The organism is Paenibacillus sp. Y859, from assembly GCF_056786405.1.
Genome location: NZ_JBXCIZ010000010.1, coordinates 1 through 57,671, shown reverse-complemented (window position 1 = coordinate 57,671; position 57,671 = coordinate 1). Strand labels below are relative to the sequence as shown.

Below are 57,671 nucleotides of genomic sequence, written 5' to 3'. Positions count from 1 at the left end.
ATCACCTCTGTGGAGGATATCAAAGGTTTTGATGGGTTAAATTTAAACTTTGCTGACGAGCTGTCGGATGAGAGTACGTATGTGTTTATACAAAAACAAAATGAATAGAGTAAGTAGAACATGTGATAGATTAGTTTTACTATTTTTAAAATAAGAAAAGCACTAAAAAAGCTCAGGCTGCAAATAGGCCTGAGCTCTTTTGGTGCTTGTTCAATTAAGCTTCCATCTTCTGCGCAGTGTAGAGCCGGTGATAAAGGCCCCGTTGTGCGATAAGCTCATCGTGCGAGCCGCACTCTGCGATGCCTTTATCGGAAACATACATAATGCGGTCGCAGTTTTTTACGGTGGATAGACGGTGTGCAATGATGAATGAGGTCCGTCCCTTCAGCAGTTCGTTCAAACCCTGCTGAAGTAACCGCTCGGTCTTGGCGTCAATCGACGAGGTGGCTTCATCCAGGATGAGAATGCGCGGGTCGGCCAAGAGTGTCCGTGCGAACGAGATAAGCTGACGTTGTCCCTGTGATAGCTTCGAGCCGCGCTCATTGACCTCCGTCTGGTAGCCCTGTTCAAACTCACGGATGAACTCGTCGGCACATACTGTCTTCGCGGCAGCGATGATTTCTTCTTCTGTGGCATCGAGCCGGCCGTAACGAATATTTTCAAGAATCGTGCCTGAGAAAATAAAGCTATCCTGTAGCATAATACCCATTTGGCTTCGTAGCGATTTCAGCGTCACCTGCGAGATGTCATGTCCATCAATTGAGATTGTACCATCCGTAATGTTGTAAAAGCGCGAGATCAGGTTCACTATCGTTGTTTTACCTGCGCCCGTCGGACCCACCAGGGCGATGCTTTCTCCCGCCTTAATGTCGAAGGTAAGGTTCTCGAGAATGTTGTTACCCGGATCATATGCAAAGGTAACCTTATCGAAGGTCACATTACCCCGGATTGACGGTAGTTGCTTCGCATCAGGCACATCGCTGACAGTTACTGGTTCATCAAGTGTTTCGAAAATACGCTCGAGATAAGCTACGGCGTTAATGAAGCTGTTGTACAGATTCGAGAGATTCAGAATCGGTTGCCAAAAGCGAAAAGCGTAGGCTCCCATCGCGAGAATGACACCAAAGGTCACATCTTTCGGGTTAAGGGCGAGCAGCCCTACCAGATAAATTGATGTAGAGACAATGGTAGCCAAGTTGTCGACGCTAAACGGGATTAAGGCGTTATATCGCAGGGCACGCATCCATTCTGTCCGGTAATTGCTAGATAGGCGAGTAAAGATGCCCTCATTGCGTTGCTCCCGGGAGAAGATTTGCGTCACGCGGATGCCACTGATACTCTCCTGCAAATAAGCGTTCATATTGGAGCTTTTGTTGGATACCGCCTGCCATGCTCGCCGTTGCCGGGTCTTGATCATCAACATAATGGCGAGGAAGACCGGCAGTCCCGCGAGAATGACGAGCGAGAGCCGAACATCTACGGCAAACATAAACGCAGCAATAAAGATCAGATTCACGATTTCAAGAATGAAGTTAATAATACCATTAGATAACACATCTGATACCGAGTTGACATAGTTCACGACCCGGATGAGAATTTTGCCTTGCGGACGGTCATCATAATATTTGAACGGGAGCTCCTGTAAATGTTTGAACAGATCCGTACGGATATCAAAAATGATGTCCTGGCCGACGCTCGTCATGATACGCGAACGGATGGTAGCCAAGTAGACGCTGACCACAATCGTTGCCAGCATCAACGCTGACCATCCTACCAGTGGGAGAACAGCTTTCGTTGGAATTGTCACATCAACGACATGCTGCATGATGAGCGGTGCCGACAACGCAATAGCTGCGGACAGCGCGCTTAGCACAAACGCAACAATCATCGGTTTTTTATGAGCCTTGATGTAGACTAATGCACGCCGAAAGTGCCTTATATCAAATGGAGATTCCAGATCTTCATCGATGTCGAATTTATTCCTAGCCATGATCGGTCACCTGCCTTCCAATACCCTCGTTCTGTAGCTTAAACACTTCGTAATAATAACCCCGCTTTGCTAGCAACTGAGCGTGAGTTCCCTCCTCGATGAGACGTCCATCTTCGAGAATGAGGATACGGTCAGCCTCTGCGGTAGTAGATACGCGCTGAGCGATGATGATCTTCGTGCAAGAGTAGTCTAGCTCGCGCAGACTCTTCTGAATATGCTCCTCGGTTTCTAGATCGACGGCGGAGGTCGTGTCGTCCAGAATCAGAATTGGACTGTGAACCGCTAAGGCACGAGCGAGCGCGATACGCTGCTTCTGCCCACCGGACAGGCCAACACCGCGTTCTCCTACAATCGTGTCATATCCTTCAGGCATTTTCATGATAAATTCGTGCGCGGCGGCAAGCCGGGCATATTCTTTCGTTTCCTCTTCAGAAAGTTCAGGGTTGCCATAGGAGATATTGCCATCAATCGTATCTGAGAACAACAGAACATCCTGTGTTGCAATGCCAATATTACCACGGAGCTCGTCGAGCTCAAGTTCACGTACGTCGATGCCGTCGACCAGTACCCGTCCCTGCGACACATCATAGAAACGTGGAATCAGATTGACGAGTGTTGTTTTGCCCGCACCAGTTGAACCCATGATGGCGACGGTTTCACCCGGTTCCACAGTGAAGCTGACATCGTGCAGAACAGTTACTCCGTCGTATTTGAAGCTGATATGGTCAAACTCTATGTGGCCATTATAACGGCGTTTGTCGACAGGATTATGCTCGTTGACGATACTTGGATGCGCGTAATAAACTTCAATAATTTTGGTCAAGCTGGCAAAAAAGCGCTGAATATCGTTGATAATGATACCGATGTTACGCATTGGGTTGGAAATGGCCCAGATCAACGCAGAGAAGGCAGCGAATTCACCAAAAGTGATCCGCCCATTCATGACAAACAGACCACCCACCAGCATTAAGATGACATTGAAGGCTTGCGCAAGAGTCTCTAGGTAAGGAAAGTAATCGAGCCAGACCAGTGCGGCCGTCTTGTTAGCCTTGGCATAGCTAATATTCTTATCCGTGAACTTCTCGACCTCGTACTCCTCGCGTGCGAAAGCCTTGACAACTCGATTGCCCGAGATGTTCTCCTGCGTTGTGGTGTTAAGCTGCGACAGCCGTTCACGCAGGTCAGTATACATAGGGCGTACTCGCTTCGCAAAGATATAAGCGACGATGAAGATCGGGGGTGACAAAATGAGAAGCCACAACGTCAACTGCGCATCGATGGTGAAGAAATAGATGACAGCGGCGATGAAGATCGCGAGCGATTCGATGATCGTCTTGATAATCCATGCCATGGAGTGCCGCACCATGTCCAGATCGCCTGTCATTTTGGTCATGAGGTCTCCGGTGCGGTTATGGTCGTAATAATGCATATCCTGACCCTGAATCTTGTTGTACAGATGAATGCGGACGCGATAGAGCATGTTCTGGGAGGAACGCTCGTACATCATCGTTGTGAGATAGGCTAGCCCCGTACGTAGTAAGGTAAAGCCTATCATGGCCATGCAGAGCGTAATCAGCAGTCCACGCTCTTGTGTTAAATTGTGCACCCCGTTATCGTTGGCTATGAACGTATCGACAATGCGTTGACCTATGTAGGGATTCACGATCATGAGCGCGGAGCCCACCACCGAGAGGAAAAGCGCCAGAATATACCGCGTTCTGTCACCCTGCAGGTTTTGCCATAGCCATTTCAGTTCGAACATTTGATCACCTGATTTCTGTTTGTTAGTACACTCTTGTTGAAAAAAAGTTTTCTACATATTCAACAAATTAAAGTGATTATACCACTTTAATGGGCAATGTGAAGTAATATTTTTCCTTCATTCCGGAACTCATTTGGTTGTTTGACCGATTTCCTTTTTAAATAACATGGAGAAGTATTTATCATTGTTATCACCAACTCGGGAGGCGACTTCATGGACTGGAGAATTACTTTCGGCTAAGAGTCGCCTAGATCTTTTTTGAACAAGTGGGATAGGTAATGCTGGCTAACATAAAGGGTGTCGTTACTTAGATGGCATAGCGTACCTTCCTCAGCATAAACATGTAATGAGGAGGGTGAATAAAGTGGACAAGAAAGTAAAGCGATACTATCAACTGAAGCAGAAGCACAAAGAGATAGAGCAAGAACTCGCGGTACTGCGGAGTGAAATCATGAATTATTGTGTTGAGCAGGACGTTTCTGATCTTGAGTTCGGGATTTATAAAGTGAAGATTGTCCGCCAAGAGCGGAAGGAATACGATGATAAGAAGCTTTACGAATCATTGCCTGATCCAGAAGTGTGGCGTATGCTCTCCAAGCCAGACACCTCCAAAATCGCGAGCTTGATCAAACTGAATGTCATCTCGGAAGACAGCATTAGAGATACATTTTCAGTTAAGAACATAACTCTGCTTCAAGTGGATAAAAAGTGACCAATTCCCACCAAGCGGGGCGAAATGAAAATGAACCCTTTAAGCAAAGACGGACTGCCGAGTAATCGCGGTTCGTCTTTTTGTGTGCAATACTCTTCACAGCACATCCTTGTATGGAGTGGTATAATGTGACGAAGTAGTTCGCCGATGAATGATGTCTTTAGACAGAATACAACCAAAGAAGTGATGAGTAATGAATAGTATAGGGTCCAATATACAAAAAAGAACAGTCTTTTTGTTGAATAAATATTTTACAGGGGATTCGATTGATTATAAACAAATTATCGCTATCGTTATTCCCATATTTGTGGATCAAGCGTTTATTATATTGATGGGTCTACTGAATACTGCGATGATAAGCTCCTCGGGGGTTGCTGCTGTCAGTGCGGTGAGTATGGTAGATTCGCTGAATATTTTCTTGATTAATGTGTTTGTCGCTGTAGCGACAGGTGGTACAGTTATTGTTGCGCAATATAAAGGTAGTGGGAATAAAGAGATGGTATCCAAAGCGGCTTCACAAGCCATATCTGCGGTGACGATACTGTCTATACTGATCAGTGCGTTCGTTATCTTGTTTCACGCACCTACCTTAAATTTGTTATTTGGTAATGCTGAGGCAGAAGTGTTCCGCAATGCAAAGATTTTCCTCATCGGAAGTTGTATCTCGTATCCATTCATGGCGATATTTCAGGCGGTGAATGGCGTACTTCGGGGTATCGCAGAGACCAAGGTATGTCTGGGCTTATCGTTAATTATGAATATCACTTACTTATGTTTAAATATCTTATTTATTGTAGTTTTTGATATGGGCGTCATCGGATTAGTGATCTCTATGATTCTAGCGAGAGTATTGGGAATGGTTAGTTCGTTAATCTATTTGTTAAAATATAATCAGACGCTACGCTTCAAAATAAGAAACGCGCTACGGCTTAACTTTTCAATTCTAAAGAAAATTATGTACATCGGTATTCCATTTGCTGCAGAACAGATGTTTTTCAATGGTGGTAAACTATTAACGCAGACGTTCATTGTGCAATTGGGGACGCTAGCGATGACGGTGAATGCGATCAGTGGATCCATATCGCTGTTATTTCAAATTGGCGGAACGGCCCTGAGCATTTCGATTGTAACGGTTGTCGGGCAATGTATTGGGCGAAAAAACGTGCAGGATGCAAGGAAGTTTATTAAATCCTTTATCGGATTGTCTACGGTATTCTTCGTGGCCGTAACGCTCATTATTCTGCCATTATTCCCATTGATCGTTAGATTGTTCTCTCCGCCGGAAGAGATTATTCCTGCGATATTCGCACTTATTGTATTAATGTCGATTGCACAACCTATATTATGGTCATTCAGCTTTGTTATGCCTTCAGCATTACGTGCAGCAGGGGATTCAAAGTTTACGTCGATTACTTCTTTGCTATCGATGTGGTTGTTCCGCGTGATACTAGGTTATTTTTTAGGAATTACACTTGGTTTCGGTATTATGGGTGTATGGGTGGCGATGGTTTCCGAATGGGGCATTCGTGGAATGATCTTTGCATGGCGCTTTAAGGGCGATAAGTGGTATGCCCATAAGTTGATTTAAAATAGATAGGGGTTCTTTACGTAAATGATGACAAACAAAAGGGAATATAATGATAACGGAACATTTCTTTATATGGGAAAAGAATATGCTCTTCATGAATTAATAGAAACTGGTGATTTAGATGAAGAGGAACTCAAAAGGAATCTGAAGAAGTTCTATTTCTCCAGCTGCAAGAAAATTGTAGGGGAACGAATCAAAATATATCAAGTAAAACTGGGAGTCAAGCCTAAAACGGTTGAGATTGTGGAGTCTAGAACGAAGTGGGGGAGTTGCAGTTCGAGTAAAAAGCTAACTTTCAATTATCTTCTTGCGATGGCACCCATTGAAGTAATAGATTATGTCGTTATCCATGAGCTATGCCATCTTCTCCATATGAATCATGATAGATCATTCTGGCGACGTCTTGGAAGTGTTATGCCGGATTACAAGAAGAAGGAAGAGTTTCTAGCGCAGTACGGGCATTCTATGACATTTTAAGAATGACCCTGTGTATCTAGCTAAAAGTAAATGAGATAGAGAATAAAATAAAGTCGAAATTCCATTCAAAATTGAATGGAATTTCGACTTTATTTATGTTCATTAAACTTAGTAAATTAATATCATAAATTTTTCAGTATCCTCGATATAATTGTAATGAAAGTAGATGTATTTATCCTAGTATAGTAAAAATGTCACCCTTGTTATAGAGTCGCAAAAATTAGCTAAAGAGAAATTCCGGTGGATTTAGTGAACCTGTTGGGTATAGTTTGACGGCAGGTATCTAATAAGTTACTCTTATACACGCTAGAACTAGCAAAAGGAGATAGAAAATGCCTACAATTACTGCAAAACCATTTGATCAAGAAATGCAATCGATATTAAGTGAATTGAAGTCGGGATATCATGCAGGGGAATTGAGTAAGAAGCAAACCGCGGATATACCTGAAGAACTATACGTCATTGAAGCTAACGATCTTATGGTCGGCTATGGCGTCATTTGGGAATACAATAATGGGAAACAGTTAATTCAAAAGGCGGAACAAGATTATTTCCGTGAAGATGAAAGATATTTAGAAAAGGACTTCTATATTGATATTAAAAATAAAACAGATTTTATTTTTATAGAAGCGCTAGATGTTCTCAAGGAATTTGAACGTAAGGGTTATGCAGCATTTTTCATAAACTGGCTTAAAGTGAAGTATCCTAACAAAAAAATATACGTATATACTTTAGATAAATCCCGGAACTTCTGGTTCAAACAAGGCTTTGAGGTGGTGGGGAGTACGATGTGGATGACATATTATTAAGTCAATATAAGCGGTGTAAATAGCAATCATGTTGTTGTGGATAAGAAAAAAGATGTTGTGAACGAATAAAGTACATAACATGGAGTAGAAGTTTTCGAGGAGGTAAATGTATATGTCATTATCAACTGTATTACCGATATGGCAAGCGGTTCAAGGACGGTTTCATATGCGGGACAGATATTGCTCATTCAGAAAAATGCAGGAAGTCAGTAAGACGCTAATCGACATTTAGTGACAAACTTCATTGGCGGGAAGTAACCAACTAAGATAGTCTTAGATAGACGATAAAAAAATAGAATACACATCATCATAATAAATGAGAAGTAGGGAACGTAAATGGCGTCCCTGCTTCTTTTTCTTTGGAGGAATTAAAGATGATTAAGATTATGGCTGACTCAACTTGTGATTTGACGGAAGAAATCATTGAGAAATATAACATTGGTATTGCACCATTAACGATAAGGATACAGGGGAAAGAATACAGAGATAAAATAGATATTAAAGCAGATGATTTCTATGCTATCCTCGGTAATCTTGAAGAAGACCCCACGACATCGATGCCAAATCCATCAGAATATTTGAAAATAATGAGAGATGCCATAGAAGAAGGGCATACAACGATACTATGTATTTGTATGTCAAGTGGTACAAGTGGATCTTATCAATCCGCTGTCATTGCTAAAGATATCTTCTTCGATGAACATCCCGACTCATCAATACTAATTCATGTAGTGGATTCCAAATCGATGAGCCAAGGTAGTGGATGGTTAATCTTGAAATCTGCTATGTTGAGAGAGAAAGGATTTAGCTTTGAAGAATTAATAGATTTTAATGAAGCTTATAAAAAAAATGTGAAACATTTCCTCTGTGTGGATGACCTAAATCATTTGATTAAAAGTGGCAGGCTTACAAATGCTAGTGCCTTAATAGGTAGGATACTAAAGATCAAGCCAATCATGTCTATGAGAAATGGAAAAGGCGCTATAGTAGCTAAAGAAAGAGGATTAAAAGCAGTATTAAATCATTATGTGAAAGAGTTCACCCATAGGATCGATTGGGAAGTCACGGATTTCATCATCATAGGTTATACTTCTGAAAGAACGATTGCCGAGAAGTTAATGGACAAGATTAGAGAAGAAACAGAATATTTAGGGGAAATATTGTTGATGCAAATGGGGGTAGCCGTAGGAACTCATGTAGGATTAGGCGCAGTATCTATGTTCTTTATTGAGAAGGGACATAAGAGAGATGGTTTGTTCATCAATGAATTTATGAATAAAATAAGAAATAGATAATATGCGGTGACCACCTATCAATAGTGACAGGTGGTCACTGTTTTTTGTTTTTTTTTCAAATAATATAAATAACGAGATAGGGACGGAGCTTTTATAGTGCGTGAAGAGAAGCCAACGATGAGTGTCAGGGATAAATATGTCTACTGATTTCAGCATCAAATCTCTTCCATTGATTATATTTGATCTATTTTACGTTCATTTTATTAGAGAAATGTCTCCCTTGGGGCATATTGCTCTTGTTAGAAATAGATCATAAAATCGTCTTAACAACAAGAATATACGTACCCAGAAACATGCATAAGTATCACTACAAAACCATTATTTAAGGGGGATTTAAATTGAAAAGATCATCGCTAGTTCTTCTAAGTATGTTCTTAGTATTCACCATGTTCTTAGCAGCTTGTGGCGGGGGAGAAGTTAAAAATACTCCAATAAATGAAAGCGTTAAAACGGAAGAAGTTAAACCAGATGAGCCTAAAAAAGAGGAACCCAAAAAAGAGGAACCCAAAAAAGACGTATCATTACGCGTATTTTCAACATTCGGTGGGACAGATGCAGCTCGTGAATCTTTCCAAGCAGCTTTAGATGAATTCACGGCAAACAATCCTAACGTTACTATTGAGAATGATACTATGTCAGCAAATGACGACGGTTTCAGAACAAAAGTTAATACGGATATGACGACTGGGAATGAGCCTGACTTATTGTTCTACTTCGTTGGTGCTGATGCTCAAGGATTCATAGATGCCGGTAAAGTCGTTCCTATGAATGAAATCTTGGATGCGGATGCTGAATGGAAAGCTGGCTTCACTCCAAGTGCTCTTGAGAACACAAGGCAAGCTGATGGCAACATCTATGGCATTCCATTGACTGGTTTCTACGAAGGTCTGTTCGTAAATAAACAGTTATTTGCAGACAACGACCTTGAACTTCCTACAGATTGGGACAAAATGAAAAAAGCAGTTGAAACGTTCGCTGCAAAAGACATCATTCCATTGGCTGCTCCATTCGACCAATCCCACTATGTAGTTGAGCACTTCATCCTTTCAGCAGCTGGCCCAGCAAGCCAAGCTAAAGGATTGTCGGGCGACATCGATCCTAACTGGGAGAAAGGTTATGCTGCTATGAAGGAACTTTATGATCTTGGCGCATTCCCTAAAGATGCTGCAACGATCGATCTTGGTATGGCATCCAACTACTATGGTGAAGGTAAAGCGGCAATGATTCTTGAAGGATCATGGGCATTTGGTGGATTCACAGATCAAGGAGTTAAAGACAATACAACGGTCATTCCTTTCCCAGTAGTTCCTGGTGGCGTTGGTAGCGGAAATGATGTTGTCGGTGGTTTCGGATCAGGATTCTACCTGGCTCAATCAACGTTTGACAATGCAGATAAGAAAGATGTTGCCATTGAATTGTTGAAACACATGACTTCAACGTCCGTTATTCAAAAGATTGCTACTGCTAACGGTGGTACTCCTGCTGCTAGCGTTGAAATTACAGGTTTGGCACAAGCTCAAATTGATGGTTTCGCAATGGCTGCAAACTCAGCTTCAATCAATAATCCAGTGGATAGCAGAATTTCTCCTGAGACATTCTCTACACTTCGCGCTGGAGTTCAACAAGTCGTCACGGGTAAGAAATCACCAACTGATGCTCTTAAAGAAGCGAAGACTATTGAGGACGCGAACCAAAAGTAATGGAATTATTGTAACCACGGTCTAATCTTATATGATCTACGCCGCCCCTCATCTTAAGGCGGCGTAATCTTGTAACAATAAATGAAGAAAATAAACATCAAAGGTGATAACTATGAAGGGTGATAAAAAGTATATCTTGATATTTTTGTTCCCTATGGCAGCATTTATGTCGATCTTCCTGTATTATCCGTTTTTTAAAAGTTTATATCTTAGCTTTTATCGTACAAGAGGATTCTTCGACAAGAAATTTGTTGGTTGGGATAACTATGACCGGTTAATATCGGATAAGCTGCTAGGTGCTGCAACATTACACACATTAGAAATAATGCTATACGTCATTATTTTTCAAGTTGGTATCGCCTTATTACTTGCTGTAATGGTTGATAATATTAGTAAGTTCCAGGGCTTTTTTCGTACCGTTTTTTTCTTTCCAGTCGTTATTTCTGGAACAGCAATTTCATTGATGTTCGTTCTATTCTATAACTATAATTTCGGTCTGTTGAACACTATTCTTGCTAACTTTGGAATAGAGAAAATCCTTTGGTTGAGTGAGAGTAATGCTTTGAAGGCAGTCTCCGTTCCGACAGTATGGCACTATGTAGGCTTTTATTTTGTCTTATTCTTAACAGCAATGGCGAAGATACCAGTCGATTATTATGAAGCGGCTAAGCTAGAAGGGATTACTGGTTTCAAGAAAACGACGAAGCTTACAATTCCTTTGATTATGAATGACATTAAGGTTGTTATTACGTTAGCGATCACCGGTACCATGAAAGTATTCGAGTTCGTTTGGGTCATTTCAAGAGGTCAGAACGGTACAGAAGTATTAGGAACTTATATGTATAAAAAAGCGATGGTCGATCAAAACTTCGGATACGGCTCAACGATTGCTATTTATATGGTTGTTGTCGGTGTTATTTTAGCTTTACTTGCTAACCGTTTGTTAAAAAGCGATGAAATCACATACTAAGCGATTATTAGGGGTGTAATTGATGCAACCAGCCATTAACAAAGAACATAAAACTCGGCAAGTTAAAAGAACAAGTCGATTTAGTTTAGAAACTACTCTCATGTATGTTATGTTGATTGCATGGTCCTTAACGACGATATATCCGTTATTCTGGATTGTTAATAACTCATTTAAAGTATCCAGAGATGTTATGAATAAGTCGTTTGCACTAGCTTTGGATCCAGTGTTTGTCAACTATATGACTGCATTTGATCGAATTAATATAGGAAAGAGTTACGTGAACAGTTTGATCATGTCAGGTGGCACGGTATTATTCGTGTTATTTTTTGGTGGATTAGCCGCGTATGTATTGTCCAGGTTTACCTTTAAAGGAAAGAAAGCACTATACTCGCTTCTATATGCAACACTGCTTATACCTGCATTCGCGACTGTCGTTCCTGTATACGAGATTCTCATCAAATCGAGTTTAGTGAATACGTATTGGGGATTGATTTTACCACAAACGGCAGGTAACTTAACGTTTGCTACACTAGTTATTGCCGGTTATATGACGACAATTGCCAAAGAATTAGAAGAAGCAGCGTTTATGGACGGATGTAATAGATGGCAGATGTTTGTCAAAATATTTTTTCCAGTATCCAGACCAGCGTTTGCATCTGTAAGTATTTTTGTGTTTCTGTGGTCGTATAATGATTTGTTCTCTGCATTGATATTTGTTAATAAAGAGAATGTTCGTCCTATTGTAGCGTTGTTAAATGAAATTAGTTCGCAGTACGGAACCGACTTCGGACTGATGGCAACCGCTGTCGCTCTTACCGTTATCCCTGTATTAATTATATATCTGTTCATTTCGAAGTATATTGAAAAGGGATTGACTGAGGGCGCTGTAAAAGGCTAAGAAAGAACTGGTTTACAACCACAAAAGAGAGTGTCCTTCAAACCATAAAAGTGGCTTAGGGCACTTTTTTTACGCTTGGGAGCACACAGCACATCAACTACTAGAAGGAGTTATTGAAATCTCAAGAAGCAAATGAAAACGCTAGCTTTTTCGTATAAATCTCTCTAAGATAAAGGATAGCTAACATTAGATACTAATCAGAGGCTTAATAATCACGAGGGGGAACATAATGATTCAGGTAACAGAAGCAAGAAATAGGCAACTAAAATACACAGGACTTACAGAAGAAGATTTAAGTTACTTAAGACAGCAGAAGGGATATTTTGAGGCCATTACGGACATCGTAGTTGATCGTCTATATGACCATATCAGTGAACAACCTGAACTTGTTGCAATCATCCAAGATAACAGTACATTGGAGCGCCTGAAAAAAACACAAAGATGGTACTTCATGACGATGGTAGAAGGGAAAATCGATATGGAGTTTATTGAAAAAAGACTGTATATTGGGAAGCTACATTCTCGTATTGGACTTACGACAGATTGGTATCTAGGCACTTATATGACCTACTTGGATATGGCTGTTCAATGTTTTAAAAAGATTGCTCCTGACGAATGGATGAACATTACTTTATGTCTATCTAAAATGTTTAACTTTGATTCTCAGCTAGTATTAGAGGCATATGAGTACGATGAGAAAAATAAGATTCAAATCATGTCTGATGAGCGACAAGGAACTCTTACCAAAATTAATAAGGTGGTGCAGGATCTTGCGTCGATGATGGTAGAATTAAGTGGAAGTAGTCAGTCCATAGCGGATACTGCCAACCATACAGCTGACCTTCAGGATCAAGCTCATAACAAAGTCGATTTACTTCACTCAAAGATCGGAGAAATATCGGTGGTAGGTACTTTATTACAACAAGTATCGGATCAAACTCATCTGTTAGGATTGAATGCAGCGATAGAAGCAGCACATGCTGGGGAGTTTGGTAGGGGATTCGGCGTAGTAGCAGACGAAATTCGTAAATTAGCTATGCATTCTAAAAAATCTGTTGAGGATATTAAAATTAAACTCAATGAAATCTCCATCGTACTTCAGGAAGTTATGCAAGATTCAGTAAGAACGAACCAACTTGCAAGGGAACAAGCAGCAAGTTCTCAAGAATTAACTGCTTTTGTCAATATGATAGAATCTGTTACGGCGGAATTAGAAAACTTAGATTGAACGCATTTAATTGGAAAATAATCGCAATAAATTGATATTATGTTAATTTAGTGGTATATTAAGTAGGTAGTTATCAGCACTCGATCTCGTTGAGTGCTAAAAGACAATTGAATTGCACTATTAAAAAGTCACTTTTTAAAAAAAAGTGACTTTTTTGATAGATATGGGTAATTCAAGTATATCGATCAATTACGTTTACTTTTTCAAAAACTAAGAGGGAGTGATTTGAAATGGCAGATAAGAATCCAAATAAATTGAAGAAAAAGAAGAAAGTAATTGAAAAGGGTACGATCCAACCCATTATTGCAACTGAAAAAGTCTCAGTAAGAAAACCTAAAAAACAACAGTAATTATAGAGGATTATCTTTCTAAATTGAAAATAGCTTCATGAAGGAGATAACATAATATGAATAAAACAAAAGTATTAGTTGGTAGCCCTGTATATCAAAAGCCGGAAATATTAAAGGCTTTTTTAAAGTCTTTGAAAAGTCTCAACAGGGATACTATTACTATTGATTATATGTTTGTAGATGATAATATTGATGAAAAATCAAGCCAGCTGCTAGCTAAGTTTGAAAGAGAAGAATCAAAAGTTATTCATATTCGAGGTAATGAAGAGGGTGTTTATATATGTAATGATGAGACCCATCACTGGGATGAAGACTTAATGCTAAAGGTAGCAAATTACAAGAATACGATCATTAATTACGCAATAGATCATCATTATGATCATCTGTTTTTTGTCGATTCTGATTTAATTCTGCATCCCAATTTAATTGAGCATCTTAAGACTGCGAATAAGGATGTTATCTCTGAAATATTTTGGAGTCAGTGGCATATTGATAGACCTTTCGAACCCAATGTTTGGCTGTTTGACGAATATGATTTGGTTCCTAAGAGATTAGGTGAGAAACTGAGTCAACAAGAGATGGATATACGGCAAACTAGATTTTTGAACCAACTTAGAATTCCCGGAATCTATGAAGTAGGTGGATTAGGAGCCTGCACGTTGATTAGTAGAGCGGCATTGTTAGCAGGCGTTAATTTCAAATCTATTAAAAACTTAACTATATGGGGTGAAGATAGATTTTTCTGCATCCGGGCGGCTGTGCTTGGGATTGACCTATTCGTGGATACTCATTATCCCGCGTATCATATTTATAGAGAGCAAGACTTAGCCGGCGTACAAGATTATGTAAATGGTTGTGAAGCTGACCATACATTTGTACGCCAATATAAAGAACAGGGAAACAAAGTCACACTTTCTATGGTCGTGAAAAATGAGGAAGGTCGTTATCTGAAGCAGATGCTTAATAGTTTGAAGGGGCATATCGATGAAGCTGTTATCATTGATGATGGAAGTAGTGATAACACAATAAATATGTGTAGGGAAATATTAAAAGACATTCCTGTGCATATTATTCAAAATGACAAATCAATGTTTGCAAGTGAGGTTGAGCTTAGGAAAAAGCAATGGAGTGAAACAATAAAGACAAATCCTGACTGGATTCTAAATCTGGATGCAGATGAAATATTAGAAGATGGTTTCTGGGATAAGGCACAAAAACTTTTGAATAATAAGGATAACGATTTCTATTGTTTTAGACTTTATGATATGTGGAACGAAACTCACTATCGCGAGGACGAATATTGGAATGCACACCAAATGTATAGACCGTTTTTAATGAGATACCAGCCTGGGTTTCATTATACCTGGAATGAAACACCTCAGCATTGCGGAAGGTTCCCTGTAAATACGTTCTCTTTTCCAAGAGCCACATCTGAATTTCGGGTGAAACATTTGGGTTGGGCTACGCAAGAAGATCGAGCAGACAAATATACAAGATATCAGCTTCTGGACCCGGATGCTATATATGGAATTAAGGAGCAATATGATTCAATTATGGATACCCATCCTAGTTTAGTTAAATGGGAAGCGGGTGAAGTTATTTGAAAATTGCAAAAAAGAAAATAAACGTTGGTGTTGGGTTTGTAACAGGACGTAGGAATTTCAAAAATGTAGTAAAAACATATGTAGATAACTGGAATGAATCTGAACTTGTCGATAATAAAAAGAATGCACTCCATTTGTTTGTTGCTTACGATTTGAAGTATAAGCGCACAAAAGTGAGTGATTACAAAATCACGGACGAAGAAATATTGGATAGGGTAGATTCGGCTTATTACTTGGGGGATTCTTCGATAATAAACGAGGCACAATATTTAGTTGAAAAGAAAGTGATTAGTTTAAAAGAGGCTAAATTGATCTTTGGTGAGGGCTATGCAATGAAAAGAAATGCGGTTTTGTATTTTGCATTAAAGAATAAAATGGACTACCTCATTTTCCTTGATGATGACGAGTACCCCATGGCCAATATAAAAATGAAGGATAGTGTCGTTTGGAAAGGTCAAGAGGTTCTATCAACACATATTAACAATATTAAAGATGCTGATATGACACATGGTCATCATTGCGGTTATATTTCTCCAATACCACAAATTGAATTCAACGACAAACTTTCTGAAGATGAATTTAAAATATTTATAGAATCCATAAGCAATGATATTATTAATTGGGATTCAATCAAAGAAAAAATGAATGATGGTGGAGTTACGTACGCTGATCTTGATATCATGAATAGTGAAATTACTGAAGTCGTTAAAGAAATAGATGGAATGAAGTTTATATCTGGCGCTAATCTAGGTTTTAACCTTAACAATCTTGATAAAATATTTCCATTCTATAATCCACCGGGGGCAAGAGGAGAAGATACTTTCTTAAGCACCTGCATTGGTGAATGTAATATAAGAAAAGTTCCTTGCTATACCTTCCATGACGGCTTCTCTAAATATGAGAGTTTGCTTACTGGCGTGCTTCCAAATAAATTACAGGCTATGAGGGCTGATTCCGGCGTAAACACCAAAAGGTTCTTAAAAGCTTCGATCGGCTGGATTAGGTATAAGCCACTCTTGCTATATATTACACAAAGAGAACACTACGAGACGGAAATTATGAAGATGAAAGAAAATTTATCGCATGTTATTCCGAAGATTTGTCATTATTTTGGGAATAATGAATTTAATAGTATACTGAATGAACTTGAATTTTATCATACTCATGTGGAAGAACATTATAAAGATTTTGAAAATACGAAGTCGGCGTGGGTAAAAATAATAAAATATTTGAAAAATCAATGAAACTGAAAGGATGTTGTTAATGTGGTTCTCAAAATCGCAAGAAGAAGTTCTTCAAGAGCTTCAAGTAAACACTGCAACTGGGCTGACAACAGAAGAAGCTAAATCGAGGCTTGAACAATACGGTCCCAATAAGCTGAAGGGGAAACCTAAGAAAAACATCATTCTCCTCTTCTTTGCTCAAATGAAGGATATGCTCATTTATGTTCTTCTAGGTGCTGCCGTTGTAACCCTTATTATTGGGGAAGTTATGGATACGATCATTATATTTGCCGTCGTCATTCTAAATGCGCTGATCGGTGTGATTCAAGAAAGTAAAGCAGAGAAAGCTATTGAAGCTTTACAGAAAATGACCACTCCAAAAGCACTTGTCAGACGTGATGGCGAAGTGAAAGAAATCCAATCCGAGTATATTGTACCTGGAGATATTATCATTCTAGATGCAGGGAGATTCATCTCGGCTGATTTACGTTTATTAGAGAGTGCTAACCTGCAAATTGAGGAATCTGCATTAACAGGTGAATCGGTTCCAACGGATAAAGATGCAGGTGCGCTGTATACCAATCCCAAAACGCCTATCGGTGACAAGTCTAACATGGCTTTTATGTCCACACTTGTTACCTATGGTAGGGGTGAAGGAATTGCAGTAGCTACGGCTATGAATACAGAAATGGGGAAGATAGCAAAGATTCTAGATGACGATAATAAGGAATTGACCCCACTACAGAAAAAATTAGAGAAACTCGGTAAGACGCTAGGGTATATTGCAATCGGGATATGTTTGTTTATATTTATTATTGCTCTGATTCAAAAAAGAGATCTATTTGAAATGCTCTTAACGGCCATCAGTTTGGCGGTTGCGGCCATTCCAGAAGGTCTTCCAGCGATTGTAGCGATTGTCTTAGCGCTTGGTGTGACAAGAATGTCGAAGATTAACGCCATCGTGAAGAAGCTAACGGCTGTTGAAACATTGGGCTCAGTTAATATTATTTGCTCTGATAAAACAGGAACACTTACACAAAATAAAATGACTGTCGTCAAGCATTATACATCGCCGAATCCAGTGAAGGATGAAGTACCTACTGAGTTAATTAAAGCATTTGTATTATGTTCAGATGCGACCTTTGAACATGGGAAAGGTACTGGTGATCCGACAGAAATAGCTTTAGTCGTATTCGGTGACAACAACAATGTATCTAAAAGATCTCTAGATGCAGAGTTTAAAAGAGTTTCCGAAAAGCCCTTTGATTCCGACCGAAAACTGATGTCCACATTGAATGAAATGAAATCTGGCTATCGAGTACATACAAAAGGTGCGATCGATCAGCTATTACAGCTAACAACCACCGCTCTCGTTAATGGAGAGGTCGTACCATTAACAGAAGAAATGAAGACACAATATCTTATGACTGCTGAAGAAATGTCCAATGATGCTTTAAGGGTTCTGGCGGCTGCTTATAAGGATACTGAAAGGTTAATTGACTCTGATAAGATGGAGCGGGATCTCACACTACTTGGCTTCGTAGGTATGATTGATCCACCGAGACTTGAAGTGAAGGACTCGATACGGGAAGCAAAAGTGGCTGGAATCACTTCAGTGATGATTACCGGTGACCACAAGAATACTGCGTTTGCGATAGCGAAAGAACTAGGAATTGCAGATTCTATCGAGCAAAGTATGACAGGTGCTGAAATTGATGAATTGTCAGATGAAGATTTCTCACAACAAATTACTAACTATAGAGTATTTGCTCGTGTTTCACCTGAGCATAAGGTGAAGATTATAAGAGCCCTTAAGGCTCAAGGGAATATCGTCTCCATGACTGGCGATGGGGTGAATGATGCTCCTTCTTTGAAATATGCAGACATCGGTGTGGCCATGGGGATTACTGGGACAGATGTGTCCAAAGGTGCTAGTGACATGGTATTAACAGATGATAATTTCACGACGATCGTCCATGCGATTAAAGAAGGAAGGAATATTTATTTAAATATTCGCAAGGCTGTTGTTTTTCTACTATCGTGTAACCTGGGAGAAGTCATTGCGATTCTTGTCTCAATTCTTTTCTTTTGGCCGATACCACTATTGCCAACACAGATCCTCTGGATCAATCTTGTGACGGATACATTACCAGCGATTGCGCTTGGTGTTGACCCTGGTGAGAAAGATGTAATGAAGAAGAAGCCAAGAGATCCTAATGAAGGATTCTTCGCCAAGGGTGCGGGAGTAAGGGCGGTTATCGGTGGAACCCTCATTGGGACGTTAACTTTAGTTGCCTTTTATGTAGGATTGTATGAACATGGTTATAATCTGGGATCAAAGGATATCTCTGAGGACGCTATGACATATGCGAGGACGATGGCTTTTGTAGTTCTTGCAGTTTCACAATTGTTCTACTCGTTATCGATGAGAAGCGAGACGAAGAACATATTTCAATTGGGGTTATTTACGAATAAGTACTTGATAGGGGCAATAATCATCGGATTAATACTGCAGTTTGGAGTGATATCCATACCGTTCTTTGCCACAGCATTTCAAGTACAATTTCTCTCACTAATGGATTGGGGATTGGTCATAGCTCTAGGGTTAATTCCACTTATCATTAATGAAATCATCAAGCTGTTTCGTAAAAGTGAAACAAGAAGCGAAGCGTAAATGAAAAGAAGCCTCCTAAACCTCACAAAAGTGGGGAAGGAGGCTTCTTTTCATATTATCATTACTGTTGTTCTTCGATGCTCAATGGTTGAACTTTGGGGAGTTGCTGATTGAGCAAGGTGTTTTTAGCAACTAACTGTTTCGCCAAATCTGCTTGTAAGGCATTGATTTGTTTAATATCTTCTTTCAGTTTGCTTATGCGACTCATTTTGCTGCTTAAGTCGTGGGCTGAAGTACTTAATTTCATATCTCTTTGTAATTGATTTATTTTAGAAAGTGCCTTATCGGCTTTTTTCTTTTCATTCATACTTTTGTCGTGAATTTCAGCAATTTCTTTATTTAATCTATCTATAATAGATCGAGTAAAACTAATAGCCATTCGGACAACTCCTCATCGTGTAGTAAAGCTTTGACACCATTTTACTATAAATAGCTGGGTTATGCGAGAAAGGACTCACGAATGGAGAACTACATTACTTCGCGTGTAGACGTTTGATCATCACGCCGGGTGTGCATCCGTAAGTATGGCGGAATACTCGTATGAAATAATTCGTCTCCATGCCAAGCTGCAAAGCAATATCCTGAACGGGGATATCGACATTTTCTACCATGATCTGCATCGCCCGTTGTAATCGTAGATTTTGCAAATACTTATGTGGAGTTACGCCGTATTCTTGTAAGAAGAGTCGTTGAAAATGTTGGACGGAATAGCCGACAGCACTGGCTAGATTGGAAATGAGCAGCGGCTCTGTGAAATGCTGGTTAATGAGAGAGATTGCCTGTTGCAGAGCTTCGTTGCGTACTGACTCGAACTCAAGTCGACTCAGAGTTCCTGATGTTAACTCTGATTGGCGTAGCATTAAGAGCAATCGATACACGGCTACGGATAGTTCCTGCATCGTATACTCATCCTGCCGATTGGTATTTGGTGTGTGAACCGTATGCCAGATGCGTCCGATCTCCTCCCAACAATGTTCGAAATGGTCGGGACGAAACGGTAAAGATGGCAGCAGGCCGATCTCCTCGACCATTGCTTGTGCCAGATTTCCGTGAAATCCGATAAAGGCTACATGCCAAGGTTCATGTGAATTCGGATAATATTCATGTCCCTTGTCTGCGGGAACGGCAAAGGCCATACCTGGTTCTAGGACGGTTTCTGTACCGCTGTCTAGATCAAGGAATAATCCACATCCACTGCGGATCAACAGAATCTGGTTCACGGGAAATCCTGAGGGACGAACATGATGGTATTGAACATGGCGTCCGATGGAGTAAGGATATATGGGGAATCTATCGAGGTTTCTAGGGGATTCAACCAGTGAGAAGGTAAGCATGACCATTCACCTCATATTCATTATGTGCTATTAAATTGCGAACATATTCCTATCGGATGTACTGGGTATGTATATATACTTAATACTATAAATGATGTTCCTTGAATTGGACAGCGGTTATTATATACTATCTCATCAGAGAATAGTCCCATTCATAAGTGGACATGAATTGAGAGGATGATATTACAATATGACTATTAAGTTTCCGCCAATTAGCATGAAAGCTCCAGTGATGTTACATGGTGCCGATTATTTCCCAGAGCAATGGCTGAAGTATCCAGATATTTTGCGTGAAGATTTGCGCCTGATGAAGTTGGCAGGGTGTAACGTCATGTCAGTCGGTATTTTCTCATGGGTCTCGTTAGAACCAGAGGAGGGTGTATTTACTTTCGAATGGTTGGATCGCTTATTGGATTCCTTCGTAGAGCATGGGATCTATGCTTTTCTAGCAACACCCAGCGGAAGCCGTCCAGCTTGGATGTCAGAGAAATACACTGAGGTTCTCCGAGTAGAGGGCAATCGAGTTCGCAATCTGCATGGCCAACGTCATAACCATTGTTACACATCTCCAGTCTATCGTGAGAAGACAGCTCTTATGAATTCAAAGCTTGCTGAGCGATATAGTCAACATCCAGCAGTGATTGGCTGGCATATATCTAATGAATTTGGTGGAGAATGTCACTGTAATTATTGCCAAAGTGCCTTTAGAGAATGGCTTAAGCAGAAATACGATCACAGTCTGGAGAAGTTAAATCACGCTTGGTGGGCAGCATTCTGGAGTCATACCTTTACTTCATGGGAGCAGATTGAATCCCCGGCTCCGCATGGAGAGATGCAAGTACACGGTCTAAACTTAGATTGGCGGCGGTTTGTTAGTGAACAGACGATTGATTTCTGCCAACATGAAATAGATTCCGTTCGCAGTTATAATCCTGAACTACCTATAACGACTAATATGCATATGGTGGATAGTATTGATTATCGCAAACTAGCTCAAATACTAGATGTAATATCTTGGGATGCTTATCCGAATTGGCATTATACCGAAGAAGATGATGATGCCCAATTGGCGGCATGGACAGCGATGCATCATGATCTATTCCGTACACTCAAACAGAAACCATTCCTGCTCATGGAGAGCACACCATCTCTCACGAACTGGCAATCTATCAGCAAGCTAAAGCGACCTGGCATGCATAAGCTTTCATCACTACAAGCGGTAGCGCATGGATCGGACTCCGTGCAGTACTTCCAGTGGCGTAAAAGCCGTGGTTCCAGTGAGAAGTTCCATGGTGCAGTCGTTGATCATAGCGGTCATGAAGGAACTCGTGTATTTCAGGATGTTGCCGAAGTAGGACAGACGCTTGCCGGATTGTCTGAATTGGTGGGTACGTCTACACCTGCACAGACAGCGATCATTTATGATTGGGATAATCGTTGGGCGATTAAGGATGCCCAAGGTATTCGCAATTCTGGTTTACATTATGAAGAGACAGTACTACAGCATTACCGGGCATTGTGGGAGCAAGGTATTTCCGTCGATATGATCGGTTCAGAAGATGATCTGTCTGCTTATAAGCTCATTATCGCTCCAATGTTGTATCTCATTAGTGAAGAGAACGGTCAGAGAATTGAACAATATGTTGAACAAGGTGGAACGTTTCTAGCAACCTACTGGTCTGGTGTTGTCGGAGAAACGGATCTATGCCATCTGGGCGGATTCCCGGGTCCACTGCGCAAAACGCTTGGTATCTGGGCGGAGGAGACAGAAGGACTGCACAGTCGCGATCTGAATGGTGTCATACTACAAGCTGGCAACGCTCTAGAGCTAAGCGGAGATTATGATGCACACGAGATTGCTGAGCTAATTCATCTTGAAGGTGCGGAAGCACTAGGAGTATATCGCAGTGATTTCTATGCGGGACGTCCTGCACTGACAGTGAATAAGCTAGGTAAGGGAGAGGCTTACCACCTTGCTACACGAGTGAAGGATCCTGCGTTCTATGAGGCGTTATATACTGCTATTGCGAACAAGGCAGGGATCTCACGTTCACTCGATAGCGAGCTGCCAACAGGTGTGACGGCGCAGCTTCGGACAGACGGAGTGAACGACTATATATTTGTACAGAACTTCAGTGGTAGTGTTCAAGCTATTCAACTAGACGGTCAAGAGTATACGGATATGGAATCCAGTGCTCCAGTGTCAGATGTGCTGAATCTTCCTGTGAACGGGTTGTCTATATTAAAGCGCAAGCGGTAATGAATTCAATATTCGATGTCGAGTATGCTTCTTGGTAAGCTTCGTGATCAAAAGCTGACTTTTTGAACTACCCCTTAGAATATGTCATGGAGAAACCTTGGGGTTTCATCTATGATATTCTATGGGGTACTTTTTTCGATTGTATGAAATTAGATGAATCTGAGGAAGAGGTTGGGGTTGTTGCTGAGGGAGCGGGGGAGTCAGGCGATAGAACGGCGGTAAATATTCTAACGGAAGTAGTAGACCTTATTCTGCTCGAAACATCACTTTTGAAATTTTAACGGAAGTGATAGACCTTATTTGATACTTTTTGCTGGATTTGGGCTGTTTATTTACATATAGCGTCCTGTAGTTCCGTTACAATTTCATATCGGTGTTTCTTTATGGAATAGAGTCTCCCAGTTCCGTTAAAGAAATTAATGCTGCGTTATGCTCATTATGATGACTACGGCGATGGCGATGGAAGGCGATTGTAGGTAGCAGCTCCACAGCAAGAAGTCTTTCTTGAAATGAATTACCTCTACAAGGAGTTGAGTAGGTTGAATGAGAATAAAAAATATCAGATCATCATGCAAGGAATTACTAGCAATAATGTGAGTAAAACCTGCAAGGAGTATGGTATTTCGAGGACAATCTTTTACCAGTGGTGTAATGCTTACAATAAATATGGCATGGAGGGATTGGCAGAGAAAGAGAGAAAACCAGTTATGCCTAATAAGGTAGATTCGAGAACGGAGAGGCTGATATTACAGTATGTTGCCAAATTTCCTGAGGATGGACCCAAGCGAATTTACTATGAATTACAAGACGAGGGGATGAAGGTTGGGGAGTCAGGTATTTATAATGTGCTAAGGAGAAATAGTCTGAGTACGAGGGAGCAACGTGAGACTTACGCCAAAGAGATCAAAGAGAAGAAGTCGAAACAGGGGGAAGTTCGTAAAACTCTTCCGGGTAAGGAAAAACAGGTATCTCTAGATTATAAGATGAAGAATCCTGCAAATGCTCACCCTGGTTATATGTGCCAGCAGAGTATTCATTATATGGGTAGCTTCCCTAAGATAGGAAAGGTATATCAGTATGTAATATATGATGCTTATTCTAGATTAGGGCTAGTCAAGCTTTATAATCAAAAGAAGACTATTCATTTTATAGAATTTATGCATTTAAAGGTCATTCCTTTGATGAAGGCATTTAACTTTGAAATACAACATCTAGTTACTAATAAAAGTAGGCAGTTCACTAACAACTGGGATCGAGGAAATCATAAATATACTGAATTTCTACATAAAAACAATATTAATCAAGTAGCATTTACAGCAAACAATAAAGAAATATTTCAGCCTTTGGAAAATTTTATGTCTGTGTTGACGAAGGAATTTTATCAGCAGGCTTGGGTAGATGAGACGATAGAATCCTTTGATAAGCTAGAGAAGCGTCTACATGAGTTCTTGAATGACTACAACTTCAGCAGGGAAATTACAGATGGTCCTAATCAAGGTCGAATCCCATCGGATGTCGTATTGGACTATACCGGTCAGAAAGAGAATTTGCCGCTCTGGTTGTTTACAAGGAGATGATGGAAGATGGAATATGTGAAGTCTGAAGAGAAGATTGCTATTATAGGTGCGGGAATTTCTGGCGTAGCAACTGCCTATCATTTGGCCAGGAAGGGATATAGTCACATTACTCTCCTAGAAAAAGATGATCACGTAGGTGGAAAGTGTCATTCGATCGGGTACAAAGGGAAGACGTATGAAATGGGTACTCTAATCGGTCTCCCATCGTATAAGAATACAATGGAACTGATGGTGGAATTTGACCTCATGGATAAGGGGCCATTATTGGAACGGGGATTCTTCGATCATCATGGAAAGCGAGTATCGCAGATTCCTATGAATCAGATGAAGGACTTTAATCAAGAGTTCAAACGTCTCCCACATATATTGAGTAGATACGAGAGTCTGAAAGAACCAGGTTTTCTGCAATTACCTGAGGAGCTATGTCAACCCTTTTCATCATGGTGTAAAGAGAATGATTTGTCTGTCATTATGCAAGTATATATGCACTATTTCAGCACTTTTGGGTTTGGTAACATTGATGAGGTGCCTGCTGCATATGTTTTGAAATTTCTGAGTTACGATAATTTAATGTCCTTTATTGAAATTACTCACATGATTACATGGCCCAAGGGAGTTCGTGAACTGATACAACGGATGGCAGACCAAGTGGAGGATCTACGTCTGACTTGTGAAGTGCTCCATATGGAGAATGATGAAAGTGGGAGAGTACGGGTCGAAACAAATCAGGATGTGATGTATTTCGACAAAGTTATTTATACAGCATCCTTACAACATATGAGTCACATGGTCGATTTGTCACCTAGAGATAGGGAGTTATTTGATCGTATTGTATATGAGAGTTTTCGAGTCTATGCCTATAGAGTAGAAGGTATGCCAGAGCATTCAGGCTATATACCCTATAATATGCAACCAGAGCGCAAGGGGCAAATGATGGCTTGGTATTACCGGTGGGCAGACATGGGCGAGACAGATCTTATTACAATATATATTGTGGAAAATGAAGCTATGACAGATCATCAGATGCGTGAGTCTGTAGAGAACAAACTTCGAAAGCTTGGTGGCGATAATATTCGCCTTTATATGATGAAAAGTTGGCAACAGTTCCCACATGTGGATTCGGTCGCCCTTCGCGGGGGGTTCTATGATCAACTTGACCAAATGCAGGGTAGAAACAATATTTACTTCGCTGGAGAAATCATGAACTTTCCCACGCTAGAGAATTGCATCGTGTATGCGAAACACTTGGTGGAACGATTCTTTTGAATATAAGAAAGTATATCATTCTGTCGTTTATTTTACTTTCAAGTTATGTTTGCAGTATCAAGGTTGATAATAGGTATAGTTACAGGGAAAAGGATGCTGTGATCGAAAAAAAAGTAGAGTTGATTAATATGTAAACCTAACTCGAATGGTAACTTATAAAACATTGATAGATCAACACTTTCAAGGATTTGATGTCGGAATGAGCAATCGTATATATTCAGGTTGAGGCAAATCATTTCAACATAAATGAATAGGAGAGGTTAGTCATGTTTTTATTCGAATCAATACCTTGGTACTCTGCTGTAATGTGGTTTGTAGTACTTGCAGGCTTAATATTTGTAAATGAAATAGCTCGGATTAGTAAATGGTTCTCTATTGCATTGTTCATAGCACTACCACTTGTGCTTACCATTGTAGTGTGGCCAAACACCGCAGGTGAAGGGTCCAGTACTGGAACCTGGTTTCACTGGGTGAAAGTGTACTCTGCGTTGGCAGGATGTATAGGCTTCATGGCACTCAGATATATTAAAGGTTGGAGCAGCAACAAGTACCTTCTGATGTTCCCACCATTTATTCTGGGACTGAATATTCTGGAAGCTGTTATTCGCGATTTCCAAGTATACAGTATGGAGACTGGCATCGTAGATGGCGTCATGATGATTGGTGGATCTTGGAACATCATGAATGGGATCGCTGGTCTATTGAACATTGTGGCGATGTCTGGTTGGATGGGAATTATGATTAGTAAAGATAAGAAAAAAGATATGGTATGGCCTGACCAACTGTGGTTCTGGATTATTGCATATGATATTTGGAACTTTGCCTATGTGTATAATGCGGTGTCAGACCACGCCTTCTATGCAGGTGGTGCGCTGTTAATCTCATGTACAATTCCAGCATTCTTCATGAAGAAAGGTGCTTGGTTACAATTTCGGGCACAAACGTTGGCGATTTGGATGATGTTTACGATGTCTTTCCCAGCGTTTGTCGGGCAATCTAAATTTGCCGTGCAATCATCGCATAATGAGACAGCTTTATGGGTTGTGAGTGCATTATCTTTGGCAGCTAATATTGCCTTGGTTGTGTATCACTTCTATAAAGTATCCAAGCATAAGCGTAATCCACTCAAAGTGGAAGTCTATACAGATTTAGCTGCATACAAAGCTGTAGTAGCAGACAACAACTAATAGATTAATATAGAGTGAAATGAAAAAAGGCATCCCTTAGAAGAATCTAGAGGGTGCTTTTTTTTCGTGGTAATTTAGGTGTAAGAAATTTGGGAGTTTTCAATTCCAATGATGTTTTCATTAATCGCATCCAAAATCGCATCACAGTTCCTTCTAATTTTGCTGAGGTTCTCGGTAATGGAACAACAACAGTACGGAAAGCAGCAGTTCGTAAAACAGTAGTTAAGAAGTAAGACATGAATTCTCTATCTATGAAATCTCTAATGAGGTCGTTCATTTTTGAATAGACCTCGTTAGAGGATGTTATATTTCATCAATTTAATTTGATAATTCACACAAAAATAAAGTGCACCCCTTAGAAGAACCAACGGAAACCACTCAAGTTTTACGCGTGATATGATAGGGGTGTATTTTTTATAGATTATGAATGTGATTTATTTCACTTAATTTGACAAGGAGATATGTGATACTAATTATGTTCTGAATATTATTGATTTACTGGGGGTTTATTATGAAAAAGACATTAGTTAGTTTATTAGTAGCGGTAATGATGGTTTCCATGTTTGCAGGTTGCTCCTCAAATGATTCAAAGGATTCAAAGGCTACATCTACGGAAGGAATCACAAAGATGGGGCTTGGGCACATCACAACCATAGCGAAATCAAGTGATATGGGCAAAGATGCGGATGGTAAAGTTACACCGGCAAAGGGGCAAGTAGATACTGTTATGGTAGCTGCTGCGTTTGACAAAGATGGAAAAGTTGTAAAAGTTACAATTGATAATGCACAAGTTAAAGTGGATTTCACGGAAGATCTTCAAGTCGCTAATGATTTGGCTGTTGAGAATAAAACAAAGGTTGAGCTTGCTGAAGCATATGGCATGATTAAAGCTTCTTCCATTCAGAAGGAATGGTTTGAACAAGCGGATGCACTAGGTCAATGGATGATCGGTAAGTCGATCGATGAGATCAAAGGGATGAAAACAAAGAAGGTAGACGATGCTCACCCATCTGTACCTGATGTAGCTGAACTAACGTCTTCTGTAACGATTACGGTTCAAGATTATATAGCTGCTCTTGAAGAGGCATATAACACTGCTGTAGAAGTAGGAGCAGGTGCTGAAAAGTTAGGAATGGGGCACAATATTTCTATTTCAAGCTCCAAGGGGCTAGGTACGAAGGATGGCAAGGAGATCCTTCCAGTAGCACAAGTAGATACGGTTATGATGGCAACAACATTTGATAAAGATGGTAAAGTAGTCGGAACACTTATTGATAATGCTCAAACCAAAGTTAATTTCGATAAAGACGGTAAAGTAACTTCAGATTTAAAAGAACAACCTAAAACGAAGGTTGAACTTGGCGATGCATACGGGATGATTAAGGCTTCCAAAATTCAAAAAGAATGGTATCAGCAAGCAGATGCTCTAGCGAAATGGATGGCAGGTAAATCAGTAGATGAAATCAAAGGGATGAAGACAAAGAAGGTAGACGATGCTCATCCTTCCGTACCCGATGTTGCTGAGTTAACGTCTTCTGTGACGATGACTGTTCAAGGTTATATCGCTGCATTAGAAGAGTCTTCTGTGAATGCGAAATAATATAAGTTCATAACATTTAAATAATAAAGACAAAACTCTCCCTCTTCGTAAGGGGGAGTTTTGTCTAAAGTGGATTATTCAGTATTAGTCATGTTTAATAGGAATGAAGGTGATCACGTGCATAAGTGGCGCAAAATTATAACTATAGTAGTCCTAGTGTCTCTTCTATTGACTGGGTGTCAAAATGGACAGAATAATAATGTGAGTAAGAATGAATTTCATAAATATAGTGGAAGCTTCTATGATAGCTTTAATACGCTGACGCAATTTGTTGCGTATACAGAGAATGAAGAAGAATTTCAAATATTCTATGAGAAAGCTCATGAGCGATTTCTAGAACTTCACAAATTCTATGATATTTATAATGATTATGATGGTGTTAATAACATTAAAACGATTAATGATCATGCAGGGATAAGGCCGATAAAAGTCGATGATGATATTATTGATCTGATTCTTTTCTCGAAGAAATGGGCTAAGCAAATTAGTGAAGATACGAATATAGCGATGGGAGCAGTTCTCCAGATTTGGCATGATTACCGTGAAGCAGGTTTAGATGATCCAATGAATGCGAAGTTACCTCCGATGGATGAACTTATAGAGGCTGAAGAACATATGGATCTTGATAATGTCATTGTAGATACGGTCAATAGGACCGTATACTTGGCTGATAAGCAGATGAGGCTTAATGTTGGGGCGGTTGCCAAGGGATATGCAGTAGAAGTTGTTGCTAATGAATTAATAGCGGATGGATTATTGTCGGGCATGATCAGCGCTGGGGGGAATGTTCGCGCTATTCATAAACCACTTGACGGCATTCGTCAGAGATGGGGCGTAGGGTTACAGAACCCTGATAGGTTCATCTCTAGCGATGAGGAGAATCTACTTGATACGATCTTTATTAATCATGCATCTGTCGTTAGTAGTGGTGACTATCAAAGGTATTTCGTCGTGGATGGAGAGATATATCATCATTTAATCGATCCCAAGACACTGATGCCAGGACAATATTATCGGGCTGTGACGATCGTAACTGAAGACTCAGGGGTGGCGGATTTCCTATCGACGGCGGCATTTCTTGTGCCATTCGAGCAGAGCTTAATGCTTGTAGAAAGTCTAGAAGGTGTTGAAGCCGTATGGGTGATGCCTGATGGAACAGTCGAAGCGACAGCTGGAATGAAAAAAATAATGAAGAGTCATGGAGCAACAGGTGCAAAGTCAGAATAATCACAGAGAGCTTGTGAGATGATAGCGTTGTAATTGATCAGACTGTACGAATATGCAGAGGATGTTTCCGGTAACTTGTTTAGTACTGAAAGTATAGCGCAATAATAGAAACATATGAGGTATAATAAACATAATGGATATTTTTCATTGTGCCAACAAGATTTTGAATAGAAGGGGATTGGATCGTTTGAATAATGAAGAAGTGAACAATGAAGAAGTGAATAATGAAGAGGAATTGGAGTTAGGCCCCAATATGGAGCAATTGAAGAAAGCTGTCAATCGTACATCTGATTGGAGAGAACGGTTAAAGGCTGTAGAAGAATTAGGTCAGTTAGATGATGCACGTTCCATTGATATACTTACACGTGTCATGACAAATGATGCTGTATATACAGTACAAGAGGCTGCTTATCATAAACTCAAGGAATTGGGTGAGGATGTTCAACTACCAGCAAAGAATACCGGAGAATTGTTCAAGGGAATCACAAAAATCTTCGTAAGAATTAAGAAGAGTTTGCCAGAAGGGCATACTTTTGAAGAGTTTAAGGAAAAGTTGAAAAAGATGAGAGTAGATTTGTACGATACGTACGAAGGAGATAAGGGACCGGGATTTGATTCTTGGCTTGAAAATATTTGGGCATCCTTACCTGTAAGATCGACTACTAACAAATAGCTGTTATTGTCTTATGGACAAGTAGCTGTAACAACTTGACAATGAAATTTGTAATAAGTAAAATTAGGAATTAGCACTCTAATCATTAAAGTGCTAATTCCTTTTTAATATTAATAAACTAAGATGTTCTAAATTGAAGGAGGAAATTTTAGTGGCAAAGAAAGAGTTTAAAACGGAATCAAAAAGATTACTGGAAATGATGATTAATTCCATCTACACACACAGAGAGATATTTATGAGAGAACTTATTTCTAACGCAAGTGATGCTATCGATAAAATTTATTATAAAGCACTAACGGATGATAATATGGTGTTTAACCAAGAGGATTATTACATTAAAGTAACAGCAGATCCAACTGCTCGTACATTGACCATCTCCGATACAGGTATTGGTATGACCAAGGAGGAGCTAGAGAATAATCTAGGTACGATTGCTAAGAGCGGATCGTTAGCTTTTAAGAAAGAGAATGAAGCGAAAGATGGACACAACATCATTGGTCAATTCGGGGTTGGGTTCTATGCAGCGTTCATGGTGGCAAATGATGTTACTGTTATCAGTAAAGCTCTAGGTAGCGACGAGGCTTTCAAGTGGGAGTCTACGGGTGCAGATGGATATACGATTGAATCATGCGAGAAAGATGCTATAGGAACTGAAATTATTCTGAAAATAAAAGAAAATACAGAAGATGATCAGTATGATGAATATCTAGAAGAGTATCGTTTAAGATCAATTATTAAGAAATACTCTGATTTCATCCGCTTCCCAATTAAGATGGATGTGAAAGAGCAAAGACCTAAAGAAGGCAGTGAAGATGAATTCGAGGAAGTTCTCGAAGAACAAACCGTCAATAGCATGGTGCCAATCTGGCGCAAGAATAAGAATGAGCTTACGGCAGAGGACTATAACAACTTTTATACTGAAAAGCGCTATGGCTTCGATAAGCCTCTGAAACACATCCATATTAGTGCTGATGGTGCTGTAGTCTATAACGCGATTCTATTCATACCAGAGAACACACCGTTTGACTATTACACCAAAGAATATGAGAAGGGCTTAGAACTGTATTCCAATGGTGTGCTGATTATGGAGAAATGTTCTGATTTGCTTCCTGATTATTTCGGTTTTGTGAAAGGAATGGTCGACTCCGAGGATTTATCACTGAATATCTCCAGAGAAATGCTTCAGCATGATCGCCAATTAACACTTATCGCCAAAAATATTAAGAACAAAATCAAAAGTCAGCTACTAAGTTTGATGAAGGATGAAAGAGAGAAGTACGAACAATTCTTTATAGCTTTCGGCAGACAGTTGAAATTTGGAGTCTATAATGATTATGGTATGCATAAGGAAACATTGCAGGATCTGTTGATGTTCTATACATCCAAAGAGAAGAAGCTTGTATCATTGGATGAGTATGTAGCAAGAATGCCAGAAGATCAGAAGTATATTTATTATGCTTCAGGAGAATCAATCGATAGAATTGAGAAGCTTCCGCAAATAGAGTTAGTATCTGATAAAGGATATGAAATTCTATACTGTACAGATGATATCGATGAGTTCGCAATCAAGATGATCTTGAACTACAAAGAGAAAGAATTCAAATCTGTATCGAGTGGCGACTTGGGCATTGAGGCAGATGCAAATGATAAGCCTACAGAAGCAGAAGAGAACGAAAACAAGGATCTCTTTGAAGCGATGACAAGTATACTAACGAATAAAGTCACGAATGTAAAAGCATCGAAGAGATTGAAAACCTATCCTGTATGCATTTCTACTGAAGGCGAACTAACGATTGAGATGGAAAAGATATTGAAAGCAATGCCTAATGGACAAGATGTTCAAGCAGATAAGGTTTTGGAAATTAACGTTAACCATGAAGTGTATCAATCATTGAAAGACGCTTATATAAACGATAAAGACAAGTTGAGTTTGTACACCAATCTGTTGTATAATCAGGCGCTCTTGATCGAAGGATTACAGGTCGTTGATCCTGTACAATTCACAAATGATATTTGTAAAATAATGATCTAATCTAGGGAATCACAGAGCAACATCTGAGTAACGAGAATAACCCGTACCTGGTGTGAACCAAGACGGGTTATTTGTCGTTGAGATGAAGCTTCTGCTAGAATCAAGACATACCATAGTGTCGAAAGTAGGATTAATATGCGAATTAATAAATATATTAGCGAGACGGGCTTTTGTTCAAGGCGTGAAACGGATAGATTGATTGCAGCTGGAAGGATTTCGATTAATGGTGTTATTTGCGAACCAGGGGATAGTGTTGCTCTAGGTGACATGGTACTTATTGATGATGAAGTGATACCTAGCAGAGCAGAACCCGTATATATCGTACTGAATAAGCCAATAGGGATTACTTGCACGGCTGCAGAGCATGTTGCAGGTAATATTATTGACTTCGTAAACTATCCTTCTCGAATTTTTGCTGTTGGAAGATTGGATAAAGCCTCCGAAGGATTAATATTATTAACGAACGATGGAGATATTGTAAATGAAATGATGCGTTCAGAGAATGGTCATGAGAAAGAATATGTGGTGAAGGTAGACAAGCTTGTTACTGATCAATTTCTTCAGGACATGTCCAGTGGCGTAGGTATTCTTGGAGTGATAACCAAACCGTGTAAGACATTTCGGATCAATGAATATGAGTTTAGAATTATCTTAACCCAAGGGCTCAATCTTCAAATTCGTAGAATGTGTAAGGCTCTCGGCTATAGAGTGCTTAGGCTTGAACGGATAAGAATCATGAATATTTCTATGGATGGACTAGAACAAGGGAAGTGGAGAGACCTTACTGGTGAAGAACTACGAATATTACACACGCAATTAGATTCGATATGATGATTTGCTAAATATAAGAATTGACGTTTTGTTAAAAGCGTTATACTATATATGCAAACGGTTTCATTTCACTGAATAAATGACCGTTATGTAAAATTAGAATTATTTGCAATGGATGCTTACTATCGTGAATCTATTAGGTTTATCAACTAGAATTTAAAAGGGGGGCGTGTCGTCTTTTGTGCAATCGTTTGCATTTTTTTGTTGAAATTTATATCAGGGAGTGTTGCTGACGTGAAAACTGTCCACAGAATGAAGAAAATGTTATCCATCTTTATGGTACTTATTCTTGTTATTTCAAGCATGGGGTTATTTCCTTTACAAGCAAGTGCAGACGCCCCTACTAAAGTTGTATTGGTAGGTGATTTACAATCTGAATTAGGGCAAAGCGGGGATTGGGATCCTGCGGCTACCGCAACTGAAATGATCGATATGGGCAATGGAAACTATCAGTTTACAGGTGCTTTGCCTGCAGGTACTTATAATTACAAAGTTGCCCTTAATGGAGATTGGATTGTCAGTTATGGATTTGGCAACTATACTAACCCAGCTGGGGTTGATGTTGGAGGAAACATCAACATTACATTAACTCAAGCAACGAATATTACTTTCTACTACAACCATAATTCTAATAAAATCGCGGATTCTACTTACTACACTCCGATTGCAACGGATAAGCTCCCTCGTGTGGTTGGGAATTTACAGATTGATATAGGCGATGCCAAAGATTGGTCTCCGGCTGATGCACAAGCTAAGATGTATGATGACGATTTCGATAATATTTATTCGGTCACGAAGATTGTTTACGCTGGTGACTATGAATATAAAATTGTCCTTGGTTCTGACTGGGGAGAGGAGTATCCCGGAAGTAATGCGAAGTTGAGTCTTCCCGAAGAGCTTCTAGTCACATTCAATTACAATGCATTAGATCATAGTGTATCGGCAGAATTCGTCGCGCCAGGAGATGATATTCCGGCCAATACGGTTCGCATACATTATCAAAGAGCAGACAATAACTATAGTCCTTATGGAATTTGGATTTGGGATGATGTAGCAACACCGTCATCCGTATGGGCATCAGATGCAACCCCATTTCCAGTTGATCAAATAGATCCATTTGGAGTATATGTTGATATTCCGCTCAAAAAGAATGCCAAGAAAATAGGCTTTTTTGTTGTGAATCGCACCGAAGGTGATGCAGATAAAGAAGACAATAGAAGTTTTAATCTATTGGATAAATATAATCAATTATGGATCAAACAAGGAGATCCCAACGTATACGTTTCTTCTAACGGGAATTTACCTACCGGACTTACATCCGCTGAAGTATTATCTGAAAGTAAAGTCCTATTAGGTTTTACGATGACCGAAGGTCTAGATGAGAGAGTATTGAAAGATGGACTGATCATTACAGACAAGAATGGTGATGTTGTAACGGTCAACAGAGTCCAAATCATTAGTGCAACAACGGTTGAAGTTGTGACAACACCGTTCTCATTGGAGAATGTTCCATTAAGTGTCACATACTCTGGAAGAACCCTATCGGCTACGACTGGGTGGAGAATGCTCGACGAAATGTATCATTACGAGGGAGATGACCTCGGAGCGACATATCATGCGAATACAAAGAGCGTAACGCTTAAACTTTGGGCACCGAAAGCGAGTTCCGTAGTTGCGGATATATATGACAAAGGTAATGCTGCGCAGCTAGTGAGAAGTGTGAACTTAACACAAGAAGACAAGGGTGTTTGGTCTACTACGATCACTCCAGGAGATTTGAGTGTTGCAGACGTTAAAGGATATTTCTACCAATATGAAGTAACCAATAACGGTATAGTGAAACAAGTGCTTGATCCTTATGCCAAATCGATGGCTCCATTTAGAGTGAATACGAAAGGTGAAGTTGGTTCTGATGGAGATGCTGTAGGAAAAGCAGCTATCGTGGACTTAAGCGGAACGAACCCCGCAGGTTTTGACTTTGCCAATATTGAAGGATACGAACAAAGAGAAGATGCAATTATATGGGAGATCCATGTAAGAGATTTTACATCAGACCCGTCTATTGAGAATGATTTGAACAGTGCAACATGGGGATCTTACGATGCTTTTAAGAATAAAATTGATTACATTAAATCTCTTGGCGTAACGCATGTTCAATTACTTCCTGTCATGGCTTGGTATTATGGGGATGAAATGAATATGAATAATAGAGAACTTGAGTATTCAACGAAAGACAATGAATACAACTGGGGATATGACCCACATAACTATTTCTCGCCTGATGGTGCTTACTCTGAGAACCCTGCAGACCCGGAACTCAGAATCAAGGAATTGAAGAATATGATTGATGCGATTCATGATGCTGGTATGGGTGTAGTACTGGATGTTGTATATACCCATATGGCTCAAGCAAGTCTCTTGGATGATATCGTTCCTAATTATTATTCATTTCAAGATGCTAATGGTAATAACATCGGTGGATTTGGAAATAATCTAGCGACAAACCATAAAATGTCCGAGAAATTAATGGTGGATTCCGTTAAATATTGGTTCGAAGAATACAAAATCGATGGCATGCGCTGGGATATGATGGGTGATGCAACCTATGATTCTGTGCAGAATGCTTATGATGTAGCAGAGGCAATCAATCCGAATGCTTTATTTATTGGGGAAGGTTGGAGAACATTCGGCGGAGCCGCTGCAGATCCTTCACTAGCAGGTCAAGGGGCAGACCAGGACTGGATGGACAAAACCGACAGTGTCGGTGTGTTCTCCGATGAGATCAGAAATGAATTGAAATCAGGATTCGGTAATGAAGGTGATCCGAGATTTATTACGGGCGGCGCACGTGACATCAATGTGATCTTCAATAATATTAAGGCGCAACCGGGTAATACGGCTGAAGACGATCCAGGTGACATCGTGCAATATATTGAGGCGCATGACAACTTACCTTTATATGATATTATTGCTCAGTCTATTAAGAAGGATCCAGCAATAGAGGAAAATGATCTAGAGATTCATAAGCGGATCCGACTTGGAAATATGATAGTGCTGACGTCTCAGGGGACTGCCTTTCTCCATGCAGGACAGGAATATGGACGTACCAAACAATGGAAAGAAGCAGGAGAGCCAGAGCATAAATATCATGAATTAGAAGATGAGACAGGTCATGTATTTGGATATTTTGTACATGATTCCTATGACTCTTCCGATGCTATCAACATGTTTGACTGGACGAAAGCAACGGATGAGGTAGCTTTCCCTGTGAATAACACTACAAGAGAATATACAGCAGGCCTGACGGCATTAAGAAAATCAACAGATGCATTTAGATTAGGCGAACAAATGCTAGTAGACTCTAATATCACCTTGATTGAAGCACCTGAGATAAAGCCACAAGATCTCATAATCGCTTATAAGAACAAAGCCACAGACGGAACTGGTCATTATTATGCGTTTGTAAATGCGGATAATACAACAAGGACACTTACGCTTTCGGAAGATCTAACCGCTGGTATGGTCGTGGTAGATAATGATGAAGCAGGGATTGTAGAGGTTAGCTCAAGATCGGGATTCTCACTCACGGCTAATTCGATCACGTTAGAACCTTTATCAGCAGTTATTATTAAGATGGAAGCTGCGGCATCGGTATTAAGCTCGGTAGAAGTGAAAGAATCCAATTATTCTTTAGAAATAGGCAGAACGAATCAAACAGCCGTTTATGCGAGGTACGATGATGGCAGCCAAAGAGGAGTAACGAGCAAGGCTACTTATTCATCAAGCAATAACCTGGTGGCGACTGTGACTGCCAAAGGCTTAGTGAAGGCGGTCTCTAAAGGAACTGCAACGATTACAGTTGCCTATGGCGGGATCACGTCAGAAGTAACGGTTAACGTTACTGCACAAGTAGCGAAGCGTTACGTCCAAATCAATTATATTCGCCCAGATAAGGATTATATGGATTGGAACCTTTGGGTATGGAACACAGGCGTGAAGAATGATCAGATTGACTTTGAAAAGATAGAGAACGGTGTGGCGACTGTGATGATTGAAATCGCGCCTCAAGCCACGAGTGTTGGATTTGTTCTACGTAAAGGTACAGACTGGAACACTGCCAAACAAGATTATCCAGATGATCGTCTTATTTCGGTGACACCTGGAGAATCGTTTACCAAAGTAATAATAACGAGTAACGAAAAAGAACTAAATATACTACCAAGTATTAGAGGCCCTATTCTAAATGACGGTCATATTACGTTTGTGTACAGAGATGATGCTCTTTTCCAAAGCGGGCAAATGAGCTCTATTACAGATGTAAAAGTTAAAGTCGACGGTACAGAATATGCCATGACTTATGATCCAGCCAAAGAATGGTTCAGTTATACGTTAAATAATGTAGGGATTGGTACACATGAGTATACTTTCGTAGTGACTAAGGATGGGTCAGCTAGTGAAGTGACAGATCCGCACAATACGATGAATGGGAAATCTATTGTGGAGTATCAATTACCTGCGATGACAATCAAATCGATTGTTAATCCATTAGTCATTACAGCTAACGAGAATGCGGTACTGAAATTGAGTGTTGTATCAGATCAATTCATAAACTACCGTGAAGGTTATATCGATCTTACTGAGTTAGGTGGACCATCAAAGGTGAAGTTTGATACGGAGCTCTTGGAACAGTCCATTGCAGTGAAGGATTACATTACTGCTGGATCGAAGAATATTTCGGTCACTTTGGTAGATCAATATGGTAACAAACATACTCATTCTACGACCGTACAGGTCAAGGCGAGAACGTATGCTGGGAAAGATGATTTCGATTGGGACGAAGCTCGTATTTACTTCGCACTGACGGATCGTTTCCAGGATGGTGATCCAACGAATAATGTTGATGTCGATACAAGCCATCTTGAAGCCTACCACGGAGGAGACTTCAGAGGTCTTATTGATAAGTTGGATTACTTACAGCAGTTGGGTATAAATACGTTGTGGATTACACCGATCGTTGACAACATCGATTTCAACAAAGGCGTTGATTTCAACAGTAAACAGCAAGGATATCATGGATATTGGGCTAAGGACTTTACAAAGATCGATGAACATCTGGGCGATCTAGAAACATTCAAAGAGCTAATCGATACCGCCCATGATAAAGGAATTAAGATTATGGTAGACGTAGTCTTGAATCATGTGGGGTATGGTTTGAAAGATGACGACAATAGACCTGGGATTACGCAAGAAGATAAAGATCGTTTCGCTGGTATGCTGAGAGCAGATGGAATCTCTGCAGATGAAGATCCAGTAAAAGGTGAATTAGCACAACTTCCTGATTTCATCACAGAGGACGCTGACGTTCGCGCGCAAATTATTGATTGGCAAGCTGGATGGTTAGATCGTGCTAGAACAGATCGTGGAGATACGATAGATTATTTCCGTGTAGACACCGTGAAACATGTGGAAGACACGACATGGAAAGCGTTCAAGAATGCATTAACTACGATTGATCCGAATTTCAAATTGATCGGTGAATACTTTGGGGCCAGCGTTGATAGTGATGGTGGTACACTCCAAAGTGGCCAAATGGACAGTCTTCTTGATTTCAGCTTCAATGAGAATGCTGCGAATTTCGTGAATGGGGACATTGAATCGGTTGAAGCGTACCTAGCTAGACGTGAAGCGCAGATGGATAATACAAGAACGATGGGGCAATTCCTGAGTAGCCACGATGAGGACGGCTTCCTGTCGTCTGATGCCGTTGGTGGAAACAAAGGTAAGCTGAAGGCTGCAGTAGCACTACAAATTACATCCAAAGGACAGCCAGTCATATACTATGGAGAAGAATTAGGACGTTCAGGTAGGAATGCTATCGACATGAGTGAAGGAGAATTTAGCGAGAATCGTGCAGATATGCCATGGGATCAGTTAGAGAGTGAAAAACCTCTACATGATCATTACCAGAAGTTGCTGAATATCCGAGCTAAGTATTCCAAAGTGTTCTCCAAAGGAACACGGACATCTCTTGTTGCTTCTAATGAAGAAGGATATCTAGCATTTAGCAAAAAATATGAAAGTGAGAATGTCGTTACGATCATTAATACGAAAGAAACAAGTAAAGACATTACGTTAAGTGTGCCGTATGCAGCTGGTAGCGAAGTAAAAGATGAGTATAGTGGTAAGGTTTACAACGTAACGAAGGATAATAAGATAAGTTTTAGCCTTCCAGGTATAAATGAAGGCGGAACTGTTATTCTTGCAGCTATTCCAGTAGTTGATAAAGGTCCTGTAGAAGGGGACAGAACAGACAGCAGTAATAATAATAGTAACGCTAACAGCAGTAATAACAATAAGCTTACTCAAAGGATTATCAATGAAGCAACGTTGAAGAGCGGTAAAGAAAAAGTATCCATTAATCTTGATGCAAGAGAAAATGGGGTTCTGCTTCCATTGAAAGCAGGGGAAATACTGGGATCTAAGCCGATCGAAATCAACCAAGGAGATTTCACGATTGAACTTCCAGCATCATTGCTGAAAGCTATTCAGTTATTGATTCCATCTGGGCAAGCTGAAGGTGCAGTCATCTCCTTTAAGATGGATGGGGTGGAACAATCATTAGCCCAATCCCTTGTTGAGAAATCGAATAGCTCAACTTCGAAATTGAAATTGGCAAGCAAGATGTTCAATTTCAATCTGAGCGTCCAAACGAAGGATGGCAAAGAAGTAAAGGTAGAACGTTTCGTAACACCAACTACTTTAGTATTCAATGTTGATCCTTCTGCGGATACAAAACGGTTGGGTGTATACATTATTAAGGATAATGGGGAATTGGAGCACGTAGCCTCCTATTGGGAAGATGGCAAGCTTAAAGCAGACATATATAATTTAGGTAAGTATGCAGTAATAGAATACAATAAATTGTTTGCAGATTTGGTAGGTCACTGGGCGGAAGCCGCTGTTAAGGAACTCGCTGCCAAGCATGTGGTGAAGGGAACTACCGATAGTACGTTTAGTCCAGCGGAAAAATTGACTCGTGCTCAGTTCGCAACGATGCTCGTCCGGGCATTGAATTTGGCGGATGAAGGCAATTTCGCCTTCAAAGACGTTGACAGCAGCGCTTGGTACGCTTCGGCAGTTTCTACTGCATACCATAATGGATTGGTGAAAGGAAAGAGTGAGATAACATTCGCACCACAAGAAAGCATCACGCGAGAAGAAATGGCTGTGATGATCTTACGTGCTTATCAGTTTAGAAATGCAGCAACTATGACATCGGATGGTTTAGAGTCTACATTCACGGATGAACAAGAGATCAGTTCATGGGCTGTTGCAGAGGTTCAAGCAGCTACATCGCTTGGATTGATGAACGGACAAAACAAGAGTAAATTTGTTCCGAAAGCGGACACGAGCCGTGCAGAAAGTGCTCAAGCTCTTGTGAACTTATTTAACAAAATGCAGTAAACCACTGACAAGGACCTCTATAATTACCAAGTAAGAAGAGAGATTATAGAGGTCCTTGTCTTTTACGTAAATAGTATATATACAGAAATATGGTATATATTTATAGGTGCAGTTTGGAATGGTTGGACTGAATATTAGTAAGATTTGGTCCTACATGTTACAATGATCTGCAGAAGGAGTGATCACATGGCAATACAAATTCATGTTCAAGAAACACCTAATCCAAATTCAATGAAGATCAATGCGAGCGAGACGATATTTGAAGGAACTGGGAGTGTATCACTGAAGAGTGGTGCTCAAACAGATCATCCTTTAGCTAGTGCTTTACTCAGCATAGAAGGTATAGATAATATATTTGGGATTAGAGATTTCGTAACGGTTAGTAAGGAACCAGATGCGAATTGGGATGATATTCTACCTCAAGTACATGAAGCATTCAAGGTAGTGTACGGCTGATCGGAGCGACAACTAAAGGGCAACATGAGAATTTCACCTTAAAAGTTGAAAGCAATAGTGGCTTAATAATAAGGTTGACCCGTCAGCTCTACGCAAATGTGTAGAAGTCGGGTCTTTCTTAATGTTATAATAGTAATATTGGAGTGATGATATGAGTAAAGCTAAGGGTAAGGGCGGGACAGGCAGAGGAACAGGCAGTAAGGGTTGGACTCGCTGGAATAAGACTGATAAAACAAAAATAGTTAAAAAAAATTATGGCGCGATTCGTGCGGCTGCTAAAGAAGCGGAAAATGAAAAATTAAATGGTCGAAAAAAGATCGACAATGAACCTGAAAAGTAAAATAGTATAGATTGTTCTTGAATTACTAACGGTCAGGATAACAAAACTCCTTGAAGATGAAATCTCTTCAAGGAGTTTTTGCTATGATGAAGAAGTGGCAGAACCCCCACTTCAGCCAAAGCGACGTATAAATCCCTTGAGTTAGAGAAACCTACTACATATGCATTGGAAGGATTGGAGATCGGCGTAACCTCTAATTGTAATTTTCGATGTGATTACTGTTGCGCATACAATCGAATTGATGGGCAAAGTATCGAATGCGTTGTTTCCACAAGGATGACAGACGTTGTATAGATTGTAGATGACGAGGAATCTAGCTTTAAGGTAGTTCGCAATTTTGCCATGTATAAAATTATGCTGAAACACTCAACCTATTGTAGTTCGTATAGCATTCTAAAAACAATAAAGGAGGTTTTACAATGCATAATCAGAATCAGAATCAACAAAATAACTTAAATAATCAGTCGATGGGTATGCAGAATCAGAACATCAATCGTGGGGGTCTTGAACTTCTTGATATGCATGAAGTATTATCATGTACGATCAGTATTCTAGATCAAATGTTGATGTATAAACCGATGGTTCAGGATCAAGAGCTGTTGTCTATGATGGATCGTCAATACAACTTTATTCTTTCCCAGTACAACCTGACAACTGAATGCTTTTCGACAGGCGGCAAACCAAGTCAAGATACAGCTAAGTACATGATGCAAGAATCAGCGAATCAAATTATTTATGGGCTTAAACCAAGCCAACCGAAGAAGCCAGTTCAATCTGTCAACGAAATCAAGGAAGCACAGATTAGTGGATTCATGATAGGTAACCTTAAAACCCTCTCTTCTCATATGACGATGACTGCATTAGAGACGAGTAATCCTGTGCTTCGCCGGGTATTGGCTTCCCAAATCGAGAATTATATCGAAATGGCGTATGAGGTTTTCTTGTTTCAGAATAAGCACGGTTACTATCAAGTAGCACAATTGGATAATTCCGATGCACAACAAATGTTGAACGCGTACGCACCAGCTACAGGACACCCGCGCATGCCGTTACAATAATAAAACTTGCTGAACCAGAAGCAGAAGAGCAAGTTTTCTCAAACATCTAATCATAGTATGGAAGAACCTCTGATACTTTATTTGTATTAGAGGTTTTTGTGTATTAAATAATTTAAAATTGAAGTAAGCTAAGGTAGAGGATGTGATGACTATGGTAAGCGAACATATCTATATCGGAAGTGTCTTTATTGCAGGAATATTCTCCTTTTTCTCACCCTGTATTTTACCACTATTACCCGTATATATAGCATTTCTCGGTGGTTCAGATGATGGAAGCCAGTCGACAAGTATGAAATTGGGGAAGTTGCGATTAAGGCCTCCTTTGATCGTAAAGACGATCTTCTTTATCCTGGGGATATCCACGGTATTCATATTGTTGGGTTTCGGTGCAGGTGCGTTGGGAAGTGTTATTAATAGCTCTTGGTTTATCGTGATTTGTGGGTTTATTGTAGTGCTATTCGGTATTTATCAGACAGGAATCATCAAGTTGTTCTTTATGGAAAGAGAGAGGAAATTGAACTTAGAGTTTGCGAAAAAGAGAGGCATCGTAGGTGCTTACCTGCTTGGATTTACTTTCAGTTTCGGTTGGACACCTTGTATTGGTCCGGTACTGGCTGCCGTCCTTAGTATTGCTGCAAGTGAAGGGTCATCTACTTTCGGTGGATGGTTAATGTTGGTATATACAGTAGGGTTAGCGATTCCTTTTCTTATTCTTGCGATCTTCTCAGATATATTGTTACAACGTTTGAAGAGTATATATAAGTACATGGGGACAATAAAGGTGGTTTCTGGAATTATTCTGATCTTGATGGGCTTATTATTAATGACGAATAAGTTGAATATGATAACTACCTTGTTCACAATTTGAAATAACGCTTACGATACTTCGTGAAGCATGAAAGCATGAAGGAGGATAATCTAATGAAAATAAGTAACATAAAATGGTCGTTGATGATGACCGTAATCGCTATGGTTGTGTTTATGACGGCTTGTGGAAATGGATCTCAATCAAGTCAAACAAGTAATGATACTTCAACAACTGTGAACGAGGGAAAGCTTGCTCCTATGTTCGATCTTATGGATCTACAAGGAAATAAGGTTGCATTGGCAGATCTTGATGGACAAAAGGTATATGTAAAGTATTGGGCTTCTTGGTGCTCTATTTGCTTAGCGGGGCTGGACGAACTGAACACATTATCTACTCAGGATAATGATTTCAAAGTAATTAGTGTGGTTAGCCCGAACTTCAAAGGAGAACAATCGACAGAAGACTTCACTAAGTGGTTCCAGAAACAAACAACAGACCAAGATATTACGGTATTAATAGATGAAGATGGTATATGGGCGAAGAAATTCGGTGTGAGAGGATATCCGACATCCTATTATATTGGATCTGATGGTGTTCTAGCCAAGACTACACCAGGTCATAATTCCAATGAACAAATCACCAGTACTTTTAAGGAAATGAACTAATATTTGTATTAAAACGTGGGGAGGAACAAGGATGAGACGGTTATCCTATCTAGGTTTATTGTTGTTATTACTTCTAGTCACAGCGTGTTCATCTGTTAACAATATAAAAAGTGGAGCTAGTGCGACATCACCCTCTAGCAATCCTAATGAAACAGTAGATTATTCCAATAGTGAACTCCATAGTATTTTTTTGGCGGGAGGTTGTTTCTGGGGAGTGGAAGCGTATATGTCCCGCATCTACGGGGTTAGCGATGTGACTTCTGGTTATGCCAACGGAACAGGTGAGAATCCAACGTATGATGATGTTATTGCAGGAAACCGTGGATTTGCTGAAACCGTTGAGGTTAAATATGATCCTGAGCGAGTATCTCTAGCCGATCTAGTAACCAAATACTTTAAGGTGATTGATCCAACGAGCTTGAACAAGCAGGGGAATGATAGAGGTGTTCAATATCGTACAGGCATTTATTATAATGATGAGGCAGATGCGCTCATCATTATGGATGTGGTGAAGCAAGAACAGGATAAATACGATAAGAATATCGTCACCGAAGTGTTACTACTTGAGAATTATTACCTAGCGGAGGAATACCATCAGGATTATTTAGTGAAGAATCCCAATGGGTATTGTCATATTGATCTAAGTATACTAGATGATCAGGAAATTCCAGTGGAAGAAAAAGTCGTTATCGAAATAGATCCGGCCATGTATCCCAAACCGAGTAATGAAGTACTTAAAAGCAAACTAACCGATGAACAATATCAAGTAGCCGTGTTGGAAGATACTGAGCATGCGTTTTCCAATGCTTATTGGGACGAATATGCACCGGGCATTTATGTCGACGTTGCAACAGGCGAACCTCTTTTCTCAAGCGTGGATAAATATGATTCAGGTTGTGGATGGCCAAGCTTCACCAAGCCAATAATACCTGAGGTTGTTACCTATCATATAGACACGAAATATCATATGGAACGTACAGAGGTGCGAAGTCGTGCAGGTGACATTCATTTAGGTCATGTATTTGATGATGGCCCGAAAGACCAAGGTGGCAAAAGATATTGTATCAATAGCGCCTCGATTAACTTCATCCCTCTTGCAGACATGGAAAAGGAAGGATACGGTTATGTTAGTATAGCAGTAGAATAACAGGGAGTCCTTCGCTAATGAATTAGAGAAGAGTCTGTTCGCGGAAAAAACAATTAAAGCCATTTTGTACCTCACCTCAGGGTCCAAATTAGCATATAGTGGGAAAGTGAACAAAGGAGCGAGTGCTTATTTAAGAAAGGTTGAGTCGCTATCGCTTTAAGAAATGGGGTATTTATAAATTTGTTATATCTAAACAATGAAGAGATCGTCAAACAGCATTTCCGTGATTTACAAAGTTCGGTGGAACAGCACAAAGTAGCACAGCAAGTATTAGCTACCCAAAGGGAAATATCGAAATTAAATCGCCAATCTAAGAACTCCGTTAAAGAAAAACAATCTATCTTTAATCAATTTATTAAATTGGGAAAAAGAATGCTTTAACGAAAGAGTGTTCTAGTGAGCAGGGGTTCCATCGCATAAAAAAAGATCATCCTCCTTGTATTTGTCATGATTAACCCCTCCAATTTTTATACATAATGATGCTCAGTTATGGGTATATTGATGGACACTTTATCATTTAATTTAAAAGGTAAGGGAGAGATCACTTCCCACTGCTGTCCAGTGGATTGGATATCATAATAGAATTCTTTACCCTGAAACTGTACATTCACTATTTCACCAGATAGACCCTCATTTTGTTCAGGTCCAAGTTGGAATTGATCGGGTCTAACAGGATAAAGCCCATTTGTTTTGAAATAACCGGCTACTTCATTTCCAGGCCACTGTACAATGGAATCTGCACCATCAGGAATGAAATATTCGTGATCCCAACGCCCCCGAATAAGGTTTGCCTTCGATACAAATTGTGCGACAAAATCAGTTTCCGGCTTCAAGTAAATTTCTTGAGGAGTCCCCACTTGCTCAATTTGACCGTCATTCATCACTACAATTCGATCTGCCATAGCTAAAGCTTCGCTTTGATCATGCGTAACATATACGATCGCAGAGCCAGTCTCCCTATGTATGGATTGGATTTCACGACGCATGTTCATGCGAAGCATAGCGTCAAGACTACTTAGAGGTTCATCCATAAGTAGAAGCGAAGGCTGGGATGCAATAGCGCGAGCAATAGCAACACGCTGTTTCTGGCCACCTGATAGTTCATGAGGCATACGTTGGGATAGATGGGACAAGCCGACTAAATCAAGAACGTCTGAGATACGTACCTCTTCATTCTCACGGATAGCCTTAGGTGTTTCTTTATGATTACGAATTGGAAAACGAACATGTTCTGAAATATTCATATGGGGCCAAAGTGCGAAGCTTTGAAAGACCATCCCAATCCGTCTTTTCTCAGGAGGGATACTTGATCGGGACGTAGCTACAACCGAGCCATTCATAACAATTTCACCCGCGGAGGGTTGCTCAAATCCTGCTAACATTCGAAGTAAAGTAGTCTTTCCACAGCCAGAGGGACCTAAGATAGCTACGAATTCTCCATCCGCGATATTTAAGTTGATTGATTTCAACGCACTATAATTACCGAACGTCTTACTAACTTCTTTCAGTTCAATACTCATTCGCTTACTCCTTTATGGGAAAATATTTTTTGTACAAGATGTAATAAACCTGCTCCAATGAAAATTAGAAAGACGATTAAGCTGGATAACGCCGTCGAATGGAGTGTATCCCCAGCCTGTTCAAAGCTGAAAATAGCAACACCAATCGTCTGCGACCGTGAAGAGTATAAAAGTGCCGATACCGTTAGCTCAGTTAATGCGGTTAGGAAGACTAGAATGGCTCCGCTAAGAAGACCTGGGAGCAATAGAGGTAGCAGAATGAATACCCATTTCCGCCAGGGACTAGCTCCTGATATGCTAGCTGCTTCTTCCATAGAAGCGTCAACTTGCATAAATGCTGTGACACCTGCTCTAATCTGTAAGATAAGGAAACGGCAGACGTAAGCAATGAAGAGGATCGTAGTCGTTCCATAGATCCCAGGGTTCCATCCAGGAATAGGCTCCATCCAGACAAGAATCATAGATAATGCAAATACGATTCCGGGAAGCGTATAAGGAATTGAAATGGCCAGCTCAGTAGCTTTTATTAGCTTTGATGGTTTGCGTACACGGACATAAGCGAACAATGAACCGATAACTAAACAGACGATGAGTGTGCCTAGTGCAAGTAGTAGGCTATTTTGAATCGATTGCCAGATTTTTGGATTGTTGAAAAGTATATATTTGTAGTTCTCAAATGTCAGATTTGTCATGTTCAATGGACGACCATAGGCCCTCTTTAACGAGAGTGAAATCATTGAGAATAACGGTACGATAGTAATGAAGATAAGGCTGATCCAAATAAGTAGACTTAACCATAATCGATGTTTACCTAAATCATAACGAGGCTGATTATCCAATCGAGCAGTATCATCAGATTTACTCTTGCGGACAGAGAGCCATTGAAGCAATGTTCCAAAGATAGCGATAATACTTAATATGACAGATAAAGATGCCCCGCGTGCAAAGGCGGAGGGACCGAAGCTAATAATTTCTTCATAAATCAATGTACTAAGTACACTGATGTTTACAGGTGTCCCCAAAAAGGAGGGAATACCAAAGTTATCAAGTGAAGCAAGAAATACGAGCAGTCCGCCTGCTGTCAGTCCAGGTAAAGCAAGTGGAAATGTGATCTTTATAAAATTTTTGATCCGACCAGCACCACTAGCCTTGGCTGCCCATTCTAGATCACGTGGAATTCTTTTTAATACATTTACGGTAAATAAATAGACCAATGGGAAGTGGTGAATACCCATGACGAAAATGATTCCACCCATGCTATACATACTCCATGGCTGGGCCCCTGAATGGAATAGGTGTAGAAATGAAGCCATTAATCCCTGAGAGCCCATAAAAGAGGACCAGGATAATGTAAGTACATACGATGGAAGAACAAAAGATAGTAGGATGAGTAGATGTAGTATTTTTTTATATTTTATATTGGTGTAAGCCATGACCCAAGCAGCCACAATACCAAGTACTAAAGATAATAGTGTAGATGCAATCACGATTATAAATGTATTCTGCAATGTATTCCAAAAGCGATTTTGTTTCAATAATTCAGTGTAGTGATCGAGACTAAATCCTGTTTCCGCCCCAATGCTTAAATGGAGAAGCTTGGCGATGGGGAGTACGAAGAAGAATAGTGTGGCTAGGATACCTAGAAGTATTACTGACTTTTTGATTAACAAGGAGAGGCTGGGTTTCAGCCTCTCCTTGTTCAGTGGTTGTTGGATATCGTAGGTAGTTAAGTCATCCATAAGTAATCGCTCCGCTCGTTAGTTTCCGAATAACTCCGTAAACTGTTTCTTGTCCGCTTCACGTTCGTTTGTCAGAGTGGCGATATCTCCAGACAATAGGGTGAGATCGGATATACCCTTCAATCCTTCGGGTGGTGTAATACCGTCACGAATCGGAGTGTATCCAATTTCAGCGGCAAGTTCCTGTCCATCCTTGGATAAGACGAAATCGACAAATACCTTAGCTGCTTCGATATGATCTGTATTGTTGATAATGCCGATTGGTTCCGTAATGATGGGAACTCCTTCTGCTGGATAGATTAGCTCGATAGCTGATCCCTTAGCTTTCTCACGTGCTACCATATAGTCAACGACCATGCCATAACTCTTCTCGCCACTGGCTACGGCTTTGAGGACGGCTCCGTTTCCTTTGATGACTGACATATTATTGGTTTTTAATTTCCCTAAGAACTCCCAACCGAAGCTATCGGTACGTGAGAATATACCAATGTTATAAGCCGCTGCGCCAGAATATAACGGACTGGGCATAATTGCAGCATCTTTAGCCTCACCAGAGGTCAGAACTTGCCAAGAAGTTGGTTGAGTAGATACTTTATCTGTATTCACAGCGAGAATAGTAGCGATGACCTTTGTTCCAGTATACATTCCGTCAGCGTCCATTAGTTCATCCGCAATTTGATCTCTCTCAGCTGATTTATAGGACATTAGTAGGTCTTGGCTTTTCAGACTTTCGAAAGTGACTGAATCGGCGAGGAGAAGAACATCTGCTTGAACTTGTCCGGCTTGTTTCTCTGCTTGAATCTTTGCTGCTACTTCTTCAGTACCAGAGCGGAAAGTTTCAACATGGACATCTGGATATTTAACATTGAAGGCTTGGACTAATTGAGTAGCATCTTCTTCTGGTTGAGAAGTATAGAAGGAGAGCTTACCAGAGATTGAAGTGGATGAAGTATTAGTAGAACCTTGTGTCTCTGAGCTACATCCCGTAAATATCAACATAGATGCCATTATGGCAAAAAACGAACTTTTCTTTAACATATTCAATTGCTCCTCTAATGTTTAATTTGTTTACATTTGTTCCGGTACAATACAATTGTAAAGGGGTTTTGTTTTACTAGAATTAAGGGAGTGTTAAATGGTGATGACAAAAAGTTGATAGTGAAAATGTGATTCACTATAATTAGTTTGGAATCGATGGTTATGATATAATCACATACACTATAAAAACGTACGCTGGAGGTCACATGCTATCTTTTGAACAGAAACTACAGATTCTAGAATCTTTCCCAGAATTACAACGTAAGAATGTCTCGCTTGGACGAGTGAACTTTCATTATGAGGAGAGCCAGATTGATAAAAAAACAGTAGCTCTACATCTACATCCAAATGGTAATGGCTTCGTATTTGCAGGTCTTTTAGAGGGATATGACCTTGATGAGAGAGGGTTTGTAAATATCCGAGAATTTAATGCGGACGAGTTAAAGCTGCTTGTTGAAGCTTCAATACATTCTCTCTCTTTAGGTGAAGAGGGGACTCATTCAGGAAATGGCAGTACCCTTGATAATGTAAATGAGAAAGCTAATGATGAACGTGGCTTTTACGATACTGAAATATGGATGAACAGTGATGAGGAACTACTCTCGCTCACTCGGGATGAAGATCTTTGGTATATCTACACAGGTCCTAGCATTGAAATGGTGTTTGGAACGCTGCAAGAGGCAAAGGAGTACTTGTGGGAGGAAGGGTTTAAGCCTTCAAGAGATTGAGACACCTTGTTAATTCAGGGGAAATAGTTATCCGGAAATTGTCCGAATGAACTATTGCTCCTGAGCATTCGAAATAGTAGGATGTACACATACCAATAACATATGAGGTGAGATTATGAAATACAGACGTTTAGGGAAAACTGATTTAAAAGTTTCAGTAGTCGGTATAGGGACATGGCAATTTGGCGGAGATTGGGGCAAGGATTTCACGCAATCAGAGGTAGATGACATTCTTAATCATGCCAAAGAGGTAGGCATTAACTTGATTGATACAGCTGAATGTTATGGACCGCATCATATGTCTGAGAAATTTATAGGGGATTATCTATCGAGGCAATCGCGTCAGGATTGGGTAATCGCATCGAAATTCGGACACCACTGGGAAGATCAATGGGAGAACGCTTGGAGTGTGGATGAAGTTCGTCGACAATTAGACGATTCTCTGAAGGCGCTTCAGACGGATTATTTGGATCTCTATCAATTCCATTCCGGTTCGGATGATGTATTCGATAATGATGATCTGTGGACACTGTTGGACAAACAGGTACAAGCCGGTAAAATCCGTAATCTAGGTATTTCTATTGGAAGTAATGATAACTTGTACCAAACAGCAAAAGCGACTGAAATAAACGCTAAAGCGATTCAAGTCGTATATAACCGGTTGGATCAGAAGCCTGAGGAGCAGGTATTTCCTTCATGTCTGGAACAGGATCTGGGTGTTCTTGCTAGAGTACCACTTGCAAGTGGGTATCTGAGCGGGAAGTATAAGCCAGGTGTCGTGTTCGATGACAGAGTAAGACAAGGTCATCAACGTGATGAGATTGATGCAAAGCTACGTCTCGTTCAGGAGATTGCGCAGTCAGAATTACCTGAAGGCGTCGATATGGCGAGTTGGGCGTTGGCTTGGTGCTTGAAGCATCCTGCTGTCAGTTGTGTTATTCCAGGATGTAAGAGTGTGGAGCAGGTAGAAGCTAACGCCCGTGCCGCTTCGCTTGATCTGGTACAAGATGATCATCCAAGTGCTTGGAAGAACTAGCCAGACCTGATTAGACTAACTACTGTATGAATCATTTGTAATGTCATAGTACAAAGGGGCGTCCTAAGCCATTTTTATGGCTTTGGGGACGCCCCTTTGCTTCTTGTGTGATTATGTTGTTTCAGGTGCTCCCGCAACTACGGAAGGCGCAGGTTTATGCTTGAATATTGGAATAAGGATGATCGCACCCACTAGCATGATCAGACCGGATACACAGTAAATTTCAACGAGTGGGAAGTTCTTCTTGATGACGCCTGCTAATGTCATCATGATGACCATCATCCCCATGAACATAGGGCTAAGCACACCGTTCACACGCCCCACATAGGATTGTTCTGTCCACTGTAGTATTAAGGTGTTGATGCCGATTTGAATACATGGCATGGTCAGTCCATTGATAAATTGTAAAGTTAACGTTAGTGGGATGCTTGTGGATAATCCCATACCGGCAATACATAGGGCGCTAACGCTCATACCGAATGCTAATAGAACTTGGGGTGAGACTTTTTTGGCAAGGGTCATAATGAGAGCACCACCAACGAGCATAGCGGCACCGTTAACCATCATAAGAAACTGTAGAAATTCTTTCGGTTGACCGAGCCGCTCTGTGACTATGAATAGACCTAGAGTCTGGATAATTCCAACGGAGAATCCGGCAATAGCAAATGCACCCGCAAGTACCTTTAGCACAGGACTCCTCCATACATAACGAAACCCATCAGCGAGTTCTTTACGTAAATTCAGGCTCTTCTCTTTCTGATTATCTTCCACTATATCGGGTGGTAGACGGAAGAGTACGACAGCAGACAATAAGAAAGCTACGCCCATAACGGCTATGGAGATGTTAATACCGAATTGGTGATATGAGAATATGCCGAGTGCAGGCCCCATGATCATAAAGATGGCGACAAGAGATTGGAATAATGCCATACCTTGCTGTAGCTGTTCAGGATGAACATGTTGTTTGAATAGCTTCATGACCGAGGGCTGAGAGAATTGCGATAATATGGCGGAAACGAAGGTGGCCAAATAGATTGTTTCCCATGAACCGTATAGTAACGCAAACAGAACGGCAAGTATCGATGCAGCGGAAAGGAAATCACACCATATCATCGTTCGTTTCGGTCTCCAACGGTCAGCGAACGCACCTCCAATAAAGGAGAAGACAAATATGGGGGCAAATTCGACTACTGAGATAAGGGAAATGGCCATAGGATCGTTGTTCGTCTGATCGGTGACAAACATGAGAATAGCAAAATTTCTGACCCATATCCCGATCTGTAGAAATAAGTTTGAGATAAGTATAGTTTGGTAGAATCTATTCGTGAATAAATTACCGCTTGCAGGTGCCGCGTGTGCCGCATGTACATCTGACATTTAATACACTCCTAATAATGTTCTATCTAGTTTTTTTACTATTTTAGAATAAGGTATTGCAGTCTATTTGAAAAGGGGAACAAGGATAATATTTTGAGTGCTTACTGTTACGTGAGAATCTGTCTACTGAAATATGAAGGACTAACTTTAGTGGTTAGTTTTTTTCAATATATATGAATTTATATATTTGGGGGTAAGCGAAGCTTAGCCTTTATTTAAATTTTTGTTAAATGGAGGTATGGTCTTGAACATATTAAAACAAATAGAGCATATTCGACCGAATATCCGCAATATTGATATCTAATGATGTGGTTTTAAAAAGAGGTGGAACTTTGTGTGAAAAATCGTAAATCGTATTGTAAGAAGTCGATCTTTAGATCGGCTTTTTTTTGTGAAAAGATCATTATATTGGACCATTGAATAATAGATGCATGTATAATTAATCCGTTTTTCATTTATATTTAGGTATTAAAACCTATTAATTCCAAATCATTTTTACCGATATTTATAGTAGTTGGTTATTATTGTAATCATTATTTTGAAAAAGGAGGGAATTACATGAAATTTAAGCCGCTCATGATACTATGTCTAGTCATTCTTTTCATCACTGGTTCGTTGATACCGGAGGGGATATCGGCCAGTAGCGTTCAATTAACAGAGGAGGTAGAGTTAACAACTCCGCCAGAAGAAGTAGTTGCACCACCAGTGGAGGAAGATTCTTCAGTTATACCAGATCCAGAAGGGGAGACCGAGGAATTTCCATTCGATCAAATCCCTACATTAGATGAATTAGATGAAAATAGTGAAGTTACGGACAATCTAATAGATCTAAGTGAGGATGAAATGAGTACGTTTGCAATAAACAAAATGGAGTTGATTATTGCTCCGGGAGAAAGTATTCTGGTCAGCAACTCCTATTCATCACAAATTAGTATTCTCACAGATGCCGCGAGCAAGAACAATATGAGATATGACTATGTGAGCTATAATGCAGATGGGAAAAAGACCTCAGATGATATGGGAACATATAGTTCTATTCCTGTGCCTGGAAAAGGTGGATATAGCATTATAACGAATGACTTTAATGAATCTTTCACGGCAAGCTTTAATCTGGAATATATATCATATTCCTATTAGTCAGTACCGGCTTTATTAAAGAAGACACTTTCGCGAGGCGAATCTTATCAATTCTTCAATACATCTTCTTTCAGTACAGCAATTGGCATCATAAGTGATTCGACTGCTAACCCTGATGGCAGATATGACTACGCTTCCTTTACAAGTGTGGGTAAGCTGAAAAGTTCAGCTATGAATTCAAAGGCCCATCCTACACTAATTCCAAATGAAGAGTTGATCATTACGGGCGCTTCTGATTCACCAGTAACCATCGGAGTTCCCTATAATGAATTTACGGGGAACGAAACCGATGAACCGGCATATGAATCTGGCACGTTACACCAAGGGGAAAGTTATGAATTCACTAATATTGGAACATCTACCGATTCGATTGAAACAGATGGGACAACAAAGGACAAATTTGATTACGTCATATATCTCCCCGATGGCACGGAGTCATCAAATGGGAAGAATACGAGTAATAAACCAAGTGTAGCTACTGGCAGACGTGTTGTCATGACATTAATTACAGATACTCCTGTCAGAGTGGGCGCATTGTATCGTACCTTTGTCGGCAGGGCAGTGACTGATGAGGCGTTTAGTCGGGTTACGTTGATGCCAGGAGAAACGTATTTGTTCACCAATAATGGTTCCGCGGCAAATCTTGTATACCATGATGCAAGATTAGTGAAAGGTACGTTTGATTACACGGTATATAAATCTGATGGTAGTTACTCAACAAGAGGATTCAACAGTACGAATACTCCAAGTATCCCATCGAGCGGGTATGCTTATATGACTGTTGCTTCTCCAACTGCTATAACGTTTAGTTATACGGATGACTTTAGCGGAGAAGAGAGTGATGAGCCTTCACATTATAGAGTTACACTTCATAAAGGTGAGAGCTCTGAATTCACGAATATAAGCGAGACTCAAAGATACATTGATTCCGATGCCACAACAAATAATAGATTTGATTATGTTCAATATAATGCGGATGGAACGGAAAGAAGAAAAAGCTCTAACACCTATACCGAGCCTTATGTATTCCCTGGAATACGAATCGTTGTTACAGCGGTATCAGATCTCCCGGTGACATTCGGTGTACCTTATCGACTCTTTTCGTGGAACGGCAAAGAAGGAGAAGCATTTACGAAGCAACAGGTCCAATCAGGGGAATCTTATATATTCCGAAATAATGGATCGAAAAGTATCACCATACAAAATGATGCAACAACTATAAATGGAACATTTGACTATGCGAAATACGATGCAGAAGGCATAGTGAAAGGAAGCGGTTATAACTATAAAAGTAATATAGTGACCATTCCTGCATATGGTTATGCGATTGTAACGGGGCAGTCTGGTGGGACTATTACTTTCCGATACACAGATCCAGTTACTACTGAACCATTCTCTCATCCAGCTATGCTTCGTGTAACTTTGAACCAAGGAGAATCTTATCAATTCAATAATATTACGGAAAATCAGAGAAGGATAGATGTTGTAAAGAGTACCACAGGAGGAAACGGTTATTCTTATGTCAAGATCAGGGCAGATGGAACTATATATCTGCAGGGAGTGAATAAGCATACGTATATTCTTATTCCGGGTGAATACTCTGCCCATGTTACGAATGATGATATGAATCCGATTACCTTTATTGTTGTATATACATCTTTCGTATCAACTTCGGATAATAACCCTAATCTGTTAAATGTAACTTTAAACTACAATGACTCTTATATGATTAAGAATGATACTTCAAAGACTCTCACCGTTGTGAGTGATGCTACCAGTAGCAACAATGCTGAGTATGACTATGTTGTCTATGATTCTGATGGGGATACATCAAAGGCTAAGTTGAATCATCAGGGGGATATATCGATCTCATCGGGTGATACACTTATTGTTACGGTTACTTCTGTTCAACCTGTAACATTTCGCTATGCTAAACAAATGACTGGCGAGCCTCAAATCGATCCTGCATTTATTAAAAGGACGTTATCAAGTCAAGAGTCAACTGCTTTCATAAATATCAGTTCTAGGAAAGATCAATTGGTTACGAATGCAGTGCTAGGTGCGAATCGCTATTTCGATTATAAAATCATTCATGCTGACGGAACGCTGTATAAAGAAGGAAGCCAAACAGATATTGAATATGATGTTCCTGCAGGTGCTGAAATTACTGTGAAAGTGACATCATCCGATCCTGTTATTATTGGAGCACCATTCAGACATTTTATGGAGACTGATCCGGTTGATATTGTATTTGAGAAATTAATGGAGAATAATCCAACCAAAGTTTCTAAAGAGGTTGGTAACAATGGTTACTATCTTCTAAAAGCGACTCAGACAGGTCCATATCGTATTGCCACTAAAAAAGATGGCTTATCTGGATCTGCCGTTATTTCTGTTTACACAGATCCCAAACTTCAAACTCTTCTGGTCAGCAGTGCAGATGTGAAACAATTATATGGATCAGATTATGTTGTTATTGAAGTAGAAATGCAAGCAGGACAAACTTATTATATTAAGTTGAGTGATCATTCAGATATCCCATTGGACTTATATATTGTTGCTGCAGTTCTGATTCTAAAGCCTACTTTAGATTATGAATATAGCCCATCTGGCAAATTAAACAAGATGATCTACCCCACTGGAGACATGTTGATCTATACCTATGATGCGAATGGCAATCTAAAATCAAAGAAGAAGAAGATCTATCCATTTCAATAGAGGGAAGGTGTATCTATGTTTAAGAAACTGTTCAGTATATTACTCTGCTTCGTTGTACTACTAAGTGGAGTTGAATCGATTGTATATGGTGCAAAGATAGAACCTCAGACATTGACTCACGAGACGACAGAACACGAATTCATCACGCTATCTAGTCTCCTTAAAGATTATAAAATGGAAGAATCTTGGCTGGTGGAACAACTAGCGAAAGGTAATTCGTTATATCAGATAGATACAACACTTAGAGAGACAGGAAATAATAAGAAAAAGTCTGAGAGTATGTTGGGGAGCGAGAACGCAATTCAGGTGATTCAGCCTGACGTGAATGCACTTCATCTCCAGGCGCGAAATAACATGACGGAAGATCAAGTTACCGCCTTGGGTGATTATGACCAAAAGGCATTAACTCGGATACCGCTTCATCAAGCCTCATCCGATTATGCCGTTTCTTATGGTTCGGAGGTTGTGTCAACATCTACGGGAGATGTGGGAATCTATGACACGGATTTCGAATTGCCAGGAGCGATTACTTATCGTTTGAATCGCGTCTACGAGACAAGTATGGCCAACAATGATATCGGTGTTAAATCGAGTAATGGAAGCTATATAAATGAAGCAGGAATACGTCAGGAAGAACGAGACACCGGTCTAGGCAGGGGATGGAGGTGGGATCTTCCATCCATCCAGATCAGAAATGAAGGGAAATATGTTTATTATCCCGGAATAGGTACGTATAAGCTCTCAGAAGCGCTTACGCTCGAAGGATATCCTTGGAAAGATATACAACTTTCTAAGGATAGCACGATAACGGTTGATGGAAGAGAGAGTCAATTTAAATTATCTGTCTTGAATGACCTTCATTACTATTTCGATGCCACAGGTCATGTACTAATCATGCAAGATGACTACAACAACCGTGTAGAGTTTCATTATACGGATCATCAAGATGGAGGCACAGTTCTATCCAATATTCGCAACAGTGATGGAAATGAGCTGAATTTCACTTATTCGAATAAACAAGTTATTGTAGCCCAAAAGGGTACAGAGCGAAAAGTGGTATATCAGTTAGGCGCAGAAGGTGATTATCAGACATTGTCCTCTGTAACAGATGCCATGGGTCTGAACACGATCTATTTCTATACCGCTAGAGAATCCGCATTTAATTTCATAGCA

Annotated in this window: 43 protein-coding genes and 3 pseudogenes (1 of these 46 running past the window's edge); 38 read left to right on the top strand and 8 right to left on the bottom strand. The window is 40.1% G+C overall.

The genetic code is table 11. The features are described from left to right. Positions 1-108: the 3' end of a peroxide stress protein YaaA gene (gene yaaA / locus AC1TO8_RS17955; protein ID WP_482056999.1), read on the top strand. Its footprint begins 645 nt before the window's first position; the window shows 108 of its 753 coding nt (coding positions 646-753); the start codon falls outside the window, past its left edge; its stop codon occupies positions 106-108. Positions 109-214: 106 nt separating this feature from the next. Here yaaA and AC1TO8_RS17950 read toward each other — a convergent pair whose 3' ends face one another. Both AC1TO8_RS17950 and AC1TO8_RS17945 read right to left on the bottom strand, forming a co-directional pair. Next, entirely contained in the window at positions 215-1,990 is a 1,776-nt protein-coding gene (locus AC1TO8_RS17950) for an ABC transporter ATP-binding protein (protein ID WP_482056998.1), read from the bottom strand. Next, positions 1,983-3,752 carry an ABC transporter ATP-binding protein gene (locus AC1TO8_RS17945; RefSeq protein ID WP_482056997.1) on the bottom strand — a complete coding sequence of 590 codons (1,770 nt, stop codon included), beginning with the start codon at positions 3,750-3,752 and terminating at the stop codon, positions 1,983-1,985. The genes AC1TO8_RS17950 and AC1TO8_RS17945 overlap by 8 nt, the downstream gene beginning before the upstream one ends. A gap of 346 nt (positions 3,753-4,098) precedes the next feature. On the opposite strand from AC1TO8_RS17945, the gene AC1TO8_RS17940 reads away from it, so the two are divergent. From AC1TO8_RS17940 to AC1TO8_RS17885, 12 genes and pseudogenes are all read left to right on the top strand, one after another. Then, the gene (locus AC1TO8_RS17940; protein ID WP_482056996.1) at positions 4,099-4,464 is read left to right on the top strand and encodes a hypothetical protein; all 366 of its coding nucleotides are present in this window, start codon (positions 4,099-4,101) and stop codon (positions 4,462-4,464) included. A 193-nt stretch (positions 4,465-4,657) separates the two neighbouring features. Then, positions 4,658-6,052, top strand: a complete 1,395-nt coding sequence (locus tag AC1TO8_RS17935) for an MATE family efflux transporter (protein ID WP_482056995.1) — start codon at positions 4,658-4,660, stop codon at positions 6,050-6,052. Positions 6,053-6,091: 39 nt separating this feature from the next. After that, positions 6,092-6,529, top strand: a pseudogene (locus AC1TO8_RS17930) (M48 family metallopeptidase); the annotation flags it as partial. Positions 6,530-6,861: 332 nt separating this feature from the next. Then, entirely contained in the window at positions 6,862-7,338 is a 477-nt protein-coding gene (locus tag AC1TO8_RS17925) for a GNAT family N-acetyltransferase (RefSeq protein ID WP_482056994.1), read from the top strand. A 374-nt stretch (positions 7,339-7,712) separates the two neighbouring features. After that, positions 7,713-8,633, top strand: coding sequence for a DegV family protein (locus AC1TO8_RS17920; protein ID WP_482056993.1), 921 nt, complete (start codon positions 7,713-7,715; stop codon positions 8,631-8,633). Between the two features lie 338 nt (positions 8,634-8,971). Continuing rightward, positions 8,972-10,333, top strand: coding sequence for an ABC transporter substrate-binding protein (locus tag AC1TO8_RS17915; RefSeq protein WP_482056992.1), 1,362 nt, complete (start codon positions 8,972-8,974; stop codon positions 10,331-10,333). A gap of 154 nt (positions 10,334-10,487) precedes the next feature. Further along, on the top strand, positions 10,488-11,303 hold the full coding sequence (locus AC1TO8_RS17910) for a carbohydrate ABC transporter permease (protein ID WP_482056991.1): 816 nt from the start codon (positions 10,488-10,490) through the stop codon (positions 11,301-11,303). A gap of 22 nt (positions 11,304-11,325) precedes the next feature. Next, on the top strand, positions 11,326-12,201 hold the full coding sequence (locus tag AC1TO8_RS17905; RefSeq protein ID WP_482056990.1) for a carbohydrate ABC transporter permease: 876 nt from the start codon (positions 11,326-11,328) through the stop codon (positions 12,199-12,201). 229 nt (positions 12,202-12,430) lie between these two features. Further along, entirely contained in the window at positions 12,431-13,429 is a 999-nt protein-coding gene (locus tag AC1TO8_RS17900) for a protoglobin domain-containing protein (protein ID WP_482056989.1), read from the top strand. A gap of 406 nt (positions 13,430-13,835) precedes the next feature. Then, a complete protein-coding gene (locus AC1TO8_RS17895) occupies positions 13,836-15,383 on the top strand; it encodes a glycosyltransferase family 2 protein (protein ID WP_482056988.1) in 1,548 nt (515 codons plus the stop codon). Continuing rightward, complete coding sequence (locus AC1TO8_RS17890) at positions 15,380-16,627, top strand: hypothetical protein (protein ID WP_482056987.1); 1,248 nt, start codon at positions 15,380-15,382, stop codon at positions 16,625-16,627. The genes AC1TO8_RS17895 and AC1TO8_RS17890 overlap by 4 nt, the downstream gene beginning before the upstream one ends. 13 nt (positions 16,628-16,640) lie before the next feature. After that, the gene (locus AC1TO8_RS17885; RefSeq protein ID WP_482057076.1) at positions 16,641-19,280 is read left to right on the top strand and encodes a cation-translocating P-type ATPase; all 2,640 of its coding nucleotides are present in this window, start codon (positions 16,641-16,643) and stop codon (positions 19,278-19,280) included. A 61-nt stretch (positions 19,281-19,341) separates the two neighbouring features. On the opposite strand, the gene AC1TO8_RS17880 is transcribed toward AC1TO8_RS17885, so the two are convergent. Further along, entirely contained in the window at positions 19,342-19,659 is a 318-nt protein-coding gene (locus AC1TO8_RS17880; RefSeq protein ID WP_482056986.1) for a hypothetical protein, read from the bottom strand. 94 nt (positions 19,660-19,753) lie between these two features. Then, on the bottom strand, positions 19,754-20,614 hold the full coding sequence (locus AC1TO8_RS17875) for an AraC family transcriptional regulator (protein ID WP_482056985.1): 861 nt from the start codon (positions 20,612-20,614) through the stop codon (positions 19,754-19,756). A 190-nt stretch (positions 20,615-20,804) separates the two neighbouring features. On the opposite strand from AC1TO8_RS17875, the gene AC1TO8_RS17870 reads away from it, so the two are divergent. From AC1TO8_RS17870 to AC1TO8_RS17775, 20 genes and pseudogenes are all read left to right on the top strand, one after another. Next, entirely contained in the window at positions 20,805-22,874 is a 2,070-nt protein-coding gene (locus AC1TO8_RS17870; RefSeq protein ID WP_482056984.1) for a beta-galactosidase, read from the top strand. An 86-nt stretch (positions 22,875-22,960) separates the two neighbouring features. Next, on the top strand, positions 22,961-23,155 hold the full coding sequence (locus tag AC1TO8_RS17865) for a hypothetical protein (protein ID WP_482056983.1): 195 nt from the start codon (positions 22,961-22,963) through the stop codon (positions 23,153-23,155). A 258-nt stretch (positions 23,156-23,413) separates the two neighbouring features. Further along, positions 23,414-24,451 (top strand): helix-turn-helix domain-containing protein, encoded by a 1,038-nt coding sequence (locus AC1TO8_RS17860; protein ID WP_482056982.1) that lies wholly within the window; start codon positions 23,414-23,416, stop codon positions 24,449-24,451. A 6-nt stretch (positions 24,452-24,457) separates the two neighbouring features. Further along, positions 24,458-25,717 (top strand): flavin monoamine oxidase family protein, encoded by a 1,260-nt coding sequence (locus tag AC1TO8_RS17855; protein WP_482056981.1) that lies wholly within the window; start codon positions 24,458-24,460, stop codon positions 25,715-25,717. A 266-nt stretch (positions 25,718-25,983) separates the two neighbouring features. Continuing rightward, positions 25,984-26,904: a DUF5692 family protein gene (locus AC1TO8_RS17850; protein WP_482056980.1), complete on the top strand. Its 921-nt coding sequence runs from the start codon at positions 25,984-25,986 to the stop codon at positions 26,902-26,904. An 89-nt stretch (positions 26,905-26,993) separates the two neighbouring features. After that, entirely contained in the window at positions 26,994-27,137 is a 144-nt protein-coding gene (locus AC1TO8_RS17845; protein ID WP_482056979.1) for a hypothetical protein, read from the top strand. Between the two features lie 278 nt (positions 27,138-27,415). After that, on the top strand, positions 27,416-28,504 hold the full coding sequence (locus tag AC1TO8_RS17840; protein WP_482056978.1) for a hypothetical protein: 1,089 nt from the start codon (positions 27,416-27,418) through the stop codon (positions 28,502-28,504). 69 nt (positions 28,505-28,573) lie between these two features. Beyond that, complete coding sequence (locus AC1TO8_RS17835; RefSeq protein WP_482057075.1) at positions 28,574-29,731, top strand: FAD:protein FMN transferase; 1,158 nt, start codon at positions 28,574-28,576, stop codon at positions 29,729-29,731. A gap of 253 nt (positions 29,732-29,984) precedes the next feature. Further along, positions 29,985-30,404: a HEAT repeat domain-containing protein gene (locus AC1TO8_RS17830; protein ID WP_482057074.1), complete on the top strand. Its 420-nt coding sequence runs from the start codon at positions 29,985-29,987 to the stop codon at positions 30,402-30,404. A 151-nt stretch (positions 30,405-30,555) separates the two neighbouring features. After that, positions 30,556-32,436 (top strand): molecular chaperone HtpG, encoded by a 1,881-nt coding sequence (gene htpG / locus AC1TO8_RS17825; RefSeq protein WP_482056977.1) that lies wholly within the window; start codon positions 30,556-30,558, stop codon positions 32,434-32,436. Between the two features lie 135 nt (positions 32,437-32,571). Continuing rightward, positions 32,572-33,267: a pseudouridine synthase gene (locus AC1TO8_RS17820; RefSeq protein WP_482056976.1), complete on the top strand. Its 696-nt coding sequence runs from the start codon at positions 32,572-32,574 to the stop codon at positions 33,265-33,267. Positions 33,268-33,519: 252 nt separating this feature from the next. After that, entirely contained in the window at positions 33,520-40,731 is a 7,212-nt protein-coding gene (locus AC1TO8_RS17815) for a pullulanase (RefSeq protein ID WP_482056975.1), read from the top strand. 186 nt (positions 40,732-40,917) lie between these two features. Continuing rightward, positions 40,918-41,187 (top strand): NifU N-terminal domain-containing protein, encoded by a 270-nt coding sequence (locus AC1TO8_RS17810; RefSeq protein WP_482056974.1) that lies wholly within the window; start codon positions 40,918-40,920, stop codon positions 41,185-41,187. A 151-nt stretch (positions 41,188-41,338) separates the two neighbouring features. Beyond that, positions 41,339-41,527: a DUF3934 family protein gene (locus tag AC1TO8_RS17805; RefSeq protein WP_482056973.1), complete on the top strand. Its 189-nt coding sequence runs from the start codon at positions 41,339-41,341 to the stop codon at positions 41,525-41,527. Between the two features lie 165 nt (positions 41,528-41,692). Beyond that, positions 41,693-41,818, top strand: a pseudogene (locus AC1TO8_RS17800) (radical SAM protein); the annotation flags it as partial. Between the two features lie 128 nt (positions 41,819-41,946). Further along, positions 41,947-42,585 (top strand): spore coat protein, encoded by a 639-nt coding sequence (locus AC1TO8_RS17795; protein ID WP_482056972.1) that lies wholly within the window; start codon positions 41,947-41,949, stop codon positions 42,583-42,585. A 151-nt stretch (positions 42,586-42,736) separates the two neighbouring features. Then, on the top strand, positions 42,737-43,453 hold the full coding sequence (locus AC1TO8_RS17790; RefSeq protein ID WP_482056971.1) for a cytochrome c biogenesis CcdA family protein: 717 nt from the start codon (positions 42,737-42,739) through the stop codon (positions 43,451-43,453). Positions 43,454-43,506: 53 nt separating this feature from the next. Further along, on the top strand, positions 43,507-44,058 hold the full coding sequence (locus AC1TO8_RS17785) for a TlpA family protein disulfide reductase (protein ID WP_482056970.1): 552 nt from the start codon (positions 43,507-43,509) through the stop codon (positions 44,056-44,058). Positions 44,059-44,089: 31 nt separating this feature from the next. Continuing rightward, positions 44,090-45,205 carry a peptide-methionine (R)-S-oxide reductase MsrB gene (gene msrB / locus AC1TO8_RS17780; protein ID WP_482056969.1) on the top strand — a complete coding sequence of 372 codons (1,116 nt, stop codon included), beginning with the start codon at positions 44,090-44,092 and terminating at the stop codon, positions 45,203-45,205. A 180-nt stretch (positions 45,206-45,385) separates the two neighbouring features. Next, the gene (locus tag AC1TO8_RS17775) at positions 45,386-45,586 is read left to right on the top strand and encodes a hypothetical protein (protein ID WP_482056968.1); all 201 of its coding nucleotides are present in this window, start codon (positions 45,386-45,388) and stop codon (positions 45,584-45,586) included. A gap of 86 nt (positions 45,587-45,672) precedes the next feature. On the opposite strand, the gene AC1TO8_RS17770 is transcribed toward AC1TO8_RS17775, so the two are convergent. Genes AC1TO8_RS17770 through AC1TO8_RS17760 form a run of 3 tightly spaced genes read right to left on the bottom strand, consistent with a single transcriptional unit; the run spans position 45,673 to position 49,502 of the window. After that, positions 45,673-46,725, bottom strand: a complete 1,053-nt coding sequence (locus tag AC1TO8_RS17770) for an ABC transporter ATP-binding protein (RefSeq protein WP_482056967.1) — start codon at positions 46,723-46,725, stop codon at positions 45,673-45,675. After that, positions 46,722-48,464 (bottom strand): ABC transporter permease, encoded by a 1,743-nt coding sequence (locus tag AC1TO8_RS17765; protein WP_482056966.1) that lies wholly within the window; start codon positions 48,462-48,464, stop codon positions 46,722-46,724. The genes AC1TO8_RS17770 and AC1TO8_RS17765 overlap by 4 nt, the downstream gene beginning before the upstream one ends. An 18-nt stretch (positions 48,465-48,482) precedes the next feature. Beyond that, the gene (locus AC1TO8_RS17760; RefSeq protein WP_482056965.1) at positions 48,483-49,502 is read right to left on the bottom strand and encodes an ABC transporter substrate-binding protein; all 1,020 of its coding nucleotides are present in this window, start codon (positions 49,500-49,502) and stop codon (positions 48,483-48,485) included. A gap of 206 nt (positions 49,503-49,708) precedes the next feature. Between AC1TO8_RS17760 and AC1TO8_RS17755 the strand changes: the two genes are divergently transcribed. Together AC1TO8_RS17755 and AC1TO8_RS17750 are read left to right on the top strand one after the other, a co-directional pair. Next, a complete protein-coding gene (locus tag AC1TO8_RS17755) occupies positions 49,709-50,230 on the top strand; it encodes a hypothetical protein (protein ID WP_482056964.1) in 522 nt (173 codons plus the stop codon). Positions 50,231-50,345: 115 nt separating this feature from the next. Further along, positions 50,346-51,266, top strand: coding sequence for an aldo/keto reductase (locus AC1TO8_RS17750; RefSeq protein WP_482056963.1), 921 nt, complete (start codon positions 50,346-50,348; stop codon positions 51,264-51,266). A 111-nt stretch (positions 51,267-51,377) separates the two neighbouring features. On the opposite strand, the gene AC1TO8_RS17745 is transcribed toward AC1TO8_RS17750, so the two are convergent. Continuing rightward, positions 51,378-52,643, bottom strand: coding sequence for an MFS transporter (locus AC1TO8_RS17745; RefSeq protein ID WP_482056962.1), 1,266 nt, complete (start codon positions 52,641-52,643; stop codon positions 51,378-51,380). Positions 52,644-53,201: 558 nt separating this feature from the next. Between AC1TO8_RS17745 and AC1TO8_RS17740 the strand changes: the two genes are divergently transcribed. From AC1TO8_RS17740 to AC1TO8_RS17730, 3 genes and pseudogenes are all read left to right on the top strand, one after another. After that, a complete protein-coding gene (locus tag AC1TO8_RS17740; protein ID WP_482056961.1) occupies positions 53,202-53,780 on the top strand; it encodes a hypothetical protein in 579 nt (192 codons plus the stop codon). 147 nt (positions 53,781-53,927) lie between these two features. After that, complete coding sequence (locus AC1TO8_RS17735; protein ID WP_482056960.1) at positions 53,928-56,498, top strand: RHS repeat domain-containing protein; 2,571 nt, start codon at positions 53,928-53,930, stop codon at positions 56,496-56,498. A 15-nt stretch (positions 56,499-56,513) separates the two neighbouring features. After that, a pseudogene (locus AC1TO8_RS17730) lies at positions 56,514-57,671 on the top strand (polymorphic toxin-type HINT domain-containing protein); the annotation flags it as partial.

What these genes read in the sequence shown, in the direction of transcription:
- AC1TO8_RS17950 (WP_482056998.1), bottom strand. Translation starts at nt 1,990, where the DNA reads ATGGCTAGGAATAAATTCGACATCGATGAAGATCTGGAATCTCCATTT.
- AC1TO8_RS17945 (WP_482056997.1), bottom strand. Translation starts at nt 3,752, where the DNA reads ATGTTCGAACTGAAATGGCTATGGCAAAACCTGCAGGGTGACAGAACG.
- AC1TO8_RS17940 (WP_482056996.1), top strand. Translation starts at nt 4,099, where the DNA reads ATGAGGAGGGTGAATAAAGTGGACAAGAAAGTAAAGCGATACTATCAA.
- AC1TO8_RS17935 (WP_482056995.1), top strand. Translation starts at nt 4,658, where the DNA reads ATGAATAGTATAGGGTCCAATATACAAAAAAGAACAGTCTTTTTGTTG.
- AC1TO8_RS17925 (WP_482056994.1), top strand. Translation starts at nt 6,862, where the DNA reads ATGCCTACAATTACTGCAAAACCATTTGATCAAGAAATGCAATCGATA.
- AC1TO8_RS17920 (WP_482056993.1), top strand. Translation starts at nt 7,713, where the DNA reads ATGATTAAGATTATGGCTGACTCAACTTGTGATTTGACGGAAGAAATC.
- AC1TO8_RS17910 (WP_482056991.1), top strand. Translation starts at nt 10,488, where the DNA reads ATGGCAGCATTTATGTCGATCTTCCTGTATTATCCGTTTTTTAAAAGT.
- AC1TO8_RS17905 (WP_482056990.1), top strand. Translation starts at nt 11,326, where the DNA reads ATGCAACCAGCCATTAACAAAGAACATAAAACTCGGCAAGTTAAAAGA.
- AC1TO8_RS17900 (WP_482056989.1), top strand. Translation starts at nt 12,431, where the DNA reads ATGATTCAGGTAACAGAAGCAAGAAATAGGCAACTAAAATACACAGGA.
- AC1TO8_RS17895 (WP_482056988.1), top strand. Translation starts at nt 13,836, where the DNA reads ATGAATAAAACAAAAGTATTAGTTGGTAGCCCTGTATATCAAAAGCCG.
- AC1TO8_RS17880 (WP_482056986.1), bottom strand. Translation starts at nt 19,659, where the DNA reads ATGGCTATTAGTTTTACTCGATCTATTATAGATAGATTAAATAAAGAA.
- AC1TO8_RS17875 (WP_482056985.1), bottom strand. Translation starts at nt 20,614, where the DNA reads ATGCTTACCTTCTCACTGGTTGAATCCCCTAGAAACCTCGATAGATTC.
- AC1TO8_RS17870 (WP_482056984.1), top strand. Translation starts at nt 20,805, where the DNA reads ATGACTATTAAGTTTCCGCCAATTAGCATGAAAGCTCCAGTGATGTTA.
- AC1TO8_RS17865 (WP_482056983.1), top strand. Translation starts at nt 22,961, where the DNA reads ATGGAGAAACCTTGGGGTTTCATCTATGATATTCTATGGGGTACTTTT.
- AC1TO8_RS17855 (WP_482056981.1), top strand. Translation starts at nt 24,458, where the DNA reads ATGGAATATGTGAAGTCTGAAGAGAAGATTGCTATTATAGGTGCGGGA.
- AC1TO8_RS17850 (WP_482056980.1), top strand. Translation starts at nt 25,984, where the DNA reads ATGTTTTTATTCGAATCAATACCTTGGTACTCTGCTGTAATGTGGTTT.
- AC1TO8_RS17840 (WP_482056978.1), top strand. Translation starts at nt 27,416, where the DNA reads ATGAAAAAGACATTAGTTAGTTTATTAGTAGCGGTAATGATGGTTTCC.
- AC1TO8_RS17830 (WP_482057074.1), top strand. Translation starts at nt 29,985, where the DNA reads ATGGAGCAATTGAAGAAAGCTGTCAATCGTACATCTGATTGGAGAGAA.
- AC1TO8_RS17820 (WP_482056976.1), top strand. Translation starts at nt 32,572, where the DNA reads ATGCGAATTAATAAATATATTAGCGAGACGGGCTTTTGTTCAAGGCGT.
- AC1TO8_RS17815 (WP_482056975.1), top strand. Translation starts at nt 33,520, where the DNA reads ATGAAGAAAATGTTATCCATCTTTATGGTACTTATTCTTGTTATTTCA.
- AC1TO8_RS17810 (WP_482056974.1), top strand. Translation starts at nt 40,918, where the DNA reads ATGGCAATACAAATTCATGTTCAAGAAACACCTAATCCAAATTCAATG.
- AC1TO8_RS17805 (WP_482056973.1), top strand. Translation starts at nt 41,339, where the DNA reads ATGAGTAAAGCTAAGGGTAAGGGCGGGACAGGCAGAGGAACAGGCAGT.
- AC1TO8_RS17795 (WP_482056972.1), top strand. Translation starts at nt 41,947, where the DNA reads ATGCATAATCAGAATCAGAATCAACAAAATAACTTAAATAATCAGTCG.
- AC1TO8_RS17790 (WP_482056971.1), top strand. Translation starts at nt 42,737, where the DNA reads ATGGTAAGCGAACATATCTATATCGGAAGTGTCTTTATTGCAGGAATA.
- AC1TO8_RS17785 (WP_482056970.1), top strand. Translation starts at nt 43,507, where the DNA reads ATGAAAATAAGTAACATAAAATGGTCGTTGATGATGACCGTAATCGCT.
- msrB (WP_482056969.1), top strand. Translation starts at nt 44,090, where the DNA reads ATGAGACGGTTATCCTATCTAGGTTTATTGTTGTTATTACTTCTAGTC.
- AC1TO8_RS17770 (WP_482056967.1), bottom strand. Translation starts at nt 46,725, where the DNA reads ATGAGTATTGAACTGAAAGAAGTTAGTAAGACGTTCGGTAATTATAGT.
- AC1TO8_RS17765 (WP_482056966.1), bottom strand. Translation starts at nt 48,464, where the DNA reads ATGGATGACTTAACTACCTACGATATCCAACAACCACTGAACAAGGAG.
- AC1TO8_RS17760 (WP_482056965.1), bottom strand. Translation starts at nt 49,502, where the DNA reads ATGTTAAAGAAAAGTTCGTTTTTTGCCATAATGGCATCTATGTTGATA.
- AC1TO8_RS17755 (WP_482056964.1), top strand. Translation starts at nt 49,709, where the DNA reads ATGCTATCTTTTGAACAGAAACTACAGATTCTAGAATCTTTCCCAGAA.
- AC1TO8_RS17750 (WP_482056963.1), top strand. Translation starts at nt 50,346, where the DNA reads ATGAAATACAGACGTTTAGGGAAAACTGATTTAAAAGTTTCAGTAGTC.
- AC1TO8_RS17745 (WP_482056962.1), bottom strand. Translation starts at nt 52,643, where the DNA reads ATGTCAGATGTACATGCGGCACACGCGGCACCTGCAAGCGGTAATTTA.
- AC1TO8_RS17740 (WP_482056961.1), top strand. Translation starts at nt 53,202, where the DNA reads ATGAAATTTAAGCCGCTCATGATACTATGTCTAGTCATTCTTTTCATC.